Origin of the sequence: Methylobacterium sp. Leaf361, assembly GCF_001424445.1 — a bacterium.
Taxonomy (GTDB): domain Bacteria; phylum Pseudomonadota; class Alphaproteobacteria; order Rhizobiales; family Beijerinckiaceae; genus Methylobacterium.
Genome location: NZ_LMPY01000028.1, coordinates 1 through 41,873, shown reverse-complemented (window position 1 = coordinate 41,873; position 41,873 = coordinate 1). Strand labels below are relative to the sequence as shown.

36 protein-coding genes and 3 pseudogenes are annotated in these 41,873 nt (G+C 73.0%); 14 read left to right on the top strand and 25 right to left on the bottom strand.

The window, feature by feature from the left end:
* Positions 1-97: pseudogene (locus tag ASG32_RS35210) on the top strand (porin family protein); the annotation flags it as partial.
* A 530-nt stretch (positions 98-627) separates the two neighbouring features.
* On the opposite strand, the gene ASG32_RS19915 reads toward ASG32_RS35210, so the two are convergent.
* Positions 628-2,739, bottom strand: coding sequence for an EAL domain-containing protein (locus ASG32_RS19915; RefSeq protein WP_056529815.1), 2,112 nt, complete (start codon positions 2,737-2,739; stop codon positions 628-630).
* 246 nt (positions 2,740-2,985) lie between these two features.
* Here ASG32_RS19915 and ASG32_RS19910 point away from each other — a divergent pair, with 246 nt between their 5' ends.
* Positions 2,986-3,342, top strand: a complete 357-nt coding sequence (locus ASG32_RS19910; protein WP_056529812.1) for a VOC family protein — start codon at positions 2,986-2,988, stop codon at positions 3,340-3,342.
* Between the two features lie 39 nt (positions 3,343-3,381).
* On the opposite strand, the gene ASG32_RS19905 is transcribed toward ASG32_RS19910, so the two are convergent.
* On the bottom strand, positions 3,382-3,678 hold the full coding sequence (locus ASG32_RS19905; RefSeq protein ID WP_234081578.1) for a hypothetical protein: 297 nt from the start codon (positions 3,676-3,678) through the stop codon (positions 3,382-3,384).
* 95 nt (positions 3,679-3,773) lie between these two features.
* Here ASG32_RS19905 and ASG32_RS19900 point away from each other — a divergent pair, with 95 nt between their 5' ends.
* Positions 3,774-4,208 carry a hypothetical protein gene (locus tag ASG32_RS19900; protein WP_056529809.1) on the top strand — a complete coding sequence of 145 codons (435 nt, stop codon included), beginning with the start codon at positions 3,774-3,776 and terminating at the stop codon, positions 4,206-4,208.
* A gap of 26 nt (positions 4,209-4,234) precedes the next feature.
* Here the strand turns inward: ASG32_RS19900 and ASG32_RS19895 are convergent, their stop codons facing one another.
* The 14 genes from ASG32_RS19895 to ASG32_RS19830 all read right to left on the bottom strand — a co-directional run bounded on the left by ASG32_RS19895 (position 4,235) and on the right by ASG32_RS19830 (position 16,784).
* Entirely contained in the window at positions 4,235-4,927 is a 693-nt protein-coding gene (locus ASG32_RS19895) for a response regulator transcription factor (RefSeq protein WP_056529806.1), read from the bottom strand.
* The gene (locus ASG32_RS19890) at positions 4,924-5,457 is read right to left on the bottom strand and encodes a hypothetical protein (RefSeq protein WP_056529803.1); all 534 of its coding nucleotides are present in this window, start codon (positions 5,455-5,457) and stop codon (positions 4,924-4,926) included. The genes ASG32_RS19895 and ASG32_RS19890 overlap by 4 nt, the downstream gene beginning before the upstream one ends.
* Positions 5,454-6,404, bottom strand: a complete 951-nt coding sequence (locus ASG32_RS19885) for a YncE family protein (RefSeq protein ID WP_056529801.1) — start codon at positions 6,402-6,404, stop codon at positions 5,454-5,456. The genes ASG32_RS19890 and ASG32_RS19885 overlap by 4 nt, the downstream gene beginning before the upstream one ends.
* Positions 6,405-6,412: 8 nt before the next feature.
* Positions 6,413-6,967 carry an SRPBCC family protein gene (locus ASG32_RS19880; protein WP_056529798.1) on the bottom strand — a complete coding sequence of 185 codons (555 nt, stop codon included), beginning with the start codon at positions 6,965-6,967 and terminating at the stop codon, positions 6,413-6,415.
* 2 nt (positions 6,968-6,969) lie between these two features.
* The gene (locus ASG32_RS19875) at positions 6,970-8,037 is read right to left on the bottom strand and encodes a vWA domain-containing protein (protein ID WP_056529795.1); all 1,068 of its coding nucleotides are present in this window, start codon (positions 8,035-8,037) and stop codon (positions 6,970-6,972) included.
* Positions 8,034-8,663 carry a hypothetical protein gene (locus ASG32_RS19870; protein ID WP_056529792.1) on the bottom strand — a complete coding sequence of 210 codons (630 nt, stop codon included), beginning with the start codon at positions 8,661-8,663 and terminating at the stop codon, positions 8,034-8,036. The genes ASG32_RS19875 and ASG32_RS19870 overlap by 4 nt, the downstream gene beginning before the upstream one ends.
* Positions 8,660-9,724: a vWA domain-containing protein gene (locus ASG32_RS19865; RefSeq protein WP_056529789.1), complete on the bottom strand. Its 1,065-nt coding sequence runs from the start codon at positions 9,722-9,724 to the stop codon at positions 8,660-8,662. The genes ASG32_RS19870 and ASG32_RS19865 overlap by 4 nt, the downstream gene beginning before the upstream one ends.
* A gap of 4 nt (positions 9,725-9,728) precedes the next feature.
* Positions 9,729-10,733 (bottom strand): nonribosomal peptide synthetase MxaA, encoded by a 1,005-nt coding sequence (locus ASG32_RS19860; RefSeq protein ID WP_244492073.1) that lies wholly within the window; start codon positions 10,731-10,733, stop codon positions 9,729-9,731.
* A gap of 2 nt (positions 10,734-10,735) precedes the next feature.
* Entirely contained in the window at positions 10,736-11,590 is an 855-nt protein-coding gene (locus tag ASG32_RS19855) for a DUF58 domain-containing protein (RefSeq protein WP_056529821.1), read from the bottom strand.
* Positions 11,587-12,618, bottom strand: a complete 1,032-nt coding sequence (locus tag ASG32_RS19850; protein WP_026605375.1) for a MoxR family ATPase — start codon at positions 12,616-12,618, stop codon at positions 11,587-11,589. Before ASG32_RS19850 ends, ASG32_RS19855 begins: the two co-directional genes overlap by 4 nt.
* A gap of 163 nt (positions 12,619-12,781) precedes the next feature.
* Positions 12,782-13,072 (bottom strand): methanol dehydrogenase [cytochrome c] subunit, encoded by a 291-nt coding sequence (locus ASG32_RS19845; protein WP_012321128.1) that lies wholly within the window; start codon positions 13,070-13,072, stop codon positions 12,782-12,784.
* A gap of 87 nt (positions 13,073-13,159) precedes the next feature.
* On the bottom strand, positions 13,160-13,747 hold the full coding sequence (gene moxG, locus ASG32_RS19840; protein ID WP_020096029.1) for a cytochrome c(L), periplasmic: 588 nt from the start codon (positions 13,745-13,747) through the stop codon (positions 13,160-13,162).
* An 82-nt stretch (positions 13,748-13,829) separates the two neighbouring features.
* Positions 13,830-14,738 (bottom strand): methanol oxidation system protein MoxJ, encoded by a 909-nt coding sequence (gene moxJ, locus ASG32_RS19835; RefSeq protein ID WP_056529785.1) that lies wholly within the window; start codon positions 14,736-14,738, stop codon positions 13,830-13,832.
* A gap of 162 nt (positions 14,739-14,900) precedes the next feature.
* A complete protein-coding gene (locus ASG32_RS19830) occupies positions 14,901-16,784 on the bottom strand; it encodes a methanol/ethanol family PQQ-dependent dehydrogenase (RefSeq protein WP_026605374.1) in 1,884 nt (627 codons plus the stop codon).
* Positions 16,785-17,165: 381 nt separating this feature from the next.
* Between ASG32_RS19830 and ASG32_RS19825 the strand changes: the two genes are divergently transcribed.
* The 4 genes and pseudogenes from ASG32_RS19825 to ASG32_RS19810 all read left to right on the top strand — a co-directional run bounded on the left by ASG32_RS19825 (position 17,166) and on the right by ASG32_RS19810 (position 23,169).
* The gene (locus ASG32_RS19825; RefSeq protein ID WP_056529782.1) at positions 17,166-18,029 is read left to right on the top strand and encodes a serine protease; all 864 of its coding nucleotides are present in this window, start codon (positions 17,166-17,168) and stop codon (positions 18,027-18,029) included.
* A 168-nt stretch (positions 18,030-18,197) separates the two neighbouring features.
* On the top strand, positions 18,198-19,667 hold the full coding sequence (locus ASG32_RS19820) for a cytochrome P450 (RefSeq protein ID WP_056529778.1): 1,470 nt from the start codon (positions 18,198-18,200) through the stop codon (positions 19,665-19,667).
* Positions 19,657-22,140, top strand: coding sequence for an EAL domain-containing protein (locus tag ASG32_RS19815; RefSeq protein ID WP_056529775.1), 2,484 nt, complete (start codon positions 19,657-19,659; stop codon positions 22,138-22,140). The genes ASG32_RS19820 and ASG32_RS19815 overlap by 11 nt, the downstream gene beginning before the upstream one ends.
* A gap of 88 nt (positions 22,141-22,228) precedes the next feature.
* Positions 22,229-23,169, top strand: a pseudogene (locus ASG32_RS19810) (hydroxyacid dehydrogenase).
* 83 nt (positions 23,170-23,252) lie between these two features.
* On the opposite strand, the gene ASG32_RS19805 reads toward ASG32_RS19810, so the two are convergent.
* The 7 genes from ASG32_RS19805 to ASG32_RS19775 all read right to left on the bottom strand — a co-directional run bounded on the left by ASG32_RS19805 (position 23,253) and on the right by ASG32_RS19775 (position 30,636).
* A complete protein-coding gene (locus ASG32_RS19805; protein WP_020096021.1) occupies positions 23,253-23,492 on the bottom strand; it encodes a hypothetical protein in 240 nt (79 codons plus the stop codon).
* Positions 23,493-23,604: 112 nt separating this feature from the next.
* Positions 23,605-25,050, bottom strand: a complete 1,446-nt coding sequence (locus ASG32_RS19800; protein WP_244492072.1) for a CHASE3 domain-containing protein — start codon at positions 25,048-25,050, stop codon at positions 23,605-23,607.
* 1 nt (position 25,051) lies between these two features.
* Positions 25,052-26,449, bottom strand: a complete 1,398-nt coding sequence (locus ASG32_RS19795; protein ID WP_056529818.1) for a TAXI family TRAP transporter solute-binding subunit — start codon at positions 26,447-26,449, stop codon at positions 25,052-25,054.
* 12 nt (positions 26,450-26,461) lie between these two features.
* Positions 26,462-27,382 (bottom strand): DMT family transporter, encoded by a 921-nt coding sequence (locus tag ASG32_RS19790; RefSeq protein ID WP_020096018.1) that lies wholly within the window; start codon positions 27,380-27,382, stop codon positions 26,462-26,464.
* A gap of 34 nt (positions 27,383-27,416) precedes the next feature.
* Positions 27,417-28,685 (bottom strand): arsenic transporter, encoded by a 1,269-nt coding sequence (locus tag ASG32_RS19785; protein ID WP_056529770.1) that lies wholly within the window; start codon positions 28,683-28,685, stop codon positions 27,417-27,419.
* A 67-nt stretch (positions 28,686-28,752) separates the two neighbouring features.
* On the bottom strand, positions 28,753-29,976 hold the full coding sequence (locus tag ASG32_RS19780; protein ID WP_056529766.1) for a metallophosphoesterase: 1,224 nt from the start codon (positions 29,974-29,976) through the stop codon (positions 28,753-28,755).
* A 417-nt stretch (positions 29,977-30,393) separates the two neighbouring features.
* A complete protein-coding gene (locus ASG32_RS19775) occupies positions 30,394-30,636 on the bottom strand; it encodes a hypothetical protein (protein WP_051123794.1) in 243 nt (80 codons plus the stop codon).
* Positions 30,637-31,160: 524 nt separating this feature from the next.
* Between ASG32_RS19775 and ASG32_RS19770 the strand changes: the two genes are divergently transcribed.
* The 6 genes and pseudogenes from ASG32_RS19770 (at position 31,161) to ASG32_RS19745 (ending at position 37,933) form a co-directional block, all read left to right on the top strand.
* Positions 31,161-31,961, top strand: a complete 801-nt coding sequence (locus ASG32_RS19770) for a MetQ/NlpA family ABC transporter substrate-binding protein (protein ID WP_056529763.1) — start codon at positions 31,161-31,163, stop codon at positions 31,959-31,961.
* Positions 31,961-33,127 (top strand): ATP-binding cassette domain-containing protein, encoded by a 1,167-nt coding sequence (locus ASG32_RS19765; protein WP_056529760.1) that lies wholly within the window; start codon positions 31,961-31,963, stop codon positions 33,125-33,127. Before ASG32_RS19770 ends, ASG32_RS19765 begins: the two co-directional genes overlap by 1 nt.
* A gap of 78 nt (positions 33,128-33,205) precedes the next feature.
* Positions 33,206-33,859 (top strand): methionine ABC transporter permease, encoded by a 654-nt coding sequence (locus tag ASG32_RS19760; RefSeq protein WP_020096012.1) that lies wholly within the window; start codon positions 33,206-33,208, stop codon positions 33,857-33,859.
* Between the two features lie 208 nt (positions 33,860-34,067).
* A complete protein-coding gene (locus ASG32_RS19755) occupies positions 34,068-35,312 on the top strand; it encodes an SfnB family sulfur acquisition oxidoreductase (RefSeq protein ID WP_056529756.1) in 1,245 nt (414 codons plus the stop codon).
* 10 nt (positions 35,313-35,322) lie between these two features.
* Entirely contained in the window at positions 35,323-36,561 is a 1,239-nt protein-coding gene (locus tag ASG32_RS19750; RefSeq protein ID WP_056529753.1) for an SfnB family sulfur acquisition oxidoreductase, read from the top strand.
* Positions 36,561-37,933 (top strand): annotated as a pseudogene (locus tag ASG32_RS19745) (LLM class flavin-dependent oxidoreductase). The gene ASG32_RS19750 and the pseudogene ASG32_RS19745 overlap by 1 nt, the downstream one beginning before the upstream one ends.
* Here ASG32_RS19745 and ASG32_RS19740 read toward each other — a convergent pair.
* Together ASG32_RS19740 and ASG32_RS19735 are read right to left on the bottom strand one after the other, a co-directional pair.
* Positions 37,934-39,112, bottom strand: a complete 1,179-nt coding sequence (locus ASG32_RS19740) for a transporter substrate-binding domain-containing protein (RefSeq protein ID WP_056529750.1) — start codon at positions 39,110-39,112, stop codon at positions 37,934-37,936.
* Position 39,113: 1 nt separating this feature from the next.
* Entirely contained in the window at positions 39,114-40,169 is a 1,056-nt protein-coding gene (locus ASG32_RS19735) for a helix-turn-helix domain-containing protein (protein ID WP_056529747.1), read from the bottom strand.
* Positions 40,170-40,668: 499 nt separating this feature from the next.
* Here ASG32_RS19735 and ASG32_RS32735 point away from each other — a divergent pair.
* On the top strand, positions 40,669-41,873 hold a 1,205-nt coding region (locus ASG32_RS32735; RefSeq protein ID WP_199866139.1), incomplete at its 3' end, for a S8 family peptidase.

Genomic DNA, 41,873 nt, shown 5'->3' with positions numbered 1-41,873 from the left:
CAACAACTTCCCGGTCGTCTACAGCGGCATCGGCCGCCGCTCCGACGAGTTCGCCGTCGTCCGCGCCGGCCTGAACTACAAGTTCGGCTCCTACTGAGACCGACCAGCGACGGTCGGGTGCGACGCTCGCATCCCGACCGTCGCACCCGACCCGACACGCGAAGGGGCCGCTTCCCACAGGAGGCGGCCCCTTCGCCGTTCAGGCGGCCGGAATCCGGCCCGCCGTCCTCGCGAGCGCGGCGGCGCGGAAGCTCGACGACCAGCCGACGATGCGGCCGGCCCGGGATCGAGCCTCAGCCGATCGCCCAGAAGAGCGGCAGGGCGCCCGCCAGGAACAGCGCGGAGGATATGAGCACGGCGACGCGCTCGCGATGGCGGAGGATGAGGGCGTGGGGCTGGGCGAACATGGGATGGCGGAGCTGAGGGAGCCGGATCGGAGGTGCGCGGTCACGCTGGCATCCGAACCTTGACGGATCGGGGGCAGGTCGCGTCATCCACAGGCGGTCGTCGGCGGGTGTCGCGGCCGTGCCACAGAGGCTGGCGGCAGGGCCGCCGCTCGGCGCTCCGCACCGGTACCGCGACGGGCGTTCGGTCGTCCGGGCCGTCGCCGGGGCGTCGCGGCGCGCCTCAGGCGACGGCCGAGTCGGGGCGGCCGGGCGGCACGAACGTTTCGGACGCGTCGATCTGCGCGGCGAACCGCTCGATCGGCTGCGGACTGCTGATCAGGTAGCCCTGGACCTCGTCGCAGGCCTCCGCGGCCAGGAAGCGCATCTGCGCCTCCGTCTCGACGCCCTCCGCCACGACGCTCATCCCGAGGCTGCGGCCGAGCCCCAGAACCGCCCGCACGATCACCGCCGCCTGCGGGCTGACCTCGACATGGCCCACGAAGGACCGGTCGATCTTGATCTTGTCGAAGGGGAAGGCCTGCAGCGTCGCGAGGGACGAGTAGCCGGTGCCGAAATCGTCCATCGCGATGGACACGCCGAAGGCCTTCAGCCGGCGCAGGATGCCGAGCGCCCGCGCCATGTCGTTGATGATCAGGGTCTCGGTGATCTCGAGTTCGAGCCGCGTCGGCGCGAGGCCCGTCTCGGTCAGGATGGCCAGCACGCGCTCGGGCAGATCCGCCTGCTGGAACTGGCGCGGCGACAGGTTCACCGCCACCTTCAGCGGGTGCGCCCAGCGGGCCGCCTCGCGGCAGGCGGCCCGGAGCACCCACTCGCCGAGCGGCAGGATCAGCCCGCTCTCCTCCGCCAGCGGGATGAAGGCGTTCGGCGGCACGAGGCCGCGGGTCGGATGCTCCCAGCGCACGAGCGCCTCGAACCCGAGAAGCCGGCCGGTGGCGGTGCTCACCTGCGGTTGATAGTGCAGGATGAGCTCGTCGCCCTCGATCGCCTGGCGCAGGTCGCGCTCCAGATCGCGCCGGGCCGCCTCGGCCGCGTCCATCGCGGGCTCGAACACCCGGTGGGTGTTCCGCCCCTCGGTCTTCGCCCGGTACAGGGCGAGGTCGGCGCGGCGGACCAGCGTCTCGCTGTCGAAGCCGTGGCCGGGTGCCCGGGCGATGCCGACGCTCAGGCCCACCTTCAGCCGCCGCTTGCCGAACGGGATCGGCGCCTGGACGGTCGCGATCAGGCGCGCCGCCAGGGCCTCCGCGCGGGCAGGGTCGTCCGCATCGGCCACCAGCACGGCGAACTCGTCGCCGCTGAAGCGCGCCACCATGTCGTCGGCCCGCAGCACCGCGCGGATGCGATGGGCCACCGCCCGGAGCAGGAAGTCCCCGGCCGCGTGGCCGAGGCTGTCGTTGACGGCCTTGAAGCGGTCGAGGTCGAGGCACAGCACCGCGCAGGTGCCGCCGTTCAGATGCAGGTCGGCGAGCCGGATCTCGAGCCGCTCGTAGAACAGGGCGCGGTTGGGCAGGTCGGTGAGGCCGTCGTGGCGCGCCATGTGGGCGACCTGCCCCTCGGCGGCCTTGCGGGCGCTGATGTCGATCTGGGTGCCGATGAAGCGCACCGCGCGGCCGTCGGCGGCGCGCGCCACCACCTTGCCGCGCGTCATCATCCAGGCCCAGGAGCCGTCCTTGCGGCGCATGCGATGCTCGGACATGTAGGTCGGCGCCCGCCCGCTCAGGTGCTCGATCAGCGCCCGCTCGGCCGCGCCCGCATCCTCCGGGTGGAGCAGGGCCCGCCACGTCCGCGCGTGGCTCGCCAGTTCGCCGGGCTCGTAGCCCAGGACCCCCCACCAGCGGTCGGAGGACCAAGCCTCCCCGGTCGTGAGGTCGCAGTCCCAGAGCCCGTCGCTGCCCGCATCCTGCGCCAGGGCGAGGCGGGTCTCGCTGACCTGCAGCGTCTCCTCGGCCCGCTTGCGCGCGGTGATGTCCGTGAAGGTCCGCACCGCACCGCCGTCGGGCAGCGGCACGGTGCGGATCTCCAGCACGGTGCCGTCGGGGCGCTCGCGCTCGTAGGTGTGGGCGCGGCACTCCAGGCCGCCCGCGGCCACCCAGCGCTGCAGGGTCTCGCTCGCTTTCCCGAACTCGCCGCGCGCGATCTGGTATTGCCGCACCGCCTCGAAGGTCGGGCGGGACCGCATCAGGTCCGGCGGCAGGTCGAGCAGCGCGAGGGCGCGGGCATTACAGACCTGAACGACGCCGGCGGCGTCGATCATCATCAGCCCCTGATCCATCGTGTCGAGAACGGTGTCGAGGAGCTTCGCCTTCTCCCGCAGCGCGACCGTCCCACTGTTCATACCCGGGGATCCCAATCGTCCGCCTGGGCGAACATTCTGCTGGACGGTGCGAGGTCCCACCGGCGCGGACGGTACCATCGGGGAGCTTTCCGGATTCTTTCCGGAGGCCCGCTTTCAATCGCTGCGTGCACTTCCGGGCGGTTAGCCGGGACGAGGCCGGGACCCGGATTCCCGAGGCGCCGTGCCGGGCCTTGCCGGGCCGCCCGCGGAGCCCTCTGATAGGCGGCGCGCAGCGGGGAGCGGGCCATGGCCGTGAGGCGGATCGTCACCAACATCCGGACCACGCAGGTCGAGGCGGCGCGGTCCTTCTACGCGGAGGTGCTCGGCCTGGAGGTGGTCATGGATCATGGCTGGATCCTGACCTTCGCGGCCCCCGGGATGTCGGCGACGCCGCAGATCAGCGTGGCCAGCGCGGGCGGCTCGGGCACGCCGGTTCCCGACATCTCGGTCGAGGTCGACGACCTGGCGGAGGTCCTCGCCCGCGTGAGGCGGGCCGGCCTGCCCGTGCTGTACGGCCCGGCCCGTGAGCCCTGGGGCGTGGAGCGGTTCTACGTCCGCGACCCGTTCGACCGCCTGGTCAACATCGTCGCCCATCTGGCGTGAGGCCGCGCGCGAGGCCCTCCGTGAGGCCGGGCCGGCCGCTCACTCGGCCTCGTCCCGGACCAGGGAGATGCAGGTCCGCACCATCTCCTCGAGCCGCAGGTCCTTGGTGTCCCCAATATTGGCGGTCTCCTCCAGACAGCGCATGAAGTACGCCGCGTCCAGCTTGGGCGACAGCGTGTGGAAGGCCCGGCCCATCCGGGTCGAGAAATCGATCTTGTCGGTCGCGCTCGCCCGCGGCCACAGCGAGGCCTTGTCGTCCACGGTCAGGCGGGCGGCCTTCGCCGGCAGAGTCGCGCAGGCCAGAGTCACTAAGACGATTATAAGCTTGGTCTGCATTGTAAATCTCCGATCCAGCGGCATAGAACTGCGCGACTCTTCGCAGCGGTGACGGTCGACGGACGCGCTGCTCCTGCGACTGGATGGGAGAAGCGATGCGCGCGATCCGTCTTTCCGGCCCGATCTCGGCCGGCCTCCTGGGTCTTCTGACGGTCCAGGCCCACGCTCAGGCGCAGCCCCCCGCGCAGCCCATCCCGCAGCCTCCGATCCAGCCCCAGGGACAGTCCCCGATGCAGGCGCAGGACCCGGCGTCCGCCGATCCGCGGCGCAATCAGGCCGCGAAGCTCGCGGGGCTCGCCGGTTTCGTGAACCTCGAATGTCCCGGCCTGCGCAGCGATCCCGCGCGCCTCAAGCAGACCGTCGAGGCCCTGGGCGTCGATGCCGCGAGCCTGGAGACCGGCGACCTGCACCTGACCGCGACCCGCTACATCGCGGCCTACCAGAAGGACGTCGCGGCCAATTGCCGGAAGGCCGAGGCGACGTTCGGGCCGCAGGGATCGATCGTTCCCGGCCTGATCGTGCCGCGGTAGCCCCGGCCCGCTGACGGCGGTCGTCCTCACACCGGGCGCCCGTCCCGCGACAGGGCGATGTGCAGGAGGTCGGCGAGGCTGCCGGCGCCGAGCTTCTGCTTCATGCCCGAGACGACGGCCGACACGCTCCGGTGGCTCATCGACAGGCTGTCGGCGATGGCCTCGTTGGACTTGCCCGCTCCCAGCAGCGACAGCACCTGAACCTCCCGCGCGGTCAGGCGTGCCAGGGGCGATTCCAGGAGCCCGGCATTCAGCATCGCGATCTTGGTCGCGACCTCGTGCGGCAGGTAGCTGTGCCCGGCCGACACGGTCGCCAGCGCCTCGTGGAAGCGCGTCACCGCCGTGTCCTTCAGGACGAAGCCGTGCGCCCCGCCCTCGATGGCCCGGGCGACGATCACCGGATCGTCGTGCATGCTGAAGGCGAGGATCCGGGTCGCCGGCTCGAGGGCCCGCACCCGGCGGATCAGCGACAGGCCCGACAGCCCCTGGTCGCGGAAGCCCAGGTCGGTCACCACCAGCCCGGGCCGGTGGCGGTGGAAGGTGCGGTAGCCCGACACCACGTCCGCGGCCTCGTGGACCGCCCGGACGCCGGCATCCTCGGCGAGATGGCGGAAGCCGCGCCGCACGACCGGGTGGTCGTCGACGATCAGCACCGCGTCGAGAACCCGCGGGCCGTCCCGCCCCGCCGGACGGTCGGCCGAGGCCCGGGCGGCGCTCACGGCGTCCCCTCGCCGACCGGGTGCGGGCCGGCGAGGCGCGCCAGCGCGGCCGCGTGGTCGGCCCCCTGCATCCGGGCGTTGTAGTAGTGCTGGCACATCTCGCCGTAGAGGCTCTTGCGGCGGCCGCGCTCCGCCGCGATGCCGCCGAGACCGTCGAGGATCGCGCCGTAGCCCTCGCCGATGCCGGCCTCGGCCAGCATCTGGCCGAGCTGGACGGTGCGGTTGGCGATCATGCGCGGGTCCTCGATGAAGCCGTCGCGGGCTCCGGCCAGCGCCGTCGCCATCGCGCGCACGCGGGGATCGTCGGCCGGCAGGGCCTTGCCGGCCTCCCGTCCCGCGAGCCAGCGGGCCGGGTCGGTCCCGTCGGTCGGCGCGAGCCAGGCCGGCAGGGTGCCCTCGGCGGTGGTGGCCACCACCGCGCCGGCCTCGTCGGCGCGCGCGTCGGCGCGCTCGTCCGCCCCGCGGTCGCAGGCGCCGAGGGCCAGCAGGACCAGCCCGGACGCGATCCCGATGCGGCCAGCCCGTCTCATCGCGCGGGCGCCCCCGCCAGGACCGTGCGCGGCCCCTCCGCCACCTTGATGCGCGCCGTCTCGCGCCAGGTGGCGAGATCGATCACCGAGACGTCGTCCGAGAACCAGTTCGCCACGTAGGCAAGCGGACCGACCACCGCGATACCCTCGGGATAGGGGCCCACCGCCACGGTGGCGACGATCTCGAGCCGGGCCGCGTCGATCACCGTCACGGCGGCGGCGTGCTGGTTGGTGACCAGGATGCGGCTGCCGTCCCCGGTGACCGCCACGCCGTAGGGCATCCGGCCGGCCGGAACCGTGGCGCGGGCCCGCAGCGTCGCCGTGTCGATCACCGTGAGGTCGCCGCTGCGCACGTTGGCGACGTAGAGGCTCGCCTCGTCCGGCGCGAGCGCCAGGGCGAAGGGCGCCTCGCCGGTCGGGACCACGGCCACGCGGGCCATCGTCCCGGTGTCGATCACGCTGACCTGACGGCTCTCGCGGTCGGCGACGTAGAGCCGCCCGCGCCGGTCGAGGACGAGGTGGGCCGGGTCGCGGCCCACCGCGGCGGCGCCCTCGACGGCGCCGGTCGCCGCGGAGATCCGCAGGACGCGGTCGCCCGACCAGTCGCCGACGTACAGGTGCGCCCCGTCCGGGCTCGCCGCGAGGCCGAAGGCCTGGCCGGGGACGGGCAGGCGGCGGGGCGGCTCGCCGGGCGCGACGACGGTGACGGCGCGCCCGTCCGGGTGGGTCAGATAGAGGCGGCCGGCCCGGTCGGTCGCCGCCGCCACCGGCGCCGGTCCGAGCGGGATCCGCCCGGCCACTTTCCCGGCCTCGATCCGCGCCAGCTCGGCCCCCTGCTGGCTGACGACCCAGACCGGGTCGCCGGCCGCGGACGCGACACTGGTCCCAGCGCCGGTCCCGGCCGCGACCGCGACCGCGAGCGTCGCGATCAGCCACAGGTGGCGCATGCGGGGCCTCAATGGGTCGTCCGGCCCTCGACGGCCGCCTTCAGGCCCTTGAGCCCGTCCGCGAAGTAGCGGTTCATCGCCGTGCGCCCGGCCTCGTCGCTGAGAGTCTCCGGCGGCTCGTTGCCGGTGTCGCCCCGGTAGAAGCGGCCGATCCACGACACTTTGGAGCCGGTCCCGTCCGGGGTCACGGTGAGCGTCGCCGAGTAGGAGGAGACGGGGAGCGCCTTCAGGTCCGGGTCGGACATCCGGTACGAGTAGGTCCGGCCGTCGGCCAGCCACTCGTCCAGCCCCTCGACCAGGGTGCCGCCGGCCTTGAGGGTCACCCGGCGGGTCGTGCCCTCGACGTTGCCGCCGCTGGCCTCGGCCTTGGCGACGTCCGGGTGCCAGCGCCCGATGCCGCCGAAATCGCCCACCACCTTCCAGACCGCCTCCGGGGGCGCCTGGATGGTGATCGACTGGTCGATCTTCTGCGGCGTCGGCCCGTGGGCCAGCGCCGCGCCGGCGAGGCCGACGACGGCGAGGGCCGGGGCGAGGGCCGGAAAGAGGGCGAGGGGCATCCGCATGGTCAGGTCCTGATCGCTCCGGTTGGAGCAGGGGTTGGAGCAGAGTGGCCCGCGCGCCCGCGGAGCGCGCGAAGGGCGCGGGCGAGGGGCCCCGCCAGGAGGGCCAAGAGCGTCAGAGCCAGGGCCGCCGCCAGGAGGGCGGGCCGCGGGTCGAGGCGGCCGGGCAGCGGGCGCGGCGTCGCCGCAGCGCGCAGAGGGGCGGCGAGACCGCCCGGGCCGTCGAGATGGACGTAGCCGAGGCCGGTCTCGGCGGCGAGGCGCTTCAGGTAGGGCTCGCGGACCGACGAGAGGTGCTCGGTGCCGTGGGCGGCCTGGGCCCCGAAGGGGGCGTTGCGCGGGTTGTAGCCCTCGCGGGATTCCGCGTCGGCCGGGGGCGGCCCGGAGCGGTTCTCCTGCTGGACGTCGCTCTCGCCGAGGAAACCCGTCTCGCGCCCGCGATCGTCGAAGCGCGGGATCGGCGACAGGCCGTAGCCGCCCGCGCCGACGATCAGCCCGCGCACCGCGCCGGGCCTGCCGTCGAAGGTCGGGCCGCCGGAGGCGGGCAGGGGCGGCGTCTCCTGGCCGTCGGTGAGGAACAGGAGGTCGGCGTCGATCTCCCCCGCCATGGCGATCGACCGGAACAGGCCGGCCGCGATGCGGCTGTCCCCCTCCCAGGCCATGCGCGGGTCGAGGGCCGCGATGGCGCCGTCCAGCGGCGCGAAGTCGGCGCAGACCTCGACCGGCGTGAACAGCAGGAACGGCCGCCGGTCGGTGAACAGGCCGAGCGCCACCCGCGAGCCGCAGGGGAGGTCGGGCAGCGTCGCCCGCAGCGCCGCCTTGACGGTCTCGAGCCGGCTCATCGACCCGCCGGCGGCAGGATAGTCGCGCACCGCCATGCTGCCGGTGATGTCGACCACCGCCAGCACCGACACGCCGGTGCGGGTGACCGGGATCGGCGGCGCGACCAGGGCCGCCAGCGCCAGCGCGAGGGCCGCCGCCAGGGCGCGGAACCGCCCGTCGCGCAGGTTGCGGGCGACGAGGGTGGGCAGGACCGAGGGCAGGACGGGGGGAAGGACGCGCCGCGGGCTCACGGGCCGCCCCGCGGCTGGCCGGGGATGTCGGTCCAGATCTTCTTCGGCTCGGCGCGCAGCTCGTCCCCGGTCTTGCGGTCGAATTCCGGGTAGTCGCGCACGAGGCGCGAGGCGACGTCGAGGTTGTACTTGGCGTCCCAGAACTCTGGCCGGGCCTGGAGGGCGCGGCGGTAATCCTGCCGCGCCAGCGTCACCTGGGGCGCGGCCTTGTCGAGGTCGCCCCGGCCGATCAGCGCGAAGGCCTGCCGCATCCGCGCGTTGCCGATGACGTACCGCGCCCGGGCCGCCTCCCGCACCGCGCCGGCGCGGTCGAGGGCGTCGAGGAGGGGCTCGGTCTCGCCGAGACGGTCCCGGGCGGCGAGGAATCCGATCCGCGCCGCCAGGAGGGCCGGCCGCGCATCCGGCTCGACCGGCCGGTCGCGGCCCGCCTCCAGGGCGGCGATCCGGTCGTCGTCGCGCGCGGCGCTCCAGCCCGAGACCGCGAACCACAGGGCGGCGGCCGCGAGGACCAGCGGCAGCGCGACCAGCAGGGCCGGCCGGACCCGGCGCCACGCTGCGGCCAAGCCGAGGCGGGGGCGGGCGGTGCGGCGCGGGGCCGGGCCGTCGAGGAGGGCGCCGGCGCTCATGCCGCCCTCCGCGCCGCCGCGCCCGCGGTCTCGGTCGCGGCCTCCGTCGCAGTCTCCGCATCCGCCGGTGCCGCCGCGAGGTCCACCTCCGCGAGCTTGGCCAGGACCAGCAGCGCGAGGCCCAGGGCGGCGAGCGCGGCGGCGAGCCCGGTCAGGTCCCGGCGTGGGCGCTCCTCGACGTAGGGGATCGGGTCCCGCTCCAGGGCCTCGATCTGCCGGATGGCGGCGGCCACCGCCTCGGCGCCCTCGGCCTCGAAGGCGCGGTAGGGCACGCCGAGGCTCTTGAAGAATAGGTCGAGATGGCGCTCCGGCGCGGCCTGGGGCGTGTCCTCGCCGGCCGGCCGGTCGGCGATGCCGGGCGATCCCTGGGTGCGCAGGAACAGCCAGTACAGGTTCGGCCGGATCCGCGCGACCGCGGCGCGCAGCTGGTCCTGGATGCGCGGGTCGATCACCGCCGCGCCGTCGGAGACCAGCAGGAGAACCCGCGAGGCGCCGACATCGATTCCGAACTGCGACAGGGCCATTCCGAGGCCCCGGCCGATATTGGTGTAGTCGAGGCCGGGCCGGTCGATGGCGGCGATCGCCGCCCGCACGGCGTCGTGGCGGTCGGTCATCGGCATGACCAGCATCGGCGCGGTGGAGAAGGCCGTCACGGCGAACAGGTCGTGCGCCCGGGCGCCGACGAAATCGGCCAGCAGGCGCCGGGAGGCCGCAGCCTTCGATTCCTCGGCGCCGGAGGGCTGCCGGCCCGCGAAGGTCTCGTTCATGCTGCCCGAGCGGTCGATCAGCAGCGAGACCTGCGCGCCGATGCCGAGGCGCTCGATCCGCGCGCCCGTCCGGTAGGGGCCCGCCAGGGCCACGATCAGGCCGGCGATGGCCAGGACGCCGGCGAGCGTCAGCGCCCGGCCGAGCCAGGCCGAGAGGGGATCGGCCGGGGCGGCGACGACGGACGGCACGGAGATCCGGCGCAGGGTCGAGCGGGCCAGCGGCAGCAGCGCCAGCGGCAGCAGCCACAGGACCCAGGGATCGGTCGCGCCGAGTCGGGCGAGGAGATCGGTCACGGCCTCACGCGCTCCGCTCCGCCGCCGCGAGCCGCGCCAGGAGCGCCTCGGCCTCGGCGCGGGGCCAGGCCGCGCGCGCGGCCGGCAGCCGGCCGCCGAAGAAGGCGAGGCGCGAGGCCTCGAAGAAGCGCGCGAGCCCCGCCGCCTGGCCCCGGAAGGCCCCGTGCCGAGCGAGGAAGGCGCCGAGATCGTCGGCGAGCACCCGCCTCCCGTCGGTCAGGTCGAGGCCACGGTGCAGGGCCAGCAGCGCCGCCCGGTAGGCCTGATCGGGCCCGGCCCCCGCCCGCTGCCGCCGGAGCGCGCGCAGAGCCGCCGCGAAGGGCCGGCCCCGCCGCTGCCGGAACGGTCCCCAGGCCCGATCGTGCGCCAGCGCCAGCGCGGCGAGGCCCGCGAGGGCGCCGAGACCCGCCGCCGCCGCGACGTCCGGCCCGGGATCGACCCGCCCACTCCGGCCGTCCGGGCGCAGGTACTCGGCCGGATCCTCGCGCCGCTGCGGCTGCACCTCGCGCAGGGGCGAGACGCCGAGGCTCCAGCCCGGCACCTGCACGGCGGCGGTGGTGCGCCCGGTCGCCGCCTCGCTCGCCAGCGTCAGGGGGAAGCCCGGCACCTCCAGGGTGCGGGCGTCGAGGGCGGCGTAGAAGCTCTGGTAGGTGAGGCGCAAGCGCACCCGCCGGCCGCCGGCCGCCGGGGCCTCGTCGACCGCAACGGCGCGCAGGTCGAGCCAGTAGGTCACCGGACCGGGCCGGGGCAGGGTCGCGCGCTGCAGCCGGAAGTCGGGATCGGCCAGGATCTCCACCTGCGCCTCGACCAGGTCGCCCAGGAAGATCCCGAAGGGCCGCGGGCTGCGCACCTCGACGGAGCGCACCTGCGCGGCGGCCGGGCCGGCCGTCAGGGCGAGCGGCGCGGCCAGGATGCCGGCCAGGACACCGGCGAGGACGCCGGCGCGGAGGCTGGCGAAGAGGCTGGCGGAGAGGCCGGCCGGCAGGAGGGCGGGACCGCGCGCGCCCATGCTCAGGTCGTCATCAGGTGGCGGGTGAGCGCCTGGGCGTCGAAGCGCCCGGCGAGCCGGAAGACCCGGCGCGCGCAGGGCGCGGCGGCGCGCTCCAGGGCGGCGATCCGGTCCCGCTCCCGGGCGATCCAGGCCCGGCGCAGGCTCGGGCGCAGCAGGACAACCCGGCGGCCGCCGCCCTCGAGGTCGTCGAGCTCGACCAGGCCGAAGGGCGGGAGCGCCTCCGCCTCGGCCGGGTCGGCGAGCAGGACCGGCACCGTGTCGTGCGGCGCCAGGGCGGCGAAGACCCGGGCGATCAGGGCCTCGGGCCAGCGGAAGTCGGAGGCGAGGAAGACGAGCTTCGGCCGCCCGGCGAGCCGCCGCGCGGCCTCGAGCATGCCGGCGCAGCCGCGCCCCGCCCGCGGGGCGCCCGCGACCCGCTCGGCGGCGGCGACGGCCGCGCCCCGGTGGCGGGTGGCGGGCAGGGTGAGGTCGTCGCGCAGGGTCTCGTCGCAGCCGATCAGGCCGAACCCGTCGCTGATCCGGGTCGCCGAAACGGCCAGCGCCCGGCAGAGATCGCCCGTGAGCCGCGCCCGGTCGGCCGTGCCGGAAAAGCCCATCGAGGCCGAGAGATCGACCAGGACCCAGGTCTCGACCGCGGTCCGCGCCTCGAAGCGGCGGACATGCACGCCCTCGAACGGGTCGCGCAGCGTCGCGCGCAGGTCGATGCGGCGGGCATCCGGCAGCTGCAGGAACGGCACCTGATCGCGGAACGGGCCGGCGCCGCCGGCGTCGCGCCCCCGGTGAAGGCCGGCCCGGCTGCCGCGCGGCCGCCAGCGCGGCAGGTAGACGATGTCGGCCGTGCGCGGGTCGCTCACGGCGCCGGCACCGTCTCGAACGCGGCCCGGCACAGGGCGGGCACGATCGCGCCGCGCTGCAATTCGTGGACGGGCTCGAGGAAGACGCGGTGGGCCATCACCTCGGTGAAGACCGCCCGCACGTCCTCCGGCACCAGCCACTCGCGGCCCTCCAGCCACGCCCGCACCCGGGCGGCGCGCACCAGGAAGGCGACGCCGCGCGGGGAGGCGCCCCCCTGCACCAGGGTGGCGGTGTCGAGGCCCGGGAGCCGGATCCCGGCCTCCGCGGGGCGGACCAGCGCGTCCCAGAGGGCCACCACGTAGGCCTCGATCGACGGCTCCGCGCGGACGGCGTGCTGGATCGCGGCCGCGATGCCGCCGATCCGGGCGTGGTCGAGCACGCCCTCGGCGACCGCGCCGACGAGGGCGTCGGTGTCGTGGAAGCGCGGATCGAAGACCAGGCTCCGGCGCACCGCCGCGTCCCGGGGCGCCTCCAGCCCGATCTCCATCAGGAAGCGGTCGCGGGCCGCGGCCGGCAGCTCGAAGGTCTCCTCGCGCTCGACGCGGTTGCGGTCGGCGAAGACCTGCAGGTTCGGGAACGTGTAGGTGCGGCCGAAGGCCTGGACGCTGCGCTCGGCCATCAGCCGGAGCAGCAGGGCGTGGACCTGCGGCCGCGCCCGGTTGATCTCGTTGAAGAAGAACACCGAGAGATCCTCGGCCCGGGCCAGGACCGGGCCGGGATCGACCCGCGGCCGGCCGTCGGGGCCGAGGTAGGTGTGGTAGATCAGGTCGGTCGGCATCATGTCGACCGTGCCCTCGACGCGCTCGTAGGCCCCGCCCAGCGCCCGGGCCACCGCCCGCAGCAGGGTGGTCTTGCCGACGCCGACATCGCCCTCGAGCATCACGTGGCCGCGGGCGAAGATCGCGATCGTCACGAGGCGGATCGCCCGCTCCTGGCCGACCACCGCCTTGGCGACCTCCGCCTCGAAGCGGGCCGCCGCCGCCCGCCAGTCGGTGAGCATCGTGTCTCCGGAACGGAGGGTGTTCATGAGGCGAGGCCTGCGGTGTCGAGCGGGGCGCCGGAACGGCGGCGCCGGGTAACGATGCGGCGTGTCGGTGCGGCGCGGTGCCGAGCGTCGCTGCGGGCCGGCGCCGCGGCGCGGGCCGGCCCCAGGACGGCCGGATCAATCGGCCGCGTTCAGTTGGCCGCGATCAATTCGAAGAAATCTTGGCGACGTCGTACTCGAACTTGCCGGTCTTCTTGGCGTTCTCGATCCGCTTCCTGTTGCGCTCCTCCATCTGCTTGATGGATTCGGCCTGCTTGCTGACCTCCTTCGGGTCGTGCTTGGGATCGTACTTGGTCCCGGCGACCTTCTCGGGGAAGCCGGGCTTCGGCTGCCAGCAATTGCCCGGCGCCTTGCAGGTCTGACCGTCGTAGGCCAGCGCCGGCACCGCGAAGGCCGCCCCCGCGATCAGCATCGCCGCCGTGATCACTGTGCGCATCGTTGATTCCTCCGTCTCTTCCTTCGGGCGGCCGGTCGGGCCGCTGGTTCGCCCCGTCTCCCGCGGGGCGCGACTTGCCGAGAACGTCTAGTCCAGCGGCTTGCACTGGCCGGGCACGTCCTTGGCGAAGGTCTCGCCCTCCTTGAAGGGCTTGTAAGTCTTCTTCTGCTCGTCGGTGAGCCACTCGGCATCCTTCACCGGCCCCGTGTAGAGATGCCGGATCCAGGCGATGACCTGCAGCATCTCGTCGGGATTGAGATCCTCGTTGTGCGGTCCCATCATGCCGTTGGCGCCGCCCCAGAGGGTCGCGAACAGGCCGACATCGGTCGTGTTCGCCGGGTAGGTCCAGTAATCGTCGTTGAGGCCGGGCCCGACCTTGCCCTCGCCGAGATGGCCGTGGCAGCCGGAGCACGAGGTCAGGAACAGGCTCTCGCCGTTCCGCAGGCAGGACTTGTCGTCGATGTAGAGGTTCTTCCCGGTCTGGAAGAAGGTCTTGACCGCCTGCGTGTCCCGCCCGCCCGGCTTGCCCTCGGCCGTGTCCATCGCCTCGCCGGTGATTGTGTTGCGGAAGACGATGCCGGTCTGTGGGCCGGACTGGGGCTGCGCGCGGGCCGCGGCGGGCATCGCCACGGCGAGGGTGAGAAGGGCGACGCGGGCCGAACGTACGATGTGCATCTGTTGAGCGGGTCCTGATGTCCTGATCGATGGCCCGGACGCGCCGGGCCGGTCTCGGTGGGGCGGTCTCGGTGGGGCAGCCTCAGTTCGAGGCGACGACCGGCACACCGTCCTGCTTGAGGATCGCCGCGATGGCGGGCCGGGCCTTCTCGATCCCGGCGTCGAGGGCCTTGCGCAGGGCCTCGTCGTCCTTGCGCACGCCCATCGACTGGTCGAAGACCTGCGGGACCTTGCGGCCGTCGCTGCCGACCGTGTCGGCCGGGACCAGCGTCATGCGCAGCGGCGTCGGGGAATCCTTGACGTAGCGGGCCACGTCCGGGCCGAAGGCGACGCCGACATCGGCCTTGTCGTTGGCGACCTCGCTGACGATGCGGGCCGGGTCGATCTGGGTGTACTGGTTGCGCGGCGAGCGGAAGTTCACCAGCGAGTAGAGGTAGGCCATGTCCTCCTCGTAGCGGCCGATATCCTTGAGCATCGCCTCGCCGGGGGAGCCGAACGGCACCACCATGTGGTCGAGGGTCTTGAGCCGCGGGTCGGACCAGGACTTCACGTCGAGATCCTTGTCGGCGCGGGTGATGAAGACGTAGCCGCTCCGGTAGTACGGCCGGGTGGTCAGCACCCGCGGGTCGTCGCTGTCGAGGCCGACGACCACGTCGCAGGTCCGCTTCTCCAGGCCGTCGCGGACGAGGTAGATCGCGGGCTTCTCGAGCCAGACGAAGACGGGCTTCTTCCCCATCGCCTCGGCGACGGCGACCGCGACGCGGTTCTCGAGCCCGGAGCCGTCCTTCATCGAGAGGGGCGGCTGCTTCTCGGAGGCGCAGATCCGCAGGGTCGCGGGGTCGGCCGGCGGGGCGGCCGGGGCCTTGCCGGGATCCGACTGGATGGCCTGGGCCTCGGATTCCTGGGCCGCCACCGGCCCGGCGGCCAGGGTGGCGAGCGTCAGGACGGCGGCGAAGCGGGCCGCCAGGATGCGTGCGCGCGGGCGCGGCATGGACGTTGATCCCTGTTGTCGAAGCGTTTCTTGATGGCGTGTCCGGATGGCGTGTCCGGAGGGACAGGCGGGGCGCCAGAGGGCCCCGCCTGTCGGGATCTGATCCCAGAACCCCGCCGGCCGAGGGGCCGACGGGATGCAGGCGGCGGTTACTGGGGGCCCTTACTTGGCGGCGTGCTGCGCGTACTCGCCGACGTTCGGGTCGTCGTACGGGCCCTTGCCGTCCAGCGAGAACACCATCACGCCGCCGCCCATCTGGGTGTAGTTGGCGAGCTTCTTGAAGGCGCCCACCGCGCCGAGACCGGCGGTCGGGTCGGCGAGGTCGAACACCAGGCCCACGCCCGGCCAGCCGCCGACGCCGTAGTAGATGGCGACGTACTGCGTGCCCTTGTGGGTGTAGGTGATCGGGTAGCCGATGGCGCCTGACGGCAGCTTGAACTTCCAGAGGAGGTCGCCGTTGTCGGAGTCGCGCGCCTTGATGAAGCCGTCCAGCGTCCCGTAGAGGACGAGGTCGCCGGCGGTGGCGGTGGTGCCACCCCAGACCGCGAAGCGCTCCATCTTCTCCCAGTTGAACTTGCCGGTGATGGCGTTGTAGCTCTTGATCTGGCCGAGGCCCTCGTAGTTCTGCCGGTCACCCTTCGGGCCCGGATACATGTTCAGCGTCGCACCGACGAAGAACTGACCCGCGCGGTAGGGCAGCATGAAGGGCTCCCAATCCATGCAGATGTGGTTGATGCCCATGTAGAAGGCTTGCCGCTTCGGGTCGTAGGAATCGTGACCCTGGTTGTGGTAGCCCATCGCCGAGGGGCAGATGTCCTTGGCGAGATGGTCCATCCGGGTGCCGTATTCCGGATCGCGCACCGGCGTGCCGGTCTTCAGATCCACCGACTTGAACACGTTGACGGTGTCGTCGATCTTGTTGGCCGAGACCAGCGTGCCGTCCGTCCGGTCGAGGGTGTAGACGATGCCGTTGCGGTCCGGGTGGGTGAGGAGCTTCCTCATCTTCCCGTCCTTGTCCTTCTGGTCGGACAGCATCATCACGTTGACGCCGGCATAGTCCCACTCGTCGTGCGGGGTCTTCTGGTAGCCGAACTTCGCCTCGCCGGTGTCGGCGTCGCGGCCGAAGATCGTCATCGTCCACTTGTTGTCGCCGGGACGCATGGTCTCGTTCCACGGCGCCGGGTTGCCGGTGCCGAAATAGATCAGGTTGGTGCCCGGATCGTAGGCGTACCAGCCCCAGTTGGTGCCGCCGCCGATCTTCCAGGCGTCGCCCTCCCAGGTCGAGGTGCCGAGGCCCTTCTGGCCGTAATGGGCGTTGTGGATGTTGAAGTCCTTGGCGAGCAGCAGGTCCTCGTCCGGGCCGGTGGCGTAGGCGCGCCAGACCTGCGCGCCGGTCTTGACGTCGTAGGCGGTGAGGTAGCCGCGCACGCCGAGCTCGGCGCCCGAGGAGCCGATGATCACCTTGTCCTTCACCACGTAGGGGGCGATCGTGAGGGTCGAGCCGACCTTGATGTCGGAGTTCTCGACCTTCCACACCGTCTCGCCGGTCTGGGCGTTGAGGGCGGCGACGTTGCCGTCGAGCTGGGTCTTGAGGATCAGCGCCGGGGTCTTGCCGTCGCCGGGCCAGTAGGCGAGGCCGCGGTTCACGAGATCGCAGCAGGCCACCGAGCGCGCGGCCGGGTTCTGCTTGGGCTTGTCCTGCCAGAGGATCTTGCCCGGATCGTCGAGGCCGAGAGCGAAGGTGTTGTTGGGGAACGAGGTGTGGATGTACATGACGCCGTCGACGACGAGCGGCGCGCCCTCGTGGCCGTTGAGCAGGCCGGTGGAGAACGTCCAGGACGGCTTGAGCTGCTTGACGTTGCTCTTGTTGATCTGCGTCAGGTCGCTGTAATTGTTGGAGTCGTAGTTCTTACCGGGCATCACCCAGTTCTCGTCGCTCTTCGATTTCTCGACGAGCTTGTCGTTGGCCTGCGCCACGCCCGCCATGGCGACCGGCGCGAGCGCCATGATCGCCAATGCCGAGACGGAATTCCGGAGCCTGATCATCCTGCGTCTCCTCGCCGGACTGCCACGCCGTTTGGCCTCGCAGTCATCGTGGTGTTGATTCGATGGCGACACGACTTTCACCGACAAATCCGCCTCCAGCGTCGCGATAACGGGACTATTTCCAGTATTCGCTGAGCTTATGAAAGACTTATTATCGTTGTGCGCCACTTGATTATTCGCACGGCTTGTAATGCGTGTCTTTGCAAAACGAAACATTTCTTTTCGGGATGATTTGGCAACAGAACACCGGAGATCTGGTAAGATCACGGAGACCTTGACCGAGAGCCGGCCGCTATCCCAGACAGGTGGGCCAGACAGGTGGGAACGATAAGCGGGCGTGCGGGCCCGGAGCCGGCCGCCGACCCGTCCCGGGAGGACGCCATGGGTCATGTCACGGGCTGCGCGGCCCGCTCTCCGGCGCTGGCCGCCTGCTGGGCAGCTCTCGCCCTGGCGCCTGCGGTCCTGGCACCCGCGACCTTGGCGCCTGCGGCCCTGGCGGCCGGGACCGGCGGGGAACGCCGTCTCGCGGCGCTCTACCAGCAGGACGGGCGGCGCGAGCTGACGGGGGCCGACCTGGAGCGCTTTCCCGGCGCGGGCGTCCTGTGGTGCCGGCGCCCGGACGGGATTCCCCAGAAGGCCGCCGCCGCGTGGCTGATCGGGAGCCGGTCCCTCGTGCTGATGAACGCGCACAATTTCCGCAATCGACAACTGGAGGTTACTCGAAACGTCGCCGACTGCTACTTTCAGATAGCAGGTCGGAACTACGCCTTCGTGCCCGAGATCCTGGAACTCGGCGTCGAGCCCGAGGCGCGGCGCCTGCACATCACCGACGACTGGGCGCTGCTGCGCCTCGCCGAGCCGGCCGAGGCGCGGCCGCAGCCGATCCCGGACCCGCCCACCCTTCCGACCGGCGACCTGACGCTCCCGGTGACGATGGTCTCACCGGCCGGGCACGAGAACTACCGGGGGCAGAGCAGCCGGGAATCCTGCGCCGTCCGGCGGATCGATCCGCCGAGCGAGGGCGCGATCCGCCGCGCCCGCCACGATTGCAACGACGGCTACGGCGGATCGGGCTCGGGCCTGTTCGACGCGGAGGGCCATCTCATCGCGATGCAGAGCGCGTCGCTCTCGATGAACCAGCGCCACGCCTTCGACATCGAGTTCCACTACGGCTCGGCCCTGCTGATCGAGGGCCGGCTCCACGAGGCCCTCGAGGCTCAGGCCCGCGCGACCCGGGACCGCTAGGGCGGGCCGCCCCCGGGTGTCCGCGGCGCCTCCCCGGGAATCCGGTAAGCTCCCGGTAAGCAAGGCGGCGGTTTCCGCCCCGGCGCCGGGGGAAGCGCTCGACGGCGCCGCGGCGGCAAGCCAAAACTTAACGTTGAACCTCGAATCTGGTCCCGCGAGGGAGCCGGTATGCCCGCTGTCGGAACGTTCAGGGTCTGCGCGCCGGGACGGCCGCCGTTCGCGGCGGCCGTGGCAGAGGGCGTGGCCGAGGCGGTCGCGCTGCCATCCGTGCTCGTCACGATGCTGGGCAGCCTGATCGAGGCCTGGCCCCGGCAGATCTACACACAACCCCTGGTGACCACCCGCTTCCTCGGCCAGCGGACCACCTACGTCTGCGATCCCGGTCACATCCGCGGCCTGATGGTCAACCAGGCCGAGGCGCTGGAGCGGGAGCCGTTCATGCTCCGGGCGCTGGCCCCGGCCCTCGGGGCGGGGGTCCTCACCGCGGACGGGGACCACTGGCGGCGTCAGCGCAGGACCGCGACCCCGATGTTCCGCCCGGACCGGGTCCGGAGCTTCGTGCCGGCCATGGCCCGGGCCGCCGCGGCGACGCGGGCGCGCTGGCGCGACGCCGATCCCGCCGGGAGCGAGCGGGACATCCTGCGCGAGATGATGCGCACGACGTTCGACGTCATCGTCGCCACGATGGTGTCGGGCGATCCCCACCTGGAGGTCGGGCCCTTCGGGGCCGCGATGGACGCCTATCTCGGCCAGACCAGCTGGAAGATCGCCCTGGAGATGCTGCGGGCGCCGGCCTGGGTCCCGCATCCGGGGTCCCGGGCCGGGGCGGAGGCGGTGCGCTACCTGCGCGGCGAGGTCGCCCGCACGATCGCGCGCCGCCGGTCCCGCGGCGAGCCCGGCTCCGACCTCCTCGGCCTCCTGCTGCAGGCGCGGGACCCGGAGACCGGCGCGCCGCTCACCGAGGCGAGCCTCGTCGACAACCTGCTGACCTTCGTGTCCGCCGGCCACGAGACCACCGCCCTGGCGCTGGCCTGGACCTTCCGGGTCCTGGCCGAGCACCCGGAGGTGGAGGAGCGCGTCGTCGCCGAGATGGCGCGCCGCGGCGCCGATCCCGAGTCCGATCCCGATTCCGTGGACCGGCTCCCCTACACGCGTCAGGTGCTCCTCGAGGTGATGCGCCTCTATCCGCCGGCCCCGCTGATCGTGCGGCGGACGCGGGCCCCGGTCCGGCTCGGGGACACGGTCGTGCCGGCCGGGCAGTCGGTCCACGTGCCGGTCTACGCCCTGCACCGGCACGCGCTGCTCTGGGACAGGCCGGAGGCGTTCGACCCGGGCCGCTTCGCGCCGGAGCGGGCCGCCGCGCGCGACCGCTACGCCTACCTGCCGTTCGGCGCCGGCCCGCGGGTCTGCATCGGCATGGGCCTCGCCCTGACCGAGTGCCTCGTCGTCCTGGCGACGCTGCTGCCCGCCTTCCGCCTCCGGCCGGTGACGGCCGAGATGCCGGCGGCGCAGTTCCGCGTGACCCTGCGGCCCAGGGGCGGCCTGACCATGAGGGTCGCGCCCCGCCACGGGGCCGGGCAGGGGGCCGGGCAGGGGGACGGGCACGGGGCCGAGCAGGGGGCGGCCCATGCCGCCTGAGCTGTCGCCCGAGGTGTCGCCCGAGATCTCCGCGGGCGCGACCGGGCCGGGCGCGCGGCGGGGGACCTGGCCAGTCCGCCGGCCGGGATCGCTGCTCGGCCGCCTCTTCGGTCCCGACGCCGACGACGCGCTGCCGAGCCGCTACCGCCTGCAGGTGCGGGCGGGGCTCCTCGACGAGACGCTGAAGCTCGCCACCTACTCGGCGGTGACGCACCTGATCATCGCGCTGGCCGTCGCGTACTTCTTCTGGGGTTCGGCCTCGCACACCTACCTCCTCGGCCTGCTCGCCGTGGTCGCAGTGCTGATCACGGCGGCGACCTACGCGACCTGGCTCTACTGGCGCACCCACGGCGACACCGCCTCGGCGCACACCGTCCGGTGGGGCTGCCGGATCTCCGCCGGCCTCGCCTTCGCCCTGGGCCTCGCCTGGGCGACCCTGCCGGTCGTGCTGTTTGCCCCCTCCGGCGGCGACGCGCGGCTGCTCGTCGTCGCCATCGTGGCCGGCCTGATCTCGGACGCCTACGTGGTCGGCCCGCTCCTGTCGGTCTCGTACCTGTTCGCGGTCCCGGTCATCGTCGGCAGCTTCGTCGGGCTGGCCCGGTCCGGGGAGCCGGTCGCGCTCAGCATCGGCTTCCTGCTCGCCGTCTACGCGATCTTCGTGGTGACGAGCGTGAGCCGCATGAGCCGCCTGTCGCGCCAGCGCATCCTCGACCGCGTGCGGGTCGAGGACCAGAGCGAGACGATCGGGCTGCTGCTCAACGCCTTCGAGGCGAATGCCAGCGACTGGCTGTGGGAGACGGACGGGACCGGACGGTTCCAGCACGTCTCCACCCGGATGGCGGACGTGCTGGCCTGCCCGGTGCAGAGGCTCCAGCACGCCTCGTTCCCGGCGCTGCTCGCCGGCCGGGCGGAGGCGCCCCCCGAGGCCGACCAGAGCGCCGACCTCGTGGACCGTCTCCGGCGGGGCGTCGCCTTCCACCAGCACCTGATCGCCGTCGACACGCCGGCCGGCCGGCGCTGGCTCCGGCTGAGCGGCAAGCCGTTCCTCGACCAGAAGGGGCGCTTCGCGGGGTTCCGGGGCGTCGGCTCCGACGTGACCGAGGCCCGCCGGGCGGAAGCGCACATCGCCTATCTGGCCACCCGGGACCCGATGACCGGCCTGTCGAACCGGGTCATGTTCCACGACGTCGCGTCCGAGGCCTGCGCGGCCGCCGCGCAGAACGCGCCGCAGAACGCGCAACCGGCCCCGGACGCGACGGTCAGCCTGCTCTACCTCGACCTCGACGGCTTCAAGACCGTCAACGACAGCATCGGCCACGCCGCGGGCGACGCCCTGCTGGGGCAGGTCGCCGATCGCCTGCGCGCCCTGCTCCCGGCCGACGCGCAGGCATTCCGTCTCGGGGGCGACGAGTTCGCGATCCTGCAGCGCGGCCGGGACGGCGCGGCCGCGCAGGCCCTGGCCGAGGCCACGATCGCGACCCTGCGCGAGCCCTACCTCATCGACGGCGTCCGGGCGGAGATCGGCGTCAGCATCGGGATCGCCTGCGCCCCGGCCGACGCGACCAAGCCCGAGGACCTGCTCCGGAAGGCGGATCTCGCGCTCTACAGCGCCAAGCAGGGCGGCAAGGGGCGCTGGCGGGGCTTCGACCGCGACCTGGACGTGCGCGTCCAGCGCCGGCACGAACTCGACGAGGCGATGCGCCAGGCCCTCGCCGACGGCGAGATGGCGCTGCACTACCAGCCTTTGGTCAGCCTGCAGGACGGCCAAGTGGTCGGCTGCGAGGCGCTGCTCCGCTGGACCCGGCCCGGTGTCGGCCCCGTCTCGCCCGCGGAGCTGATCCCGATCGCCGAGGGAACGGGCTTCATCCTCGCGATCGGGCGCTGGGCCCTGCGGCAGGCCTGCGCGGAGGCGCTGACCTGGCCGGTGCGCCTGCGCGTCGCCGTCAACATCTCGTCGGTCCATTTCCGCCGGCCCGACTTCTTCGCCGACGTCGCGGCGGTGCTGGGCGAGACCGGCCTCGCGCCGGACCGCCTGGAGATCGAGATCACCGAGTCGATCTTCCTGGCCAACACGCCGCACGTGCTGGACAATCTCCGCTCCCTGCGGGCGCTCGGCGTGCGGATCGCCCTCGACGATTTCGGGACGGGCTACTCCTCGCTGAGCTACCTGACGCAGTTCCCGGTCGACAAGATCAAGATCGACCGCGCCTTCGTGCGCGACCTGAGCAGCCGCCCCGAATGCCTGACGGTGATCGAGGCGATCATGGTCATCGCCCGCGACCTGCGCATCGACGTCACCGTGGAGGGCGTCGAGACCGAGCAGCAGGCCGAGCTGCTCCGGCTGCGGCGCTGCAACAGCGCGCAGGGCTTCCTGTACAGCCCGGCCCGGCCGCCCGAGGAGATCCCCGGCCTGATCGAGAGCCTGCCCCGGCGGGCGCTCCCGACGGAGCGGGCGGTCCGCGCGGTCGCCTGAGGGCGGGCGAGCCCGGATCCGGGTTGCCACGCGGGCCGGAACGGCTCTAGCGGGAGACGATCACGCGGAACCGGGACACAGGCGCGCCATGCCCAAGGTCGTCATCAGCGAGTTCATGGACGAGGCCGCGATCGCGGCCGAGCTCGCCGGCCTCGACGTGCAGTACGATCCCGGCCTCGCGACCGGCCCGGGGACCTCGCCGCCGCCGTGGCCCAGGCCGACGCCCTGATCGTGCGCAACCGGACCCAGGTCCGCGGCCCCCTGCTCGACGCCGCCCGCGACCTCAAGGTGGTGGGCCGCCTCGGCGTCGGCCTCGACAACATCGACGTCCCGGCCTGCCGGGCGCGAGGCATCGCGGTCTACCCGGCCACCGGCGCTAACGACGGCGCGGTCGCCGAGTACGTGGTCGCCACCGCGCTGCTGCTCCTGCGCGGCGCCTACGGAGCCACGGCCCGCGTGGCGGCCGGCACGTGGCCGCGCAACGCCCTGATGGGCCGCGAGATCGCCGGCAAGCGCCTCGGCCTCGTCGGCTTCGGGTCGATCGCCCGCGAGACTGCCCGGAGGGCGGCGGCCCTCGGCATGACGGTCGCCGCCCACGACCCCTTCGTGGCCGCGGGCGACCCGGCCTGGAACCCGGCCTACGGCCCCGTGCAGAGCCAGGCGCTCGACGCGCTGATCGCGCAGAGCGACGTGCTCTCGCTGCACGTGCCGCTCACCGATCAGACCCGCGGGCTGATCGACGCGGCGGCGCTGGCGCGGATGCCGAAGGGCGCGATCCTGATCAACGCGGCCCGGGGCGGGGTGGTGGACGAGGCGGCCGTGGCGCAAGCCCTGCGCTCCGGCCATCTCGGCGGCGCGGCGCTGGACGTGTTCGACCGCGAACCCCTCGACGCGGCGGCGGGCGCCGTCTTCGCCGACGTGCCGAACCTGATCCTCACGCCGCACATCGCCGGGGTGACCCAGGAATCGAACGTGCGTGTCTCCGCCGTCACGGCCCAGGCCGTCCGCCGCCACCTCACGAGGGACTGAACCGGGAGGGCCCGCGCGCGGCCGCGCATCGACGGCAACCTGCGCGCCGCGCGGGTCGCCTTCGACGGGCTCGACCGGGAGGCTCAGCGCAGGGCGAGCACCTGGGCAGCGTGCGAGGCGACGGCCTGCACGGCCGGGAGATCGTAGGCGTAGACGCGGCCGGCCAGGATCGCGAGCGCCAGCGTCCAGAACACCGCACCACCGACGCGCCGCGCCGTGCGGTCGCCGGTCGAGGTGGCCGGGCAGGCGCCGGCGACGCCGTCGGCGACGGGCTCGCCGAACGGATCGAAGGCCGGCGACTGGTTTTCAGAGGCGCTGCGCATGGTGCCGAATGTCGCGCTCGGCAGGTCCGTTCGCAATGGACACGTCTTTCGAATTTCGCTGCGCACGGAGATGCTTGTTCTCCATTCGATCCCCACGACAGGCAGGTTCTTCTCAGAGGGCCGGTTCGACCGCCGGGAACGCGATATCTTCTTCCCGCCGGGGGCCGGGACCGCCCGCTCCCGGGGCGGAGGGCGTGTGGTAGGCCATGCGCTCGCGGCGCCCCCGCAGGGGCTCGCGGCTGACTTCGCGCCACGCCGCGGCCGGCGCCCCCGCGGCCCGCCGCGCGGCCTCCGAGACCAGGATCGGGACGCCGTGGAGCTTGGTCGCCTGCTCGAGGCGGGCGGCGACGTTGACGGCGTCGCCCAGCACGGTGAACTCGTAGCGCGCCGCCTCGCCGATGATCCCGCAGAACACCTCGCCGTAATGGACGCCGACACCGATGCGCACGGCCTGCGCGGGTGCGGCCCTGTCGGTCCAGCGGGCGATCACCGCGACGAGGTCCTGCGCGAAGGCGAGGGCGCGGGCCGCGTCGTCGGGCCGGGGCTCGGGCAGGCCGAACACCACCAGGGCGCCGTCGCCGATGAACTTGTCGACCACGCCGCCCCGCAAGCGGGCGAGGCGCGTCACCCGCCGCCGGAAGGCGGACAGGAACTCGGAGAGCCGGTGCGGATCCAGGCTCTCGGCCAGGGTGGTCGAGCCGCGCATGTCGACGAACACGATGGCGGCCTGCTGGCGGCGGCCGGCCTTCAGGCTCCCGTCGCCGTCGGCGAGCCGCAGGACCAGCTCCTGCGGCAGGAACCGCGACAGCCGGTTGCGCCGGGTCGCCTCCCGCAGGGCCGACACGGCGAACAGCACGAACAGCACCGCCAGGGCCCCGACCATGACCCAGATGGCCAGGGCGATCCGCGACACCATCGCCTGCCGCCGCTCCATCCGCCGCGCCTCGTGCGCCTCCATGCGGCGCACCCGGTCGCGGATCGCGTCCATCACCTGCTTGCCGCGCCCGTCCGCCACGGAGGCGCGGGCCGCCGCGCCGTCGCCGGCGCGCATGAGGGCGACGCTGGCGCCGAGCTCGTCGAGCTTCCGGCGGATCAGCCCGGCCAGGGTGTCGAGGTCGCCCCGCTGGTCGGGATCGTCCTGGACGAGGTCGCGCAGGAGATCGAGCTGCTGGTCGACGTTCAGCCGCCCCTCGGTGAAGGGCACCAGGAAGGCCTCGTCGCCGGTGAGCAGGTAGCCGCGCTGGCCGGTCTCGGCGTCCTGCACCGCCGAGAGGACCCGGGCGAGGCGCCCGTCCACCGCCACGGTGTGGCGCACGGCGTCGACGCCGCGCTGCTGGTACACGAAGGCGCCGAGCGCGATGGCGGTCATCACCAGGATCGTGGCGAACCCCACCGTCATCCAGGTCACGGTGCGCGAGCGCAGGGATCGCTGCACCCGCGCGCCCACGCGCGCGCCGACACGCGCCCTGACCGAGGCGGCGTCCGGCGCGGCGTCGCTCCGGTCCGATTCTGTTACGGTGGCGGGCACGGTGGCGGGCGCGGGCGCTGGGACGGACATGTCAGGCCCCGGCCGCGCCGTGCAGCCGGACGGGCCGCCCGGTCCGCGCGCCGTCCTCGGCCGCCCGCGCCCGGCAATCCGCGATGGTCGCCCGCGCCGTGTCGATCGCGACGGACGCCGCCGACATGGTGCGGGTGTCCGGCTCCCGCTCGCGGGCGTAGCGGACGATGTCCATGGCCAGCGCGTCGACCTCGACGGTGAGCGCCTCGATCGCCGCCGGGTCGCGCAGCGCCCGGGCCTGCCCGGCGATCTCCAGGAGCCGGTCCAGGAGCTGGTCGATGCGCTCGCGGCGCAGGCTGGCGAGACGCTGCCGGATCCAGGCCAGCACCGAGACGAGGCCGCCCACCAGCGCGCCGAGGAGGTAGAGCGTGTCGCCGTAGCGCTCGATGAAGCCGTGCTGGTCGCGCTCGTAATAGTCGATCGCCCCCGGATGGATCGGGATGCGGGCGCTGGTGGCCGCCACGGTCGTGTCGTAGGCCGGGGCCTGGACGTACTCGGCGGCGTCCGTCGCCAGGGCGGCGGCGCCGCGCTTCTCGAAGAGCTGCTGGGTCACGTCGGCCGCCACGACGCGGCTCAGGGAGGCCCGGGCCATCAGCCGGTACGAGGCGCCCACCGTCTTCACGTCGTCGGCCGGCAGCTTCGGGCGGCCGCCGAACAGGCCGCCCGGGACGGTGACCGCCTGGAGCCGCGGGAAGCGCTCGATCACCGCGCCGTCATCCTCCACGGCGACGAACGCCACCTTGCCGCCGCGGGCGACGCCCTGCACGGCCGAGACCAGGGCCAGCGCCTTCGGCGCCGAGGGCGCGATGATGCTGACGAAGGCGTCGATCCGCTTCTCGCGGAAGGCGCCGGCCACCGCCTCCTGGTCGACCGGGACCAGCAGGACCGTCGAGTCCCGGGCCGGGCCGGCGGCCTCCTCCAGGGTGAGCCCGTAATAGCCGAGGAGGTTCCGGAGCAGCCAGAGATCGGCGTCCCGGTGCGCCGCGATGCCGAGCCGCTTGCCGGCAAGCTTCGGGAAGCTGGTGATCCCGGCCTGCTCGGGCGAGGCGATGACCATCGCCTGGTCGCGCAGGATCGCCAGGGTCAGACCGTTCGTCGGCAGCAGCACGTCGGGGCGGACCACCGCGAGGTCGGCGCGCCCGTCCTGCAGGGCGGCGGCGCTCTCGCGCACGTCGTCGAAGGACAGGATCTTCAGCCGGACATTCTCGTGCGCGGCCTCGAGCGCGTCCGCGTAGGCCTTGATCAGGCCGGGCTCGGTCCCGTCCCGGGGGGCGACCGCGATGGTGAGCACCGTCGCCTGGAGCAGGTACCACGCCGCGACCCCGCCCACGCCCAGGAGGGCGGCCCCGGCCAGGAGCAGGGTCTCCCGGCGCAGGATCCAGGCGGGGAGGGTCCACATCGCCCCGGCCACTCAGAACAGCGAGATCAGCACGATGCCGCCGACCATCAGGGCGGCGCCGATCAGGCGCGGCGGGCCGGCCTTGACCCGCTTCATGCCGAACCAGCCGAAATGATCGAGCGCCACCGAGGTCAGGAGGTTGGCGGTGATGAGCAGGCCGTTGAAGGCGCCGGCCCCGACCTTGTCGACGAAGAGCAGTCCGGCGAAGACCGCGACCGCCCCGGTGAGGCCGGCGAGGGGCATCCACCAGCGAACGCCCGCGACGTCGTCGCGGGTCGGCAGCGGCGACGGCCGCAGCAGGAACATCAGCGCGAACACGAACACGACCGGCACGAACGACACCGTCGCGGCGAGCCAGGGATTCTCCAGGGCGCCGCGGAGCTGCGCGTTCCAGACCACGCCGATCGCCATCAGGGCGCCGGCCACGAGGATGAACGGGTAGAGCAGCTTGCCGCCGACCCCCGAGCCGCCGCCGTCGCTCTTGCCGCCCGAGCGCGCGATGAAGGTGACGCCCACCGCCATCAGCAGGCCGCCGAGCCAGGGCATCGGCTTGAAGCCCGCCGCCTGCAGGCCGAACAGGCCGAGCGCGTCCATCGCCAGGGAGGTGAGGATGTTGGCGGTGAGCGTCAGGCCGTTGAACGGCCCGGCGCCGACCTTGTCGATGAAGGCGAGCCCGCCGAACACCGCGACCGCGCCGGCGAGGCCGCCGAGGGGCGCGTACCAGGGCATCTTGCCCAGGGAGTCGAGGCTCGGCAGCGGCGTCGGCATCGTGAGGAACAGGGTCGTGAACACGAAGACGATCGGCAGGAACGACACCGTCGCGGCGAGCCACGGATTGACCATGCGGCCGCGCAGCTGCGCGTTCATGGCGTTGCCGATCGCCTGCAGCGCGCCCGCCACCAGGATGAAGGGATAGAGGAGGGCAGCCGTCACGCGCGCGGACCTTCGGGTTTGCGGGGAGGGAGGGTCAGACGAGGAGCAGGCCGGCGAGCGCCAGCGCGAGGGCCGGCGGCATCACCAGCAGGCCGAGCTTGAGGAAGGTCCAGGCGCCGACATCCTGGCCCTCGCGGCGGATGGCGGTGAGCCAGAGGATCGTGGCGAGCGAGCCCGTCACCGACAGGTTCGGCCCGAGATCGACGCCGATCAGGATCGCGCCCGCCACCTTCTCGGGCACGTGGGCGGTCTGGACGGCGGCGCCCGCGATCAGCCCGGCCGGCAGGTTGTTGACGAGGTTGCACAGCACCGCGACGAGGCCGCCCGCTCCCCAGGCGGTGGCCTCTGGGGCGGCGTGCGCGTAGCCCTTGAGGAGGTCCGCCAGCATCGCCAGGACGCCGGTCTTCTCCAGGGCCTCCACGAGGACGAACAGCCCGGCCACCAGCGGCAGCACGCTCCACGACACGTCCTTGGCCACTTCGACGAGGCCGCCGCGCTTGAGCAGCAGCACGACGATCGTGGTGGCGAGCCCGGCCACGAAGGTGGGCAGGCCGAGATCGAGGCCGAGCGCGGAAGCCGCGATCAGCACGCCGCCGGTCGCCACGATGCCGATCCCCGCCACGAGGCCGGTGCGGGAGAGCGGCTGTGCCTCGACGTCGGTGGCGACCTCCTGCCCGCGCAGGGTCTTCGCCTGGGTCAGCCGCAGCACCGCGTAGGTCGTCGCGATGGCCAGCAGCGAGGGCAGGGCGAACAGGCCGAGCCAGCGCACCAGCGGCGGCATGTGCTCGGCGAAGACCACGAGGTTGGCCGGGTTCGAGATCGGCAGCACGAAGCTCGCCGCGTTGGCGATGAAGGCGCAGATGAACAGGTAGGGGAGGGGGTTCTCCACCTTGGCGGCCTTGGTGGCCGCGTAGACGGCGGGCGTCAGCACCACCGCGCAGGCGTCGTTGGACAGGAACACCGTGACGACGGTGCCGACCAGGTACACGAGGGTGAACAGCCGGGTCGCCGAGCCCCTGGCGGCGCGCACCGCGATCGAGGCGAGCCAGTCGAACAGGCCCTCCTTCCGGGCCACCTCCGACATCAGCATCATGCCGACGAGGAACAGGTAGACGTCGGTCCCCTTCAGCACGCCGTCCCAGGCGGTGGCGGGGGCGAGCAGGCCGAGGGCCACGAGGGCGCCGGCGCCGAGCACGGCCCAGATCGCCTCCGGCCACGCGAACGGCCGCAGGATGACGCCGAGGGTCGCGAGGGCGGCGATCGTCCAGGTCGCGATGTTGGGGGTCAGCGTCAGCGCGCCCATCGGTTGCGGTGGTCCTCTGGTGGGGTGGATCGTGCGGTGCGGTGTGCCGCGATTCGGGCGGGACCGGCTACCAGTGCCGGCCGTTGCGGTTCGGCCCGAGCTGGTCGCCCCGGAGCCCCTTCTCGGGCCAGGCCGGCAGGCGGAACGCGTCGCTGCCGGGCCGCTCGTGCGCGGGCGGCGGCACGAAGCTCCGGTCCACGGGCTCGATCACCTCGGTGTCGGTGTGGCCGGTGCCGTCCGCGACCGTGACGGCGAGGCGGCGCGCGCCGTCCCGCCAGGGGATGCGGGCGTGGACCGTCCGGGGGCCGTCCGGCACCATCGGGTGGGCCGGGCCGCCATCGACGCGCAGGTGACAGCGCCACGCGGCCCGCGGCCGGTCCGACAGCACGAGGGCGCGCACGGAGACCGTGCCGTCGGCGGCGTCGAGGGGCGCCGTGGCGAGGCGCCGGTCGGCGGGGCTCGTGACCATCACGAAGGGCAGCGCCCGGTCGAGGGGCTTGAACCGCCAGCTCGCGACCGGCCCGTCGATCGCCGCGACCGCGTAGCCGACCGAGCCGTCCTCGTTCTGGCCGACCGAGCGGGCCGCGGCGTAGAGGGTGCGCCCGTCCGGGGCGAGCTCGTTGTAGTGGGTGTGGCCCATCTCGACGAGGCGGACGCCGTAGTGGCGGATCAGGCCGGCGAGCGCCGCCCGCTCGTCGGGCACGCAGAGGTCGTCCGGGTAGGTGTGGGCGAAGACCGCGCAGGGCTGGCCCTCCCGCTCGGCCCGGGCCAGCTCCTCGCCGAGCCACGCGAGCTGGTGGGGGCCGAGGCGGAAATCGAGGCCGAAGCCCTTCTGGCAGTAGCCGGGGCTGACCATGTCGAGGAACAGGCAGCGCACGCCCGCCCAGGTCTCGGCGAAGTAGTAATGCGTCACCGAGACGGGGTCGCGCGGGCGCGGCAGGTCGTGGCGCCGCGCCGCGTGGCCGCCGCCGCGCGGGCTGCCCGCGACCGCGGCGAACAGGGCGTCGAAATCCGCCATCGTGCCGTGCTGGCGGTCGTGGTCGCCGGCGATCAGGCGCACCGGCAGGTCCGGGTGCCGGTCCAGGGCCTCGCGCAGGACCGCGTACTGCTCCGCCCGCCCGTCCTCGGCGAGGTCGCCGGGGATGTAGACGAAGTCGAGGAGACCGTGTCGGTGCAGCCCCGCCACCTCGGCGAGCATCGCCCGCAGGTCGGCAGCGTGGGGGTCGGAGGCCCGCTCGAGATGCAGGTCGCCGACATGCGCGAAGGCGAACACGCCGTGGCTCGCCGTCATGGCGCGCCCGCGCGCCGTCTGTGGTTTCCCTGAGCCATCGTGCCCCCCGGACAGGCCCGTCCGCCCCGGCCGGAAGATCGGCCGCGGTGGTCGCGACCGGCCCGACGTTTCGGAGCCGGCGGGGTTCCGGCCCCGGGGGGAGACGCGCGCCGGTGGGGCCCTACATTTTCGTGAGCGCGGGCCCGATCCGTGCCCAGCGCCGCGAAGTGTCGTGAAAACAGACACTCGCTGTCCTCTCAGCCGACAAATCCGGGCGATGTCGGCGCAAGGTCAGCCCGGGGTCAGGGTCAGCCCGGGGTCAGCCCGGGGTCAGCCCGGGGTCAGCCCGGGGTCAGCCCGGGGTCAGCCCGGGGTCAGCCCGGGGTCAGCCCGGGGTCAGCCAATGACTCCGCCGGCCGGCGGGCCTGTCGGCGCGCCTCAGTGCACGCGCCGGAACAGGTCCGGCAGGTAGCGTTCCAGGGTCTCGTGTCCCTCGAACTGCACGTCCACGGTGGCGGCCGCGCCCCACGGGCGGTGGAGCCCCACGACCCGGCCGCGGGCATGGCGCCAGATCCCGAGGATCTCGGCGAGGTCGAGCCGGTCGAACACCACCTCGTCGCCCGGGGCGAGGGCCGGCGCGGCGAGGCCGGACCAGGCCTCGGGGACCGGGCGGCGGGGTATCTCCGCGACCCGGGAAGGCTCATCCCCCGGATCGAGGATGGGGGAGAAGGTTTCGTTCGCGGAGTGCTCGCGGAAGAGCATGATCTTCACTAAGCCGTTGCGATGACTGGATAATCGCAGGTTCATTCCGATCCGACAAGGCTTGTTCCGACGCCCCGCCCGCCGGACCGACCTGTATTCGGCGCCCGGTCCGGCCGACCGGGATCCGCCCGGGCGCCGCGCCCCGTCCCCGCGACCGGACCACCCGCGGGACCGCGCGCGGGGCCGGACCGGCGCCCCGCGGGGGCGCAGCATGCGCCTCTCCGGTTCAGGGGTATCGGGAGATCGTTCGTGTCGTCGAACGACGATCTTTAGAATTTCGGGGCGGGCCGCGCTGATCTAAACCTGACGCGAGACAATCATCCACGTGAGACGGCGCCTGTCGACTTGATGGATCGTGTCCGCATGCCTTCGGATGCGGCGCGAACCATCGCGGCCCGGCAGCCGGACTTGCCCCCGTCCATCCCGATCAGAGTTCCCGCCCGATGAAGTTCCTGCGTGTCCTCGCCGTCGCGGCGCTCAGCCTCGGGGCTCTGCCGGCCGGGGCGGAGACCCTCCGGGTCGGCGTCGTGCCCGGGGCCTACGGCGACGCCGTCACGGTCGCGGCCCGGGAGGCCAAGGCCGAGGGCCTCGACGTCAAGGTGGTCGAGTTCAGCGACTGGACGACGCCCAACGTCGCCCTCGACGCCGGCGACATCGACGTGAACTTCTTCCAGCACCGCCCCTTCATGGAGAACGCCGCCAAGCAGAAGGGCTACGCGTTCGACATCGTCGGGCTCGGGATCCTGTCCAATATCGGCCTGTACTCCCTGAAGCATAAGAGCTTCGACCAGATCCCGGCGGGCGGCACGGTGGCGATCGCCAACGACCCGGTGAACCAGGGCCGCGGCCTGCTGCTCCTCCAGAAGGCCGGACTGATCACGCTGAAGGACGGTGTCGGCTTCCTCGGCACCCTCGACGACATCGTCGAGAACCCGAAGACGCTGCGGTTCACCGAGGTCGAGGGGCCGCAGCTCGCGCGGATCACCGGCGACGTCGACCTCGCCCTGGGCTACCCGCACTTCATCGTGGCGGCCGGCAGTTTCGACCCGACCAGCGGATTGATCTATTCCGGTATCGAGGACCGGCGCTTCGCCGTGAGCTTCGTCACCAAGGCCGCCCGCAAGGAGGACCCCGTGATCCGGAAATTCGTGACGCTCTTCCAGAACTCGGAGGCCGTGAAACAGCAGATCCGCAAGTCCTTCGCCAACAGCGACAAGCTGTACCTGCTGGCGTGGCAGAACTGATGGTCGGCCTGATCTTCGACAGCCTGCGCGATCCGGGCACGCCGGCCGCGGCCGGGCGGACGGGCCCGGGCGCCGCGACCGCCGCCCGGGCCCCGGTCGCCGCGCCCGGCAGCGAGGCCGGCCGGGAGACCGGAACGGTGCGGTTCGAGTCCGTCTCGAAGACCTACCGCTCGGCCGCCGGACCGGTGCAGGCGCTCGACCGGGTGGACCTCGCGATCCCCGCCGGCGCGATCTTCGGCATCATCGGCCGCTCGGGGGCGGGCAAGTCGAGCCTCCTGCGCACGGTCAACCGGCTGGAGGCGCCGAGTTCGGGCCGGGTCCTGGTCGACGGCGCCCCGATCGACGCCCTCGACACCGACGGGCTCGTGGCCCTGCGCCGGCGCATCGGCATGATCTTCCAGCACTTCAACCTGCTGGCGGCCAAGACCGTCCGGCAGAACGTGGCGCTGCCGCTGACGGTCGCGGGGGTCCCCCGGGGCGCGATCGGCCCGCGGGTCGCGGAGGCCCTGCGCCTCGTCGGCCTGGAGGACAAGGCCGACACCTACCCGTCGCGGCTCTCCGGGGGCCAGAAGCAGCGGGTCGGCATCGCCCGGGCGCTCGTGAGCGATCCGGAGATCCTGCTCTGCGACGAGGCGACCTCCGCCCTCGACCCGGAGACGACGCTGGCGATCCTCGACCTGCTGCGCGACATCAACCGGCGGCTCGGGATCACCATCATCCTGATCACCCACGAGATGAGCGTGATCCGCGAGATCTGCAGCGACGTGGTGGTCCTGGAGGGCGGCCGGGTCGTCGAGACCGGGCCGGTCTGGCGCGTGTTCGGGGCGCCCGAGCACCCGACCACCCGGGCGCTGCTCGAACCCCTGACCCGCGGGCTGCCGCCGGATCTGGCGGCCCGGCTGCAGCCGCGGCCCGCGCCGGGCGGCTGGGCGATCCTGCGGATCACCTGCTCGGGCCGGGCCGCGCCGGATCTGTCGGGCCTCGCGGGGGCCGGGGCGCCGGTGCGCCTGCTCCAGGCGGGCATCGAGCGGATCCAGGGCCACGCGGTCGGCCGGATGCTGGTGGCCGTCCCGGCCGAGGACCCGGGCGCGGAGGCGCGGCTGCGGACGCTCGGCGGCGACGTGGAGCGGGTCGGCTACGTCCCCGCCGACCCGGCGGAGGGGTGAGACGATGCGGGACCGCTCCTCCCCCGATACCCCGACCGCTGCACCGCCGCCCCTGCACCCCGAACCCGGAGGCCCGCCATGTCGCCGCAGATGATCGAACGCCTCTGGCAGGCCTTCCTCGACACCGCGCTCATGGTCGGGGTCTCGGCCGGGATCGCCGTGGTCGCCGGCATTCCCCTGGCGCTGTTCCTCGTCACCTCCGGGCCCGGCGGCATCTTCGCGGCGCCGACGGCCCACCGGGTGGTCGGAACCGTGGTCAACGGCTTCCGGGCCGTGCCCTTCATCGTGCTGCTGGTGGCGCTGATCCCGTTCACCCGGCTGGTGGCCGGCACCACGATCGGCGTCTGGGCGGCGATCGTGCCGCTCTCGGTGAGCGCGACCCCGTTCTTCGCCCGGATCGCCGAGGTCTCGCTGCGGGAGGTGGATGCGGGCCTGATCGAGGCCGCCCAGTCCATCGGCTGCCGGCGCCGGCACATCCTCGCCCACGTGCTCCTGCCCGAGGCGCTGCCGGGCATCGTGGCCGGCTTCACCATCACGGTGGTGGCGATGATCGGCGCCTCCGCGATGGCCGGCGCGGTGGGCGCGGGCGGGCTCGGGGACGTCGCCATCCGGTACGGCTACCAGCGCTTCGACACCACCGTGATGGTGGTGGTGATCGCGATCCTGATCGCCCTCGTGTGCGCGGTCCAGTTCGCGGGCGACACCGCGGTGCGGCGGCTCCGGGCCCGCTGAGCGAAACCGTCCGATCTGGGCGATCCGACCGGGAGCCTGCAACCATGGATCGTCCCCGGTCGACGACCTCGACATCGCCGTCCGCGCGCGCGGAGCGAAGCCGTCCAGGCCGCGCCGCGTCTTCCGACCGCGCGTGGGCCCCGGGTCGCTTCGCCGCGCTCGCGATGACGGCGGGACGTCCCAACCCGAGCGGTCAACCGGAAACCGTATGAGCCTGCACCTGGACGATCCCGTCACCGACCCGGTCGAAGATCGGCTGCCGCCGCCGCCGGCGCCGCCGCACCGGATCCGCTCGGACGCCGAGGCGATCGCGGCCGCGCGGGCCGTGGCCCGGATCTTCGCGGCGGGCGCGGCCGAGCGCGACCGCGACCGGCGCCTGCCCTGGGCGGAGATCGCGGCCTTCACGGAGAGCGGGCTCGGCGGCATCACGGTGCCGCGCGAACACGGCGGCGCCGGGGTCTCGCACGCGACGCTCGCGGAGGTCTTCGCGATCCTCGCCACCGCCGACGGCTCGGCGGCGCAGATCCCCCAGAACCAGTTCGGCGTCCTGGCGCTGGTCGCGGCCGCCGCCAGCCCCGCCCAGCAGGCGCGGATCTACCGGGACGTGCTCGCCGGCCACCGGATCGGCAATGCCGGCCCCGCCCGCAACGGCAAGGCGATCACCGGCGTGGACACGCGGCTGACCGCCGGGCCGGAGGGCCCGCGGCTCAGCGGCACGCGCTTCTACTCCACGGGCGCGCTCTTCGCCCACTGGATCCCGACGCGCGCGGTCGGCCCCGACGGCGGGCCGCTCCTGGTCTTCGTGCGCCGGGACGCCCCCGGCGTGCGGGTGGTGGACGACTGGCAGGGCTTCGGCCAGCGCACCACGGCGAGCGGCAGCGTGATCTTCGCGCAGGCCCCGGTCGAGGCGGAGCTGACGATCGACCTCGCGCCCCTCGCCGGGCGCCCGGGCCTGTTCGGGCCGGTCTCGCAGCTGATCCACGCGGCGATCGACGCCGGGCTCGCCCGGGGCGCGGCCGCCGCCGCCCTCGACTTCCTGCGCACCCGGACCCGGCCCTATCCCTTCACCGCCGAGACCGTCGCGGAGGATCCCCACATCCTCGGCGAGGTCGGGCGGCTCACCGTCGACCTGCACGCCGCCGAGGAGGTCCTGGCCCGGGCCGGACGGGCGCTCGACCGGATCGCCGCGGCCCCCGTCACCGCCCAGAGCGCGGCCGAGGCCTCGGTGGCGGTGGCGCAGGCCAAGATCCTCACCACCGAGATCGCCCTGGAAGCCTCCGAGCGGCTGCTCGAGCTCGCCGGCGCCTCGGCGACCCGCGACCGGTACAATCTCGGCCGGTACTGGCGCGACGCCCGGGTCCACACCCTGCACGACCCCGTGCGGTGGAAGTACCACCTCCTCGGGAACCACGCCCTGAACGGCGTGCTGCCCGCCCGGCACCAGTGGAACTGAGGACCGGGCGATGCCGCTCCAGCCCCACGAGACCGCCTTCACGCAGGCACCCGCGCCGCCGCGCCCGGTGCCGGTCCTTCCGGACGCCGCCGCGGCGCTCGCCGTCGCCGACCGGCTGGCGGAGGCCTTCGCCGAGGCCGCCGCCGAGCGCGACCTGGAGCGCCGCCTGCCGGTCGCCGAGATCGCGCGCTTCACCGAATCCGGCCTCTGGGCGATCACGGTGCCGAGGGAATACGGCGGCCCCGGCCTCGACAGCGCCACGGTCGCCCAGGTGATCGCCCGGATCGCCGCGGCGGACGGCTCCCTCGGCCAGATCCCGCAGAACCATTTCTACGCCCTGGAGGTGCTCCGCAACGGCGGCACCGAGGCCCAGAAGCGCGCCCTCTACGGCCGCGTCCTGGCGGGCGAGCGCTTCGGCAACGCGCTCGCCGAGACCGGCGCGCGCGACCACACCCGCCGCACCCGCCTCGTGCGCGACCCGGCCGGCTGGACTGTCGAGGGCCGCAAAGACTACTGCACCGGCTCGCTCTACGCCCACCGCATCCCCACCCTGGCCAATGCCGAGGAGGACGGCCGGGCGGTCGCCTACCTCGTCTTCGTCCCCCGGGACGCGCCGGGCGTGACCCTGGTCGACGACTGGGACGGGTTCGGGCAGCGGCTCACCGGCTCGGGCTCGGTCCTGTTCGAGCGCGTCGCCGTGGAGCCCGACTGGGTGGTGCCGTTCCAGGCCTCGCTGGAGCGGCCGACCGCCCTCGGCCCCTTCGCGCAGATCCTGCACGCCGGGATCGATCTCGGCATCGGCGCGGGCGCCTTCGCGGCGACCTTGCCCTTCGTGCGCGACCGCGCCCGGCCGTGGATCGATTCCGGGGTCGCGCGGGCGAGCGAGGATCCCCTGACCCTCCACGCGCTGGGCGACGTCCAGGTGCGCCTCGCGGCGGCCGACGCCCTGCTGGCGCGGGCCGGCCGCTTCGTCGACGCCGCGCAGGAGGCCCCCGACGCCGACAGCGTCGCGGCCGCCTCCGTGGCGGTGGCGGAGGCCCGGGCGGCGAGCCACCGGGCCGGCCTGCTCGCGGCCAACAAGCTCCTCGAGCTCGGCGGCACCTCCGCCACCGACCGGGCCGAGGCGCTCGACCGTTACTGGCGCGACGTCCGCACCCACACCCTGCACGATCCGGTGCGCTGGAAGTACCACTGGATCGGCGCCTACCACCTCGACGGCCGGCAGCCGCCCCGGCACGGAGCGCTCTGATGGCCCTCGGAAAGAAGCAGATCCTGCTGAACGCCTTCAACATGACCTGCGCGGGCCACATCAACCACGGGCTCTGGACCCACCCGCGCGACCGCTCGGCCGATTACAACACGCTGTCCTACTGGACCGAGCAGGCGAGGCTCCTGGAGCGCGGCCTGTTCGACGGCCTGTTCATCGCCGACATCATCGGCGTCTACGACGTCTACGGCGGCGGCATCGACGTGACCGCCCGGGAGGCCGTGCAGCTCCCGGTCAACGACCCGACCGTGATGATCTCCGCCATGGCGGCGGTGACCGAACATCTCGGCTTCGGGGTGACGATCAACGTCCACCAGGAGGCGCCCTACACCTTCGCCCGGCGCCTCTCGACCCTCGACCACCTGACGGGCGGCCGGATCGGCTGGAACGTCGTCACCGGCTACCTCGACAGCGCCCACCGCGGCCAGAGCGGCGGCGCGTTGCCGGCGCACGACCGGCGCTACGACTACGCCGACGAGTACCTGGAGGTGCTCTACCGGCTCTGGGAGGGCAGCTGGGACGACGCGGCCGTGCGCCGCGACCGGCGGCCCGGGTGTTCAGCGATCCCGCCCATATCCGCAAGGTCGCCCACCGGGGCGAGTTCTTCGCGGTCGAGGGCTACCACCTGTCGGAGCCGTCGCGCCAGCGCACGCCGGTGCTCTACCAGGCCGGCGCCTCGGGCCGCGGCCGCGCCTTCGCGGGCCGCCACGCCGAGTGCGTGTTCATCTCGGCCCGCGACCCGGCCACCGCCCGCGACTCCGTCCGCGCCATCCGGGCCGAGGCGGTCGCGGCCGGCCGGGAGCCCGACGACGTGAAGGTGTTCGTCGGCCTCGCGGTGATCCCCGGGCGGACCCGGGCGGAGGCCGAGGCCAAGCGGGACGAGTACCTGTCCTACGCGAGCCCGGAGGCGGGCCTCGCGCATTTCTCCGCCTCCACGGGGATCGACTTCGCCCGCTACGGCCTGGACGAGCCGATCCCCTACGCGACGGGCAACGCCATCCAGTCGGCCACCGCGGCGGCGGCCAGGCGCGGGCTGACGAAACGCGACCTCCTCGCCGAATTGCAGCTCGGCGGCCGCTACGCGGTCCTCACCGGCGACGCGGTGACGATCGCCGACGAACTCCAGGCCTGGATCACGGAGGGCGAGGTCGACGGGTTCAACCTCAGCCGGATCGTCGTGCCGGAGAGTTTCTCCGACTTCATCGACCTCGTGATCCCGGAACTGCAGGACCGCGGCCTCTACAAGACCGCCTACGCCGAGGGCTCGCTGCGGGCGAAGCTGTTCGGCGCGGGCGACCGGCTGCCCGCCCGCCACCCGGCCGAGGCCTACCGCGGCGCGCCTCGGCGGCCCTGATCAGCGACCCTGGGACTCGCCGCTCTCGGAGCCGAACCAGCGGCCGTAGATCTCGTCGTAGCGGCCGTCCTCGCGCAGGCCCAGCAGGGCCTGGTTGACGCGCTTGCGCCGGGGGTCGTTGGCCGGGAACAGGATGCCGTAGGATTGCCGGTTGAACGCGGTGCCGACCAGGCGCAGGGCCTCGTGGCCGGGCCGGGTCGCGTAGTAGCTGAGCGCGGGGGCATCGTAGACCACTGCCGCGACCGTGCCGGCCCGCAGCGCCGCGCAGGCCTCCTCCAGGGTCGCGAAGCCCACCGGCGTGGCGAAATGGTCCGCCAGGTAGGCGACCGAGGTGGTGTCGGCGACCGTGCCCACCCGCTTGCCCGGCAGGTCCTGCGGGCCGTTGATCGCGCCGCGCAGACGCTCCACGGTCGCCGTGCTGGTCAGGCCCGCGGTGAACCACGCCACTAGGGCGATGCAGGTGAACAGCCAGAGCACCGTGACGGCCCGCGCCAGCGGGCTGCGCGGCATCTCCTCCGCCTGGGCGGCGAGGCTGCTCAGGGCCCACCAGACGACGTGGGCGAAGCCGCGCGCCGGTCCCGAGCGCGCCGCCATGCCGCCGGGGTGGCGCCGCTCGAGCCACCAGACCAGGGCCGCCACCGCCAGGATCAGGGCGGCGAGCCCCAGCAGGACCTGCAGGAAGGCGGCGTCGCTCAGGAGCGCCCGGAGAGCCCGCGCGGTGGCCGAGCCGGTCGCGTCCGGCTCCGACCGGACGGCGATGCGCAGGCCGGTCTCCAGCATCGTGACGGAGAAGTCGAAACGCCGCTCGCGCTCCGCGGTGATCGACACTGCCGCGATGGCCAGGTCCGCGCGCCCGTCCGAGACCGCCGCGAACAGCGCCGGCAGGTCGTCGACGCGCAGGTAGGCCGTCCGGACGCCGAGATCCCGCGCGATGGCGTTCCAGAGATCGATGCTGAACCCGCGCAGCCGGCCGTCCTCGTCCATGACCAGGGGCGGCACCGGATGGGTCGCGACCCGCCACGTCTCGGGCTCGCCGGTGCGGAGCGCGGGCGCCGTCTCCCGGGTCTCGGCCTGGACGGGGCCCGGGGCGAGCGGCGCGGCGGCCGCGAAACACAGGCCGAGGGACAGGCAGAGGGACAGCGCCCCGGCGCGCAGCCGGCCGGCCGGCCGGCGCGGCACGTCAGAGGCTCTCGATCCAGTTGCGCAGGACGGCGCCGGGCGCGGGTTCGGGGCCGGTCTCCAGGCGCTGGGACGCGTCGCTCGGGATGAAGCCGAACCGGCGCTTGAACGCCCGCCGGAAGGTCCGCTCGTCCGAGAAGCCGACCGCGAAGGCGACCTGCGAGATGCGCAGGGGTTTGGGGGCATCGTCGCGCACGAGCATCCGCATCGCCGCCATGAGGCGGCGGTCGCGGATATACGCCACGATGCCGTTGGGGGCGAACAGCCGGTACAGGGTCGAGCGCGACAGGCCGAGCCGGGTCGCGATCAGGGCGGGCGTCAGCTTGGGGTTGCCGAGTTCCGCCTCGACGAGGCGGCGGACCCGGATCCGGATGTCCTGGTGCTGGGAGGGGCGCCCCTCCTCCTGTCCGCGCAGCCAGCTGGCGCAGAGCTGGGTGATCGCCGCCGAGGCCGCCAGGGCCTCGCGGCGGTCGAGGAGGTCGCCGCAGGCGACGACGTTGGCGACGAAATTATGGACCAGCCGCCCGAACGGGTCGCCGTCGTGGTCGAGGGGGCGCCCGTGCAGGGCGTCCGGGTGGCAGCCCTGCTTCTCCAGCAGGGCGCGGGGGATCACGACGTTCGTGGCGTCGACGGCGCCCGCCACGATGCGCACGGGCTGGGCGAGGTCGAAGACGATGCACTGCACCTCGTTCACGGGGCCGGTGCCCTGATCGGTCTCCACGCGGCTCTGCCCCCGCCGGTAGAACTGGAGCAGGATGTGGTCGAGGCCCTGCTGGCCGATCATCTCCCGCGTCCGCACGAGGGTGTGGGCCGGCGCCACCACGTCGCCGACCAGCAGGTCGCCGAGATGGTAGCTGCGCATCGCGATCGGGACGGTCAGGTCGGTCTCCGGGCGGAAGCTCACGTCGAAGATGGGCGCGAGATGGTCCTGCCACGCCCGCCCCAGCGCCGCGGGATCCCCGGGCGGCTCGAACCGCAGGCAGGCGACCTCGCCGCCCGGAGCCTCGCCCCCGGCCGGCGCCGCGTCCGGGTCCTGGTTTCTCTCCTCGGAAGACATACGTAGAACCTGACACCTGCTGTTCGCGCGACCGATGAAGAACGGGGGCCTGCCCCAAGGTGACGCGTGGCAACGCGGTCCGGTCGTCCCGCACGTTAGCCACGCCCACCCGGACAGTCTTCCTGTCTCCCGCCGACCCGGGCGGCTGTACACTGTCGTTTGCCGGGGCGGCGTGCGATTCGACGCGGGCGCCGCCCGACCGGACCGCCCCCGGTGCAACGTCCGATCAACGTGACCCGCGAGCCGGCGGTGTGGTTCCATCCGTCCCAGAAAGGGGGATCCCCGTTTCAGGACGTCGCGCGCGGCGCCGGGTGTGGCCGCGATGTGATAGTCCGTTAAAGCCGCATTTTCTAACTCCCGTGCAAAGCTTGCGGCAGGCATGACGGGGGTCAGTCCGGTGGTCCAACAGTATAGCGACGTAGAGCGCGTGACCGGATCCTGTGATCCGAGCCGGGGCGCGCGCGCCGGAACCCGGCGTGGCGGCCCCGTACGGCTCGGATTGCTGGTCGGCAGCTCGCTCGCGACGCTCGCGCTGGCTCTGGGACCTGTGGCGGCGCAGACCGTGCCGGCGCGCTCGCCCTCGACACTGGGACTGACCAAGCAGGATTTTGAAACACGCGAGTACTGGAATGACTGGGGCCTCGGGGCGATCAACGCCTCGACTGCGTATGCTCGCGGGTTCACCGGGCTTGGGGTTTTAGTCGCCGTCATCGACACCGGTATAGATGCGACACATCCGGAATTCAGGAATTTGACGAATCCAGGCGGTTCGCGAATCTCGCCTGCCTCAGCCGATTTCTACGAGTGGTATCCGCAAACGCCTACTCCATTCACTATGCCCTCCGTCGTTGACAGAGACGGCCATGGTACCCACGTCGCCGGAACCATCGCCGCAGCACGCGACGGTGATCCCGCGGGCATGATGGGCGTCGCCTTCGAGAGCAGAATTCTTGCCTTGCGCGCTATCGTTGGAACTGATGACAGCCAAACATACAATCGGCCGAGGATGCAGCTGGGCGGAGACACTGCAGCTGCAATCGAATATGCAGCACAGAACGGCGCCCGCATCATAAACGGCAGCTATGGGTACTCTTTTAAAGACTCAAATGTATATCAGAAGTACAGCTACGAAGCTATGAGCGCGGAGCACCAAGCATTAAAGGAAGCTTCGAGCAGAGATGTGTTATCTATTTTCGCAGCAGGGAACAATCACGTCAGCGGAAATCTGTACAATTGGGCAAACGCTTCAAGTGCATCTTTAATTCCCTACATCCGTCCAGAGAATGCTAATTCCGGCGTTTATCGCTTGTACGACATCAATGGTATCGAGCAAAAACAGGTCGATTTCTCCGATGTTTCGGGATATATCGTCGCCGTTGTAAATGTTGATGAATACAATAGGCCAAATTGGTCGAGCAACTTGTGCGGAGCCGCAGCAGCTTGGTGCATTTCTGCGCCTGGGACAAATATTTATTCTACTTGGCCGCTGAATATGACCCCAGCCGATCAGATGACGGCCGGCTATTACTCGATCAGCGGCACCTCGATGGCCGCGCCGCACGTAGCGGGTGCCGCCGCTGTCCTGCGTCAGGCGTTCCCGTTCCTTACGGCGCCGCAGATCGCCCAGACCATGTTCACCACCGCCACCCATCTCGGCGACGGGCCCGCCAACGCCCCGAACGCCACCTTCGGCTGGGGCCTGCT

Excerpts from the sequence above, each read along its gene's own strand:
- ASG32_RS19890 (WP_056529803.1), bottom strand. The coding sequence starts at position 5,457 with ATGAGACGGGCTGGCCGCATCGGGATCGCGTCCGGGCTGGTCCTGCTG.
- ASG32_RS19820 (WP_056529778.1), top strand. The coding sequence starts at position 18,198 with ATGCCCGCTGTCGGAACGTTCAGGGTCTGCGCGCCGGGACGGCCGCCG.
- ASG32_RS19815 (WP_056529775.1), top strand. The coding sequence starts at position 19,657 with ATGCCGCCTGAGCTGTCGCCCGAGGTGTCGCCCGAGATCTCCGCGGGC.
- ASG32_RS19735 (WP_056529747.1), bottom strand. The coding sequence starts at position 40,169 with ATGTCTTCCGAGGAGAGAAACCAGGACCCGGACGCGGCGCCGGCCGGG.
- ASG32_RS19900 (WP_056529809.1), top strand. The coding sequence starts at position 3,774 with ATGCGCGCGATCCGTCTTTCCGGCCCGATCTCGGCCGGCCTCCTGGGT.
- ASG32_RS19830 (WP_026605374.1), bottom strand. The coding sequence starts at position 16,784 with ATGATCAGGCTCCGGAATTCCGTCTCGGCATTGGCGATCATGGCGCTC.
- moxG (WP_020096029.1), bottom strand. The coding sequence starts at position 13,747 with ATGCACATCGTACGTTCGGCCCGCGTCGCCCTTCTCACCCTCGCCGTG.
- ASG32_RS19770 (WP_056529763.1), top strand. The coding sequence starts at position 31,161 with ATGAAGTTCCTGCGTGTCCTCGCCGTCGCGGCGCTCAGCCTCGGGGCT.
- ASG32_RS19765 (WP_056529760.1), top strand. The coding sequence starts at position 31,961 with ATGGTCGGCCTGATCTTCGACAGCCTGCGCGATCCGGGCACGCCGGCC.
- ASG32_RS19800 (WP_244492072.1), bottom strand. The coding sequence starts at position 25,050 with ATGTCCGTCCCAGCGCCCGCGCCCGCCACCGTGCCCGCCACCGTAACA.
- moxJ (WP_056529785.1), bottom strand. The coding sequence starts at position 14,738 with ATGCCGCGCCCGCGCGCACGCATCCTGGCGGCCCGCTTCGCCGCCGTC.
- ASG32_RS19870 (WP_056529792.1), bottom strand. The coding sequence starts at position 8,663 with ATGAGCGCCGGCGCCCTCCTCGACGGCCCGGCCCCGCGCCGCACCGCC.
- ASG32_RS19845 (WP_012321128.1), bottom strand. The coding sequence starts at position 13,072 with ATGCGCACAGTGATCACGGCGGCGATGCTGATCGCGGGGGCGGCCTTC.
- ASG32_RS19795 (WP_056529818.1), bottom strand. The coding sequence starts at position 26,449 with ATGTGGACCCTCCCCGCCTGGATCCTGCGCCGGGAGACCCTGCTCCTG.
- ASG32_RS19915 (WP_056529815.1), bottom strand. The coding sequence starts at position 2,739 with ATGAACAGTGGGACGGTCGCGCTGCGGGAGAAGGCGAAGCTCCTCGAC.
- ASG32_RS19780 (WP_056529766.1), bottom strand. The coding sequence starts at position 29,976 with ATGACGGCGAGCCACGGCGTGTTCGCCTTCGCGCATGTCGGCGACCTG.
- ASG32_RS19905 (WP_234081578.1), bottom strand. The coding sequence starts at position 3,678 with ATGCAGACCAAGCTTATAATCGTCTTAGTGACTCTGGCCTGCGCGACT.
- ASG32_RS19860 (WP_244492073.1), bottom strand. The coding sequence starts at position 10,733 with ATGGGCGCGCGCGGTCCCGCCCTCCTGCCGGCCGGCCTCTCCGCCAGC.
- ASG32_RS19805 (WP_020096021.1), bottom strand. The coding sequence starts at position 23,492 with ATGCGCAGCGCCTCTGAAAACCAGTCGCCGGCCTTCGATCCGTTCGGC.
- ASG32_RS19755 (WP_056529756.1), top strand. The coding sequence starts at position 34,068 with ATGAGCCTGCACCTGGACGATCCCGTCACCGACCCGGTCGAAGATCGG.
- ASG32_RS19910 (WP_056529812.1), top strand. The coding sequence starts at position 2,986 with ATGGCCGTGAGGCGGATCGTCACCAACATCCGGACCACGCAGGTCGAG.
- ASG32_RS19760 (WP_020096012.1), top strand. The coding sequence starts at position 33,206 with ATGTCGCCGCAGATGATCGAACGCCTCTGGCAGGCCTTCCTCGACACC.
- ASG32_RS19750 (WP_056529753.1), top strand. The coding sequence starts at position 35,323 with ATGCCGCTCCAGCCCCACGAGACCGCCTTCACGCAGGCACCCGCGCCG.
- ASG32_RS19885 (WP_056529801.1), bottom strand. The coding sequence starts at position 6,404 with ATGCGCCACCTGTGGCTGATCGCGACGCTCGCGGTCGCGGTCGCGGCC.
- ASG32_RS19825 (WP_056529782.1), top strand. The coding sequence starts at position 17,166 with ATGGGTCATGTCACGGGCTGCGCGGCCCGCTCTCCGGCGCTGGCCGCC.
- ASG32_RS19850 (WP_026605375.1), bottom strand. The coding sequence starts at position 12,618 with ATGAACACCCTCCGTTCCGGAGACACGATGCTCACCGACTGGCGGGCG.
- ASG32_RS19880 (WP_056529798.1), bottom strand. The coding sequence starts at position 6,967 with ATGCGGATGCCCCTCGCCCTCTTTCCGGCCCTCGCCCCGGCCCTCGCC.
- ASG32_RS19785 (WP_056529770.1), bottom strand. The coding sequence starts at position 28,685 with ATGGGCGCGCTGACGCTGACCCCCAACATCGCGACCTGGACGATCGCC.